Origin of the sequence: Pseudoalteromonas 'SMAR', from assembly GCF_048515945.1 — a bacterium.
In the GTDB taxonomy this organism is placed as follows: Bacteria; Pseudomonadota; Gammaproteobacteria; order Enterobacterales; family Alteromonadaceae; genus Pseudoalteromonas.
In genome coordinates this window covers 1-57,671 of the sequence record NZ_JBLWMW010000011.1, presented here as the reverse complement: position 1 = coordinate 57,671, position 57,671 = coordinate 1, and the positions used below count along the sequence as shown (strand labels likewise).

Annotated in this window: 52 protein-coding genes (1 of these 52 running past the window's edge); 27 read left to right on the top strand and 25 right to left on the bottom strand. The window is 45.2% G+C overall.

Annotated elements, in window-relative coordinates; all coding sequences use genetic code 11:
* Positions 1 to 40, top strand: the final stretch of a protein-coding gene (locus tag ACNKW2_RS06930) for an FNR family transcription factor (protein WP_419147903.1). Its footprint begins 695 nt before the window's first position; only the last 40 of its 735 coding nucleotides appear in the window; its start codon lies beyond the left edge, outside the window; the stop codon is at positions 38 to 40.
* Positions 41 to 164: 124 nt separating this feature from the next.
* Positions 165 to 1,088 (top strand): universal stress protein UspE, encoded by a 924-nt coding sequence (uspE, locus tag ACNKW2_RS06925; RefSeq protein ID WP_419147902.1) that lies wholly within the window; start codon positions 165 to 167, stop codon positions 1,086 to 1,088.
* 57 nt (positions 1,089 to 1,145) lie between these two features.
* On the opposite strand, the gene ACNKW2_RS06920 is transcribed toward uspE, so the two are convergent.
* The 7 genes from ACNKW2_RS06920 to ACNKW2_RS06890 form a co-directional block, all read right to left on the bottom strand.
* Positions 1,146 to 2,189 (bottom strand): Kelch repeat-containing protein, encoded by a 1,044-nt coding sequence (locus ACNKW2_RS06920; RefSeq protein WP_419147901.1) that lies wholly within the window; start codon positions 2,187 to 2,189, stop codon positions 1,146 to 1,148.
* Positions 2,190 to 2,478: 289 nt separating this feature from the next.
* Positions 2,479 to 3,675: a PepSY-associated TM helix domain-containing protein gene (locus tag ACNKW2_RS06915; protein WP_419147900.1), complete on the bottom strand. Its 1,197-nt coding sequence runs from the start codon at positions 3,673 to 3,675 to the stop codon at positions 2,479 to 2,481.
* Between the two features lie 71 nt (positions 3,676 to 3,746).
* Entirely contained in the window at positions 3,747 to 5,891 is a 2,145-nt protein-coding gene (locus ACNKW2_RS06910) for a TonB-dependent siderophore receptor (protein ID WP_419147899.1), read from the bottom strand.
* A gap of 197 nt (positions 5,892 to 6,088) precedes the next feature.
* Positions 6,089 to 6,982, bottom strand: coding sequence for a tRNA 2-thiocytidine(32) synthetase TtcA (gene ttcA / locus ACNKW2_RS06905; protein WP_419147935.1), 894 nt, complete (start codon positions 6,980 to 6,982; stop codon positions 6,089 to 6,091).
* A gap of 149 nt (positions 6,983 to 7,131) precedes the next feature.
* On the bottom strand, positions 7,132 to 8,268 hold the full coding sequence (locus tag ACNKW2_RS06900) for an ABC transporter permease (RefSeq protein ID WP_419147898.1): 1,137 nt from the start codon (positions 8,266 to 8,268) through the stop codon (positions 7,132 to 7,134).
* A complete protein-coding gene (locus ACNKW2_RS06895) occupies positions 8,265 to 8,999 on the bottom strand; it encodes an ABC transporter ATP-binding protein (RefSeq protein WP_419147897.1) in 735 nt (244 codons plus the stop codon). Before ACNKW2_RS06895 ends, ACNKW2_RS06900 begins: the two co-directional genes overlap by 4 nt.
* 3 nt (positions 9,000 to 9,002) lie before the next feature.
* A complete protein-coding gene (locus ACNKW2_RS06890; RefSeq protein WP_419147896.1) occupies positions 9,003 to 10,529 on the bottom strand; it encodes an alpha/beta fold hydrolase in 1,527 nt (508 codons plus the stop codon).
* 65 nt (positions 10,530 to 10,594) lie between these two features.
* On the opposite strand from ACNKW2_RS06890, the gene ACNKW2_RS06885 reads away from it, so the two are divergent.
* From ACNKW2_RS06885 to ACNKW2_RS06875, 3 genes are read left to right on the top strand one after another with little or no spacing between them, the layout of a single operon-like run.
* A complete protein-coding gene (locus tag ACNKW2_RS06885; protein ID WP_419147895.1) occupies positions 10,595 to 10,966 on the top strand; it encodes a GntR family transcriptional regulator in 372 nt (123 codons plus the stop codon).
* Entirely contained in the window at positions 10,966 to 11,799 is an 834-nt protein-coding gene (locus tag ACNKW2_RS06880) for an ABC transporter ATP-binding protein (RefSeq protein ID WP_419147894.1), read from the top strand. The genes ACNKW2_RS06885 and ACNKW2_RS06880 overlap by 1 nt, the downstream gene beginning before the upstream one ends.
* Positions 11,796 to 13,043: a hypothetical protein gene (locus ACNKW2_RS06875; protein ID WP_419147893.1), complete on the top strand. Its 1,248-nt coding sequence runs from the start codon at positions 11,796 to 11,798 to the stop codon at positions 13,041 to 13,043. The genes ACNKW2_RS06880 and ACNKW2_RS06875 overlap by 4 nt, the downstream gene beginning before the upstream one ends.
* Positions 13,044 to 13,062: 19 nt before the next feature.
* Here ACNKW2_RS06875 and ACNKW2_RS06870 read toward each other — a convergent pair whose 3' ends face one another.
* The gene (locus ACNKW2_RS06870) at positions 13,063 to 13,599 is read right to left on the bottom strand and encodes a TIGR00645 family protein (protein ID WP_419147892.1); all 537 of its coding nucleotides are present in this window, start codon (positions 13,597 to 13,599) and stop codon (positions 13,063 to 13,065) included.
* A 181-nt stretch (positions 13,600 to 13,780) separates the two neighbouring features.
* Here ACNKW2_RS06870 and ACNKW2_RS06865 point away from each other — a divergent pair, with 181 nt between their 5' ends.
* Positions 13,781 to 14,023, top strand: a complete 243-nt coding sequence (locus tag ACNKW2_RS06865) for a hypothetical protein (RefSeq protein ID WP_419147891.1) — start codon at positions 13,781 to 13,783, stop codon at positions 14,021 to 14,023.
* A 38-nt stretch (positions 14,024 to 14,061) separates the two neighbouring features.
* Here the strand turns inward: ACNKW2_RS06865 and topA are convergent, their stop codons facing one another.
* Positions 14,062 to 16,707: a type I DNA topoisomerase gene (gene topA, locus ACNKW2_RS06860; protein WP_419147890.1), complete on the bottom strand. Its 2,646-nt coding sequence runs from the start codon at positions 16,705 to 16,707 to the stop codon at positions 14,062 to 14,064.
* A gap of 251 nt (positions 16,708 to 16,958) precedes the next feature.
* A complete protein-coding gene (locus ACNKW2_RS06855; RefSeq protein WP_419147889.1) occupies positions 16,959 to 20,315 on the bottom strand; it encodes an Ig-like domain-containing protein in 3,357 nt (1,118 codons plus the stop codon).
* 171 nt (positions 20,316 to 20,486) lie between these two features.
* Here ACNKW2_RS06855 and ACNKW2_RS06850 point away from each other — a divergent pair, with 171 nt between their 5' ends.
* Positions 20,487 to 21,821, top strand: coding sequence for a dicarboxylate/amino acid:cation symporter (locus ACNKW2_RS06850; protein ID WP_419147888.1), 1,335 nt, complete (start codon positions 20,487 to 20,489; stop codon positions 21,819 to 21,821).
* Positions 21,822 to 21,923: 102 nt separating this feature from the next.
* Here ACNKW2_RS06850 and ACNKW2_RS06845 read toward each other — a convergent pair whose 3' ends face one another.
* Complete coding sequence (locus tag ACNKW2_RS06845) at positions 21,924 to 23,171, bottom strand: tetratricopeptide repeat protein (protein ID WP_419147887.1); 1,248 nt, start codon at positions 23,169 to 23,171, stop codon at positions 21,924 to 21,926.
* Between the two features lie 121 nt (positions 23,172 to 23,292).
* Between ACNKW2_RS06845 and ACNKW2_RS06840 the strand changes: the two genes are divergently transcribed.
* Positions 23,293 to 24,708, top strand: a complete 1,416-nt coding sequence (locus ACNKW2_RS06840) for a S41 family peptidase (RefSeq protein WP_419147886.1) — start codon at positions 23,293 to 23,295, stop codon at positions 24,706 to 24,708.
* 119 nt (positions 24,709 to 24,827) lie between these two features.
* On the opposite strand, the gene ACNKW2_RS06835 is transcribed toward ACNKW2_RS06840, so the two are convergent.
* The 3 genes from ACNKW2_RS06835 to ACNKW2_RS06825 all read right to left on the bottom strand — a co-directional run bounded on the left by ACNKW2_RS06835 (position 24,828) and on the right by ACNKW2_RS06825 (position 29,190).
* Positions 24,828 to 27,494 (bottom strand): TonB-dependent receptor plug domain-containing protein, encoded by a 2,667-nt coding sequence (locus tag ACNKW2_RS06835; RefSeq protein ID WP_419147885.1) that lies wholly within the window; start codon positions 27,492 to 27,494, stop codon positions 24,828 to 24,830.
* Between the two features lie 231 nt (positions 27,495 to 27,725).
* Positions 27,726 to 28,379: a DUF2987 domain-containing protein gene (locus ACNKW2_RS06830; RefSeq protein WP_419147884.1), complete on the bottom strand. Its 654-nt coding sequence runs from the start codon at positions 28,377 to 28,379 to the stop codon at positions 27,726 to 27,728.
* A complete protein-coding gene (locus ACNKW2_RS06825; protein WP_419147883.1) occupies positions 28,369 to 29,190 on the bottom strand; it encodes a glucosaminidase domain-containing protein in 822 nt (273 codons plus the stop codon). Before ACNKW2_RS06825 ends, ACNKW2_RS06830 begins: the two co-directional genes overlap by 11 nt.
* Positions 29,191 to 29,410: 220 nt before the next feature.
* Between ACNKW2_RS06825 and ACNKW2_RS06820 the strand changes: the two genes are divergently transcribed.
* From ACNKW2_RS06820 to ACNKW2_RS06810, 3 genes are all read left to right on the top strand, one after another.
* The gene (locus tag ACNKW2_RS06820; protein ID WP_419147882.1) at positions 29,411 to 30,706 is read left to right on the top strand and encodes an anti-phage deoxyguanosine triphosphatase; all 1,296 of its coding nucleotides are present in this window, start codon (positions 29,411 to 29,413) and stop codon (positions 30,704 to 30,706) included.
* Between the two features lie 279 nt (positions 30,707 to 30,985).
* Complete coding sequence (locus tag ACNKW2_RS06815) at positions 30,986 to 32,929, top strand: LTA synthase family protein (RefSeq protein WP_419147881.1); 1,944 nt, start codon at positions 30,986 to 30,988, stop codon at positions 32,927 to 32,929.
* 52 nt (positions 32,930 to 32,981) lie between these two features.
* Positions 32,982 to 33,359: a diacylglycerol kinase gene (locus ACNKW2_RS06810; RefSeq protein ID WP_419147880.1), complete on the top strand. Its 378-nt coding sequence runs from the start codon at positions 32,982 to 32,984 to the stop codon at positions 33,357 to 33,359.
* Between the two features lie 43 nt (positions 33,360 to 33,402).
* Here ACNKW2_RS06810 and ACNKW2_RS06805 read toward each other — a convergent pair whose 3' ends face one another.
* Together ACNKW2_RS06805 and ACNKW2_RS06800 are read right to left on the bottom strand one after the other, a co-directional pair.
* On the bottom strand, positions 33,403 to 34,638 hold the full coding sequence (locus ACNKW2_RS06805; RefSeq protein ID WP_419147879.1) for a DEAD/DEAH box helicase: 1,236 nt from the start codon (positions 34,636 to 34,638) through the stop codon (positions 33,403 to 33,405).
* A gap of 227 nt (positions 34,639 to 34,865) precedes the next feature.
* Positions 34,866 to 35,300 (bottom strand): exonuclease III, encoded by a 435-nt coding sequence (locus tag ACNKW2_RS06800; protein ID WP_419147878.1) that lies wholly within the window; start codon positions 35,298 to 35,300, stop codon positions 34,866 to 34,868.
* Positions 35,301 to 35,561: 261 nt separating this feature from the next.
* Between ACNKW2_RS06800 and xthA the strand changes: the two genes are divergently transcribed.
* The 3 genes from xthA to rlmA all read left to right on the top strand — a co-directional run bounded on the left by xthA (position 35,562) and on the right by rlmA (position 37,885).
* Positions 35,562 to 36,371: an exodeoxyribonuclease III gene (xthA, locus tag ACNKW2_RS06795; RefSeq protein ID WP_336565999.1), complete on the top strand. Its 810-nt coding sequence runs from the start codon at positions 35,562 to 35,564 to the stop codon at positions 36,369 to 36,371.
* An 87-nt stretch (positions 36,372 to 36,458) separates the two neighbouring features.
* Positions 36,459 to 37,082 carry an energy-coupling factor ABC transporter permease gene (locus tag ACNKW2_RS06790; protein ID WP_419147877.1) on the top strand — a complete coding sequence of 208 codons (624 nt, stop codon included), beginning with the start codon at positions 36,459 to 36,461 and terminating at the stop codon, positions 37,080 to 37,082.
* Positions 37,079 to 37,885, top strand: coding sequence for a 23S rRNA (guanine(745)-N(1))-methyltransferase (rlmA, locus tag ACNKW2_RS06785; protein WP_419147876.1), 807 nt, complete (start codon positions 37,079 to 37,081; stop codon positions 37,883 to 37,885). Before ACNKW2_RS06790 ends, rlmA begins: the two co-directional genes overlap by 4 nt.
* A gap of 61 nt (positions 37,886 to 37,946) precedes the next feature.
* Here the strand turns inward: rlmA and yfbV are convergent, their stop codons facing one another.
* Positions 37,947 to 38,393 (bottom strand): terminus macrodomain insulation protein YfbV, encoded by a 447-nt coding sequence (gene yfbV, locus ACNKW2_RS06780; RefSeq protein WP_419147875.1) that lies wholly within the window; start codon positions 38,391 to 38,393, stop codon positions 37,947 to 37,949.
* Between the two features lie 152 nt (positions 38,394 to 38,545).
* Here yfbV and ACNKW2_RS06775 point away from each other — a divergent pair, with 152 nt between their 5' ends.
* From ACNKW2_RS06775 to ACNKW2_RS06745, 7 genes are all read left to right on the top strand, one after another.
* Positions 38,546 to 39,745 carry an acetate kinase gene (locus tag ACNKW2_RS06775; RefSeq protein ID WP_419147874.1) on the top strand — a complete coding sequence of 400 codons (1,200 nt, stop codon included), beginning with the start codon at positions 38,546 to 38,548 and terminating at the stop codon, positions 39,743 to 39,745.
* Positions 39,746 to 39,747: 2 nt separating this feature from the next.
* Complete coding sequence (gene pta, locus ACNKW2_RS06770; protein WP_419147873.1) at positions 39,748 to 41,895, top strand: phosphate acetyltransferase; 2,148 nt, start codon at positions 39,748 to 39,750, stop codon at positions 41,893 to 41,895.
* A 165-nt stretch (positions 41,896 to 42,060) separates the two neighbouring features.
* Positions 42,061 to 42,441: an ACT domain-containing protein gene (locus tag ACNKW2_RS06765; RefSeq protein WP_419147872.1), complete on the top strand. Its 381-nt coding sequence runs from the start codon at positions 42,061 to 42,063 to the stop codon at positions 42,439 to 42,441.
* Complete coding sequence (locus ACNKW2_RS06760; protein ID WP_419147871.1) at positions 42,438 to 42,950, top strand: PTS glucose transporter subunit IIA; 513 nt, start codon at positions 42,438 to 42,440, stop codon at positions 42,948 to 42,950. The genes ACNKW2_RS06765 and ACNKW2_RS06760 overlap by 4 nt, the downstream gene beginning before the upstream one ends.
* Positions 42,947 to 43,297: an ArsC family reductase gene (locus ACNKW2_RS06755; protein WP_419147870.1), complete on the top strand. Its 351-nt coding sequence runs from the start codon at positions 42,947 to 42,949 to the stop codon at positions 43,295 to 43,297. Before ACNKW2_RS06760 ends, ACNKW2_RS06755 begins: the two co-directional genes overlap by 4 nt.
* Positions 43,294 to 44,421: a succinyl-diaminopimelate desuccinylase gene (gene dapE, locus ACNKW2_RS06750; protein ID WP_419147869.1), complete on the top strand. Its 1,128-nt coding sequence runs from the start codon at positions 43,294 to 43,296 to the stop codon at positions 44,419 to 44,421. Before ACNKW2_RS06755 ends, dapE begins: the two co-directional genes overlap by 4 nt.
* Entirely contained in the window at positions 44,414 to 45,100 is a 687-nt protein-coding gene (locus tag ACNKW2_RS06745; RefSeq protein WP_336565984.1) for a M15 family metallopeptidase, read from the top strand. The genes dapE and ACNKW2_RS06745 overlap by 8 nt, the downstream gene beginning before the upstream one ends.
* Before the next feature lie 14 nt (positions 45,101 to 45,114).
* Here ACNKW2_RS06745 and ACNKW2_RS06740 read toward each other — a convergent pair whose 3' ends face one another.
* Positions 45,115 to 46,002 carry an NAD(P)-dependent oxidoreductase gene (locus tag ACNKW2_RS06740; RefSeq protein ID WP_419147868.1) on the bottom strand — a complete coding sequence of 296 codons (888 nt, stop codon included), beginning with the start codon at positions 46,000 to 46,002 and terminating at the stop codon, positions 45,115 to 45,117.
* A 129-nt stretch (positions 46,003 to 46,131) separates the two neighbouring features.
* Between ACNKW2_RS06740 and ACNKW2_RS06735 the strand changes: the two genes are divergently transcribed.
* A complete protein-coding gene (locus ACNKW2_RS06735) occupies positions 46,132 to 46,647 on the top strand; it encodes a glutathione peroxidase (protein ID WP_419147867.1) in 516 nt (171 codons plus the stop codon).
* Positions 46,613 to 47,590 carry a 2-hydroxyacid dehydrogenase gene (locus tag ACNKW2_RS06730; protein WP_419147866.1) on the top strand — a complete coding sequence of 326 codons (978 nt, stop codon included), beginning with the start codon at positions 46,613 to 46,615 and terminating at the stop codon, positions 47,588 to 47,590. The genes ACNKW2_RS06735 and ACNKW2_RS06730 overlap by 35 nt, the downstream gene beginning before the upstream one ends.
* 111 nt (positions 47,591 to 47,701) lie before the next feature.
* On the opposite strand, the gene ACNKW2_RS06725 is transcribed toward ACNKW2_RS06730, so the two are convergent.
* Positions 47,702 to 48,289 carry an MlaC/ttg2D family ABC transporter substrate-binding protein gene (locus ACNKW2_RS06725; protein ID WP_419147865.1) on the bottom strand — a complete coding sequence of 196 codons (588 nt, stop codon included), beginning with the start codon at positions 48,287 to 48,289 and terminating at the stop codon, positions 47,702 to 47,704.
* 285 nt (positions 48,290 to 48,574) lie between these two features.
* Positions 48,575 to 49,552: a zinc-binding dehydrogenase gene (locus ACNKW2_RS06720; RefSeq protein ID WP_419147864.1), complete on the bottom strand. Its 978-nt coding sequence runs from the start codon at positions 49,550 to 49,552 to the stop codon at positions 48,575 to 48,577.
* Positions 49,553 to 49,720: 168 nt separating this feature from the next.
* Here ACNKW2_RS06720 and ACNKW2_RS06715 point away from each other — a divergent pair, with 168 nt between their 5' ends.
* Positions 49,721 to 50,692: a LysR family transcriptional regulator gene (locus ACNKW2_RS06715; protein WP_419147863.1), complete on the top strand. Its 972-nt coding sequence runs from the start codon at positions 49,721 to 49,723 to the stop codon at positions 50,690 to 50,692.
* Here ACNKW2_RS06715 and ACNKW2_RS06710 read toward each other — a convergent pair.
* Both ACNKW2_RS06710 and ACNKW2_RS06705 read right to left on the bottom strand, forming a co-directional pair.
* Positions 50,689 to 52,254, bottom strand: coding sequence for a putative bifunctional diguanylate cyclase/phosphodiesterase (locus ACNKW2_RS06710; protein ID WP_419147862.1), 1,566 nt, complete (start codon positions 52,252 to 52,254; stop codon positions 50,689 to 50,691). The genes ACNKW2_RS06715 and ACNKW2_RS06710 overlap by 4 nt on opposite strands.
* Before the next feature lie 176 nt (positions 52,255 to 52,430).
* Complete coding sequence (locus ACNKW2_RS06705) at positions 52,431 to 52,673, bottom strand: HP1242/YdcH family protein (protein ID WP_336565972.1); 243 nt, start codon at positions 52,671 to 52,673, stop codon at positions 52,431 to 52,433.
* A gap of 292 nt (positions 52,674 to 52,965) precedes the next feature.
* On the opposite strand from ACNKW2_RS06705, the gene purM reads away from it, so the two are divergent.
* From purM to ACNKW2_RS06690, 3 genes are read left to right on the top strand one after another with little or no spacing between them, the layout of a single operon-like run.
* Positions 52,966 to 54,018 (top strand): phosphoribosylformylglycinamidine cyclo-ligase, encoded by a 1,053-nt coding sequence (gene purM / locus ACNKW2_RS06700; protein ID WP_419147861.1) that lies wholly within the window; start codon positions 52,966 to 52,968, stop codon positions 54,016 to 54,018.
* Positions 54,018 to 54,668 (top strand): phosphoribosylglycinamide formyltransferase, encoded by a 651-nt coding sequence (gene purN / locus ACNKW2_RS06695; RefSeq protein ID WP_419147860.1) that lies wholly within the window; start codon positions 54,018 to 54,020, stop codon positions 54,666 to 54,668. Before purM ends, purN begins: the two co-directional genes overlap by 1 nt.
* A 13-nt stretch (positions 54,669 to 54,681) precedes the next feature.
* A complete protein-coding gene (locus ACNKW2_RS06690) occupies positions 54,682 to 55,386 on the top strand; it encodes a DUF3108 domain-containing protein (RefSeq protein WP_419147934.1) in 705 nt (234 codons plus the stop codon).
* Positions 55,387 to 55,438: 52 nt separating this feature from the next.
* Here the strand turns inward: ACNKW2_RS06690 and ACNKW2_RS06685 are convergent, their stop codons facing one another.
* From ACNKW2_RS06685 to ACNKW2_RS06675, 3 genes are all read right to left on the bottom strand, one after another.
* Positions 55,439 to 56,203 carry a class II glutamine amidotransferase gene (locus ACNKW2_RS06685; RefSeq protein WP_419147859.1) on the bottom strand — a complete coding sequence of 255 codons (765 nt, stop codon included), beginning with the start codon at positions 56,201 to 56,203 and terminating at the stop codon, positions 55,439 to 55,441.
* Between the two features lie 318 nt (positions 56,204 to 56,521).
* Positions 56,522 to 57,037, bottom strand: coding sequence for a hypothetical protein (locus tag ACNKW2_RS06680; RefSeq protein ID WP_419147858.1), 516 nt, complete (start codon positions 57,035 to 57,037; stop codon positions 56,522 to 56,524).
* Positions 57,038 to 57,154: 117 nt separating this feature from the next.
* A complete protein-coding gene (locus ACNKW2_RS06675; RefSeq protein WP_419147857.1) occupies positions 57,155 to 57,313 on the bottom strand; it encodes a hypothetical protein in 159 nt (52 codons plus the stop codon).
* Positions 57,314 to 57,671: the final 358 nt, after the last annotated feature.

Here is a 57,671-nt window from a genome sequence, read left to right as displayed (position 1 = left end):
TCAAGCCGCACTGGCTGAAGCGGCAGCTATTGCTTCTTGATTTAAAACAAAGATTTTATTGTTAAGACTTTAACCTTAGGCAAGATAGGTTACACTCAATAGAGCACTTGGCGAACAATTTCCAAGTGACTCTATTTTGATGATTAGCCGTTAAGGAGATAGTCGTGGATAAAATCAAGAATATATTAACCGTTATTGATCCCACCAAAGAGTGCCAAAATAGCCTTGAACGCGCTATTAGCTTAGCCAAGCGTACTGGTGCTGAGATCACCGCTTTTATGTCTATTTATGACTTCTCCTACGAAATGACCACCATGCTGTCACGAGAAGAGCGTGAAGCCATGCGTGCTGCAGTCATTAAAGACAGAGAAGTTTGGCTCGATGACATGATAAACGCATTTTCGGATATTACCATTAACACTAAGGTGGTGTGGCATAACCGTCCTTATGAATCGATTATCGAAGCGGTGCTTGAACACGATTATGACTTAGTGATCAAATCCACCCACGAGCATGACACCTTAAAATCGGTGATTTTCACCCCTACAGACTGGCATTTGATCCGCAAGTGCCCTGCACCAGTGTTATTGGTTAAAGACCATGCATGGCCAGAGCAAGGCAATATTATCGCTGCGGTTAACTCCGTGAGTGATAATGAGCAACACTTGGCGCTAAATAAACGCATTATTTCTGATGCCAAGTTCCTCTGTGAGCTGGCTAACGCTAAGCTCAGCTTAGTTAACACCTACCCTGCTACGCCGGTAAACATCGCCATCGAAATTCCAGAGTTTAACCCTTCACAGTACAATGAAGCGGTTAAGAAACATCACGAGGATGAAACCTTTGCCTTGGCTGAAGAAAATGGCTTAACCCAGCAAGACTGTGTGGTGAAAGAAGGCTTACCCGAAGACGTTATCCCATTTATTGCCAAAGAAAAAGACGCAGAATTAGTGGTGATTGGTACGGTTGGCAGAACCGGTCTCAGTGCTGCGTTAGTGGGCAATACCGCTGAGCACGTTATCGACAGTTTAGACTGCGATGTATTAGCACTTAAGCCGGATGGTTACAAATCGCCATTAGCAGAGTAAAGAGCACGGACACATGAAAAAGGCTTGGCTGAACCAAGCCTTTTTTAGTGTTAAGTATTAGTCATCGCTTAACTTAAATGCCATGGTGCTCGACAAGGTTTCTTGTGGCCCTAATTTGGCTGCCCCACCGATGACATACACAATCTCGTTGTGGGTCACTTGGCCATGACCGTGTCGCGGCCAAGGCATGTCCGGTAACGATTGCCATTCATCCAATTTAGGGTCATAAAGCCAAGCTGAGGCATACACCTTACCCGAGCGGGTGTCACTTTGATAATCAAAGGCTTCACCACCGGTGACCAGTATTTTACCATCGATAACACTGGCGGCTAATCCTGCAGCCGCCACCGGGAGCGGTGATAAAGTACGCCAGCTGTCGCTTTTGCTGTTATACACCTCCACTGTATCGAGGTTTTTTGGGGCATCGCCACTGACACGCCCACCGATAACATAAATACTGTCGCCAATCACCACACTTGCAGCTGAATTCCTCGGGGTTGGCAGCGGCTCTGCACGACTCCAGTATGCATTATTCTTCAATACATAGTGAGCAGTACTATCGCTATTTTTATCACTGCCATAGGCACGCGTTTTGCCACCAATCACATGAATATTCATACCAATGGTGGCATAAACTGACTCAGCCAATGGACTGGGCAGACTCGGGGCTGATACCCACTCCTCCGCCCGAGTGTCAAGGCGGTAAACCGAGGACTGCGGTTGCCAAGCGGCGCCTTTAGGGCCGCTAAATCCGCCAATAGCATAGAGGTAGTGGATATTGCCGGCAAAGCCCAAATGATGTCGAGCATCGGGCAAAGAAGGGGCTTGTTCCCAGCCTTCTTCCGACGGGTTGAGTAAATAAACTTTATCGGTTGGACCTAAGCCATAAAAGGTTTCCATTTCAGAGGTAGTAAAGCCACCGCCAACAAAAATACGGTCCATAAACACTGTGGGGTAAATTTCTTGCAGCGCCACAGGTAAAGGCGCACTGGCCTGCCACGTCTGTTTTGGTAAACTGACTTGCGCCGCCACCTTGGTAATGCCAAATGCCATACTCGCGACACACAGCATCAGGTTAAGTGTTTGTGGTAATCGACTCACTGAAGTCTCTCCTGCACCCTAGCAATTGCTATCAAGTTCTAATTTGTTACCTTTCAACTATATAGTAAGCACCATAGGTAAATAAAGCGAACTATTGACAGATATTTCAGTGCGCTGACAATCCCTCAATAACATTTCCATTTAGTGACTATTAAGCGTTAAAAAAGGTAAAAAATAACAACCATCTATACGAAATAATCAAGACTGGAGTTCATTTTAGAAAGCTCAAAATGTGGTGCTCAGTGATAACCACCGGCGACCACTCTCTAAGCTATCGCGTTAGGTGCCATTAGAGGTAACGTTGTATCCAAAACACAAAGTAAAATGCCGATAGCGCAAAAATGGGCAATGTGGCTATCTGTGCACGGGTAAGTCTTGCCGATTTAGTACGTTTCCAAGTCATTAAGACCCCGGTAAATGATAGCCCTGTCAAGGCAACACCAAACACGAACCAGATAAGTTTTGACGTTAATCCCGCAAAGTAGCCAAAATGCAAAGGATCAGCATACTCATTAAGGTAATTGCCCATGGTCATATTACCTGGGTACTGAACATTTAGCCGCTGCAAAGTGTAGGGATGAAAATCCACTTTGTGAGCCCGCTCGCGTAGTAAAGGATTATCCCCTACCCCTTTAAAACGTAACACTGAGGAGTCATCACGAGGAAACTGCACTGCCGTGATGGTCCAATTATCAATACTCTGCTGCGCTTGAATGAATCCTTGCTCAAGCTGACTGCCACTAAAGCGAGAGGGACTATTTTGCGTTACCACGGCGTTTACAGTAGGAGCACTCGGCTCTAGACTTGAACCAGCCACCCGCACGCCAAATTCAAATAAATACCAAAAGCTGGTAATTATAATAACACTGGTAAACCATATTCCCCATAAGCCAAAAACTTTATGCAGATCACTGAGTAAAATTCTGGCTCCTTGCTGGGTTCTGATCCGCCATAACGCCGTTTTCCAGTTGCGGGTGGTTTTAAGCCCAGTATAAAGAGAAATGAGTAAGATAAAGGCAAATGCGGTGACAATGGGCAGGCCAGGAAAGGCGGGCATAAATAAATAACGATGCAAATCGCGAAACACCCGTTGCACCGTTAACAGCGATGTTTCTCCGGTCACTTCATGAGTCCAGGGGTCGACATAAACATAACGGCCCTGCCCTTGAGCGTTAGTCACGCGAGCACGATAATTGAAATAGTCCTCCCCCATACTGCCTAAAGTCAGTACCTTACTGTCTGGGTATTGCGCTTTTATTGCCTCATACATAGCACGCCAATCTTGAGCTTGAAGCGAATGGCTTTTCTCGCTTGGTGTGGATGCGCGCATCGGCTCATGCACTAACCAATCAATTTCATTACTCAGCGTGGCAATGGTGCCGGTTGCCAGAATCACAAACATCACTAAGGCCAATTGAAAACCAACCCAAGCGTGCAGATGATATAACTTTTTTAAAAACTTTCTTTGCTGTGTTTTATTGCTCATTGCTACCCCAGATAGAAAAAGGCTTAAACAGTGGGTTTAAGCCTTAAGTAATGATCTGCTTTTATGCGTTGTTACCAATGATAGGTAAACTCAACAAACGCACTGCGCGGGTCTCCAGGGAAATGGCCGGTGCGTTTTAAGAAGCCGGATTCAGCATACTCTTTGTCAAACGCATTCTCGACTCGCAATAACACACTGTAGTTATCCACCTGCCAAATAATCGAAGCATCAGCGACAAAATAAGAATTCAGCTGTTGCCCTGACAAGCTCAGCTGCTCATCAACGTAATTACCGCCTACCGCAAAGGCTAAATTCCAACTTGGAACTTGGTAACGAGTCCAAACCCCCAGTTGATTTTCAGGGGCATTGGCAAATTTATCCCCCACACTATTGCGGATCCCACCGCCGCCATTATCAGCGGTAATACGCGCGTCGTTGTAGGCATACGCCACATTCAGCACCCAATCTGGCGTAATGTCGGTGATAAGCTCTACTTCTAGGCCTTTGCTGGTGATTTCACCAATGGCAGCGAGGTTATCAACGCCATCCCCTTCTGGGTCTTGACCTGTGGATTGCAATAAATTCTGTCGTTTGATTTCATAACCCGCTACTTTTAGCAAGCTACTGCCTTCAAACAGCTCAGCATTTAAGCCCAGCTCAACAATCTCACCTGTGGTTGGCTCGAAAGGCCCGCCCGCCTGGCTATCTTGACTTGATACGCCCTGAGGTTCATAGGAGTCTGCCCATTGACCATACACAGAGACGTTCTCTTTAACCTTATAGATAGCGCCAAAGCGCAAGCTAACATTTTCATCCTCAAAACGGATGCCATTAGAAGTATCTTCAAACTTATCGAAACGCGCACCGGCAACTAAGGTAAACTTATCCCAAGCCAGTTCATTGAGAACGTAAGCGCCATTACGTTGCTGCTCTGTGCTGCGCTCGGGGCGGAACTGAACGTCATACTGACTTGGCTGACTTTCACCATAATTAGGGTTCATTAATGACAATGGAATAATATCAGACGCTAACGATGTGCCATTTAAATAGCGCTCAACATGCTCTTGCGATGCCCGTGTACCGCCAAGCAAGGCATCTTCTTCGCCAGTGTAAAGATCAACGCCAAAGGCGGTGCGCTGCTGGGCACCCAAGGCCGAAGACTCATAGACAAAATTGGCCGCAAAAGACAGTTGCGATTGCTCCCGCAGTTGGTCGCGAAACTCCCGTGCCACTAAGTCAATATCGCCATCTTGGTCAATATCCAGTAACATCCGCGGTTCATGGTAGTTTTGCTCTTGCTCATTATCGATATACCGCAAGGTGGCGTCATAGCTCAGCTGGGCTGACAGTTCACCGCTTAAGCTCGCCTGTAATACATCAGAGCGTAAATTAAGAAAGTCACTGGGCTCATTATGGTTCCACGAGGGTGAGGTGAGAAAGTCACCATTATCGTCCGCAGGTACGCCGCGTAAACGGTTACCATCAAGATCCTGACTGTAGTGGGTGTATTGTAATATTAAACGAGCATCAGCAAAGTCATAAGCGTAACCAGTATCAACAATGGCGACCTCACTGGCACTGTTATCGCGATGGGTATCTTGTTGTTCATAAAAAGCGCCGACACGGATGCTTTGTGCTTCGGCTACCTCACCTGTTACTTCAGCTGAGCCACCAATACGATTGTCGCTGCCGGCGATAAGGCGAGTATTGGCACTGAATTGTTGCTCTGGTTTTTTGGTGACATAATTAAATAGTCCGCCAGGCGCGCCGGGGCCATAAAGCATACCTGCCGGGCCTTTTAAAAAGTCGACCCGCTCAACATTAAACAGTTGTGGCACATTAAAGCCAACATAAGGGTCACCTCTTAAGCCATCAAAATAAATTTCTTCTTGTCGAAACCCCCGCGCAGTGACACCGGCATAACTAAACTGACTGACACCGGCAATATTGCGATAGAGATCTTTGGCATCGCGAGCACCTAGGTCATGGATCAGGTTTTCATTTAATGAGGTGATCATTTGCGTTGAATTTAATGGATCAACAGCAAGCTTACCAGTGTTGGTTGCGCCGTTGCGGTACAGGTTCAGTGTCCGGCTAACAACGGTGATCTTCTCAATCTCCTCATCACTGAGTTGTTGAGATTGTTCAGCGGCAAGCGTTGTCGTTGGCAGTAAAATTGCCAGGGTAATTGCAGAAAGTGCAGAGACTTGTTTCATAAGGGCCTTCAATTAGATAGTTTATTATAAAAGCGCACCACAATGATAACCATTATCATCCGCATTTAAAAAATGAAAAGGTGATAAAGTTGCATTTTTTGCAAAAATAAGCCTCTGTATCGTCAGTTTGGTTGTAAAACATACAAAAAAGACCACTATAAAGTGGCCTTTGTGCAATTTGACTAGCCTATATTGGCCTAGATGTTGGTAACATCAATAAAAAGCGATTCGTCGATGTTGGTAGAAGACACTTGAGCTTCGTTAAAGTCATACGCTTCACGTTCGCTGCTTCTGTCGATGGGTAAGGTTTCAAAATCGAAAAGTTGGTTATCGGCCAGTTGGCTCGGACTGACGTTTTGTATCGACTTGAAAATATTTTCCACTCTGCCCGGTGTCTTTTTATCCCACTCCACCAGCATCGCTTTAATGTTCTGCCGCTGCAGGTTCTCTTGTGAGCCACATAAGTTACAGGGAATTATCGGAAACTCTTTGTGCTCAGCGTATTGCATCAAATCTTTTTCACGGGCATAGGTCAGTGGCCGGATCACCACGTTGCGACCATCGTCAGAGCGCAGTTTTGGCGGCATGGCTTTCATCCGCGCACCATAAAACATATTTAAGAATAAGGTCTCAACAATGTCATCTAAATGGTGACCTAGGGCAATTTTTGTCGCGCCAATTTTTTCAGCGAATGAATACAAGGTACCACGGCGTAAGCGTGAACATAAACCACAGGTGGTTTTCCCTTCCGGTACCTTTTCTTTAACCACAGAGTAAGTGTCTTTATCGATGATATAATAAGGAATATCTAACGTTTCAAAGTACTCTGGCAAGATATGCTCTGGAAAGCCAGGTTGCTTTTGGTCAAGGTTAACCGCAATGACGTCAAAATGAATAGGGGCCGCTTTTTTTAAATTGAGCAGAATATCCAGCATCGCGAACGAGTCTTTACCACCGCTGATGCAGGCCATAACGACATCGCCTTCTTCAATCATATTGTAGTCTTTGATGGCATTGCCAACGTTGCGGCGTAGGCGTTTTTGCAGTTTGTTAAACTCTAACACTGCTTTGCGGTTATCTTGCTCGGTCATGGTGCTCGCTGCTGTACTCATACTGTCTCAATTACTCACCAACGACTCACGCCCTTGGTATTGCTGCCTCAATTGGGGCGCAGATTATACGCCAATTTCGCTTCAGGTAAAACAGTAAAACGGCGCCAAGCGGCGCCGATAATGTCAATTTACAGACCAAATACCACCTTTTCACTTTTCAGCATGCGGCTGCTTAAATACGTAAACAAGCCAAATAACCCCAAGGTCACCACACTAGCAAAGGCCAATTGTGGTACTGGTAATGCGTTGCCTTTAAGGAGTTCAATCATGGCGTTTTGCTGCGCAGCAATTGGTAACCACTGCATCACATCTGTGGCGATGTCATAAGTGGTGGCCATACTTAACATCACTGGAATAAACAGCGCCATGGTGACGTAAGACTGCGCTTCTTTAAACGACTTCGCCAAGAATGAAATAAATATCAATAAGCTTGCAGACATGAGTGCAATAGGGATACCTATTAGTACAGCTGCAATAATAAACTTAGCGCCAATGGTCACCGTAAAGCCCACCATTTCCCAAGGCACCATGTTATAAGCAAATTTAGACACCACAGTGGTTAAAATTAACCCCAGTGTGGCAAACATGGCAATGGATCCTACTTTTGCCAATACAATCTGTAACGGGCTTACCGGATGACTAAGCAGCAGTTGCAGTGAATTGCGCTCTCTTTCACCGGCACTACTATCAATCGCCAGCCCCATTGCCGCGTAAAATAGTGCGATGATGATGGATAAGGTTGCGATACCCAGAGCAAAGCCCCCTTTAGACTTAGGCGTGGCCAAATCCTGAGTTTGCACATCCACGGCACGCATCAGTCCAGGATCGATGCCCCTAGCCAGTAAACGCAATGACGCGACTTCAGCATTGTATTTTGCCAGCTGACGTTCAACCCGGCGAATAGAGCGTTGCAGTTTCTGCTCTGACTTATCCGCGATAATCGTGACCGTCGCGCTCTTACCCGCTGCCATGTCTGCTTGATAGTTTTGTGATATCTCCAAAGTGATGGCTTTGGTGTCATCGCCCTCACCCTGAGTAATTTCAGTGGTTGCCAAAAACTGCACTAAGTTGGGCGCTTGCTCGGCGTTATTAATGGTGATTTTAAGGGCATCTGGAGACGCCATTTGCTTAAACATCACAGTGAATAACAAACACATGAGTACCGGGGCACCAATGCAGTAATACAGTCCAGCCATCACTGAACGCTTGTCTCGACTGGCATCGAGCATTTCTTTTTTAAATAAGGTAGAGACTAAATTAATCATGCTGCTATTCCTTCATCGCTGCCAATAAGGGCAATAAATGCTTCTTCTAACGTGGCTTTGCCAGTTTGTTGACACAGAGCTTCTGGCGACCCCTCGGCCACAACCTTGCCTTTTGTCATCACCACCACATGGTCGCAAAGTGCCGCCACTTCTTGCATCACGTGACTAGAGAACAACACACAATGGCCCTGATCTTTAAGTTGTTGTAGTAGCTCTCTAAGAATGCGAGTGCTCATTACATCTAAGCCGCGAGTAGGCTCATCTAGGATAATATTAGTGGGCTCATGGACGATGGCTTGCGCCAGCGCCGTTTTCATCCGCTGCCCTTGAGAAAATCCTTTACAGCGTCTATCAGCAATGTCTTGCATTTGCAGTTTGGCTATCACCTTCTCGGTTGCAGATACTGCTTGTGTTTGACTCATGCCACTGAGCTTGGCATAAAACTCAATATATTCTCGTGGAGTCAATCGTTCGTACAAGCCACAAGGGTCAGGAAAAAGACCCAGTTGTTGTTTCGCCGCCAGCGGCTGCTTTACCACATCAATACCATCGATGGTGGTTATACCCTCATCGGCTTGCAGTAAGCCAAAAACGGTTCTAAGACAGGTGGTTTTACCCGCGCCATTGGGCCCTAACAAGCCAGTAATTTGGCCATCTTGAGCGCTGAACGATAAGCCATTGAGGGCATCAACATCGGCAATTCTTTTGCTTAAGTTATCTACTTTAATCATGATTTACTCCTTATCTTGGCTAGACGCTGGGCCATTAATATTCATAAAGAACTGTTTACGGCGGTCTTCTTGTAAGCAGCTGGTGTCAAAATCAGCGGTGTTCTTATTATCGTAAAAGCTGGCTACGAGCTTATCGCCACAACTTTGTCCAGCCACAATGTGGGTGGCAAATGGTGCCACTAAATGGGTCGCATTGCTTAGCTCAACCATGGCGGTTTCAGCCCACCGAGCAGGAGTGGCAGGGTCTAAGCCGCCCGACAGTAATAATGTGGGGATGTCAGAACTTACAGCCTGATAATAATCCGCAGTGACCGGTGTTACATCCCAAATTGGGCAAGTTGCGTCAGCGCCCGCAATCATCATGGCGCCAATAAAGGTTTTACCATACTGCGCTCTTTGACTGTCATTCAGTACTGCCCAGTCCTCGCCACACAGTATTGCTTGGTGCATCCCCAGGGCAATGCCCATTATGTCTTCACCTTGCGCCATCATCGCCGCAATCAGATCCACGTTGCCCTTGGCAACTTGAGTAATCGCTAAGGGCACCATGGCTCTGGTGCTATGAGAATAGAGCGCCATGCGAACCGTGCTATACAGCTTGTTGCTGGTTAACGTGATAGCAATGGGTTGGTGGCTTCTGGGATGGCGCACAGTCATCTCTAGAGGTTGCTGCTCTAAATTTTGCAGCAACTGTGACCAGGTTTGCTCAAGGTTCGGGTACGTTTGCGCACAAACCGCATCGGCTTGACATTGCTCAAACAAAGCTGCGAGTGAGTCCTCAATGGCACCCCCAATAGCCAGTAGGCTTTGATTACTTGGCGCTAAGCCATCTAATACTGAGCTGGCAACACGTTGTGGAAACTGTCGCATGTATTCCAGCGCAATACGTGTACCATAAGAGCCACCATACAAGTGCAACTGTTTATAACCCAGCGCCGCTCTCACTGCTTCAAAATCCGGTGCTGCAGCCACGGTGGTATAGTTCGATAAATCACTGTTCAGCTTATCTCGGCATTCAATCGCATCTTGTTTTGCTAAGTCAAAGCCAAGTGCCATGTCATTCATCACAAATTGCGTTGCTAAATCGTCTAACTCACATTGCAATAAATTAGACTTTCCAGTTCCACGTTGATCCACCAGAATAATATCGCGATTCTCTCTGGCGTATTTCAGTATGCGAGAGAAGCCCGCAGCCGATTCTATCGCCGATTGCCCCGGCCCACCTGCAAACGCCATTACCGCTTCATCTGGATACAAAGGCTTAATAGCTGGGATCACCATAAAATGAATATCAATGGTTTGTTCCGGTGAATTATTATTGAGTGGTTGCGTTATCACCCCACACTTGGCGCGGTCAGGTAACCCATCGGCGTAACAGGTTTGCAAAGATACTGCGGAAGCTGTGTCACTATCGGCACTGGCACTGAAGCTTAAAGTTGCAGTGATTACTAATGCAGCAATTTTGAGCTTTTTTATACTTTTCTTAAACTTAAATGGCATATTCATGGCTATTTCCTTGTTGACTTTCACTCACTATGCTAACTTTAAGTGAGTGTATCAGTGTATTATTGTATTAATACAGTGGAATTAGAATAATGTTAGATCTTATCCATGTCAACCCAAATAGTTCAGAACCGATCTATAAACAATTATTTGATCAGGTTGTTAGATTAATTGCAGCCGGCAAAGTCAAGCCCGGAGACGAGCTGCCGTCGGTGAGAAAACTGGCTGAACATTTTGCAGTTAATCCCATGACAGTATCACGCGCCGTTGGCTTACTGGTCGATAATGGTTACTTAGAAAGGCGTCGTGGCCAGCCCACCCGAGTTGCACAACAAGACACGCCAACATCTACTTATTTGTTATTAGACACAGACATTAATACACTTATTGCTGATGCTAAGCAGCTAGGTATTAACAAGGCTGATTTAATCGCTCTCGTTGAAAAGAATTGGGAACAACAATAATGACTAATCCACTTTTACAATTCACTCAGACCAGTAAACAATTTGATGACAAGCAAGTACTCAATAATATTAATCTAAGCCTTGAGCCTGGTATGGTATTAGGATTGCTAGGCCGCAATGGTGCTGGTAAGTCAACCTTGCTGAGGATAGCATTAGGGTTGATAGAACCATCAGAAGGCGAAGTATCCTGTTTAGGAGTCAGCAGCCAAACGTTATCACCCCAGCTCAAGGCAAAAATTGGCTACGTGCCACAGCAACCCTGTGGTTACCAAGGGTTTAAAGTAGTCGATGCACTGCAACTACACAGTAGCTTTTACAGCAATTGGGATGCCCAGCTAGAACAACAGTGGCTGACCCGCTTTGCCTTAGATGGCAGTGCCCTGATCAGCAACTTATCCGTTGGCCAACAGCAAAGCCTTGCGCTGATTATGGCCATGGCTTATCGACCACAACTATTGGTGCTAGACGAGCCTGTTTCCAGTCTTGACCCCATCGCCCGTCGTGAGTTTATGGGTGATGTTTTCGACTTAGCACTAGAGTCCGGCTCTGGGGTGATTTTTTCTACTCACATCACTTCCGATGTGGAACGGATTGCCAGTCATATTGCGATCATCAAAGACGGTAGCATTGTCATCAATGGCGAATTAGATAGCGTAAAAGAGCAAGTAAAGTTATTACCGAAGGACTACGATGCTGCACTCCCTGAGGGGGAGTATATTCATCATGGCGAACAGTTTTCTATCTATCAAGCCTGTCTTGACGCGGACTGGGGTTCGTTAACAGGTCAGTATAGTAGTAATCTCGAACAACTCTTTGTGGAGCTGCACGGATGATGACTCGAACTTGGTGGACTGGCTTTTCGGCTCTTTGGCTGCGTGAATGCGGCGCCGCTAACTACTTTGTCCCGGCGCTGCTTGGGGTGGTGTTAGTGCCATTTATTGGCTTTGTAGCAGAGCCAAACATTCAAATATTTGCTATTGTATTCACCCTGACCGCATTATGGATGGGATGTTGTTGGCAGCTAGTGAAGCTCCAAGCACAAGAGCAAGCCGAGCTAATACCGGCGTTAAAGCAGCATATTTTACGCCAAGCAAAAATGGTCTTACTGCTTGGCTACAGCTTGACGGCATTGGCTTTTGTTACTTTACCTACGCTTTTGGTGCTCAGTGCAATCGCCTATGCCACCGCCTTTGGTGGCTGCTTTTATGTACTTTGCTATCACAACAGTCTCTATTTTCGCCATAACAGTTATTGTTTTATGGTGGCATTGCTGCTGGCAATGCTGCTGTCTGAACACCTTTTCATTCTGGCCTTAATATCTTTGGCAACTTTGGCATTTACTTTTTATTTTTGTAAAACTAGAAGCACAGCTAACCGTTGGCACCATCAAGCCTATCAAGTGTATTTAAACAATATTCAAACAGGCTGGCTGCCAAGCAATAGTTTTGCACCAAAACGCTTCGCCGAACGCTTAAGGTTAGCATTTATGCCATTAAGTTATTTTGCCGGTAACTTGTTGGTGCAGACATGTCAGGTATTTTTTATAGCTGGTGTTTTGAGTATCGTTGCGGTGTATTTCGGCTTGAGAATGGACTTTGTAGTGGTGTTATTAGACATGCTGCTGTTAATGGTGGCCATTTTTGTTTGTTGGGCCAGGCTGCAATCCAAGATGTCTTGGGAGCAGCTGTATATTCTGCCAATTTACTCCAACATGGCGACAATAAAACGCGCCTATCACATGGCTGCTGTTAAGCTGGCCATCGCGTTATCTTTATATCAGTTACTGGTTGTGGTGGTTTGCAGTAGCATCAGCGGTTGGCTGCAACTGAGCGAGTATTTGCTGCTGTTCGCAGGCTCAATAGCAGGGTTTTTACTTTGTGTCGTGCTAGGTAGTTTATTGCGCAGTACCCTCGCCTTATCATTAAATTGCATGATAGTACTAATAGTCCACTCAGCCATAAAGTCCGTTGCACTTGAATATAACCAAGCGCCGCTGACTTGGGCATTGGCGCTAGTTTACCTGAGTGTTGTTGCTGCGCTATTACACCATAGTAATAAGCAGTTAATTCGGCAATAAAAAAGGCCATAGCCAAAGGTTAGTGTGAGTGGGTTTTGCTGTTAATATAATCGGTCACCGAAAACAGCACCCCTGAAATCACAAAAGTAATGTGGATCCCCACTTTCCAGGCTAATTGCTCACTGGTAAGAGTTTCTGAGTGAATAAACACTTTGAGCAGCTCGACTGCAGAGATGGCAACAATGGCACTGATGAGTTTAATTTTAAGTCCTGAAAAGCCCACCTTCCCCATCCAGGTGGGTTTATCTTCTTGCGGCTCAACATTGAGCTTGGAAACAAAGTTTTCGTAGCCACTGAATATGATGATCAGTAATAGTCCAGCCAGCAGCGCCGTGTCGACTAAAGTAAGAATGCCAATCAGTAACTCCTGATCACTGGCCCCAAGCGCGGTGCTGGTCATGACATATAGTTGCTTAAAAAACTTCAATAACAACAGCACAATAGCAACCAGCAACCCGACAAAAAATGGCGCTAACAACCAACGACCACGAAATAAGGTCTTCTCTAATAAAAACTCCATACGGTTAACATTTGCTGATTTGTTATTGCTTTCCATTACACCCTACTCTGGCCATTAATCTCGCGTTTAAGCTATCGTAAATGCTTGATGATAGCAAAGATCTCCCACTAACAGGATAAAATAAAATTACTTCTCTTGAAGAGCAAATTAATTCGTTTTCATTTTCCAGCATTTTCATCTAAAACAATCATGTTCATTCAACTAATAGGTAACAACAATGAAAACCATGGTTTCATCCCTTTTCGCTCTAGTCTTGTTTGCAAGCAGTGCCGCTGTTGCTAACAGTGAATTAAACCCAGCTCCTGCGGATCTAATTCAAGAGCTAACCGAAATGTGCTTGGACTGGGCTAAAGAAGATGAAGTTCAAACTGCAGAGTTAAAGAGTTACGTGTTAAATTGCGTTAACGATGAGCTCGAAGCCAGTGGCTATGACAAAGTCACCGACGTCGACATCAAATAACAGCCAAAAAATAAGGCCGCGATTGCGGCCTTATTAAATTATGATTTTTTCTTTTTCGAGGCTTTTTCTTCCTCAACCCATTTGCCGTTTTGGTAAGTGGCTTTCCAACCAGTGGCTTTGCCATCCACTTCCGTCATCACGTACTGAGATTTGTTTTTACGTGAATAGCGCACTACCGCCAAATTACCGTCCGGATCTTTGTCTGGGGCATCGGCCAGGTAATAGAATTTTGGCGAAATACGGTCTCTAAAGCGCTTTAACTCCGCCACTTTAGGCGCTCGAGTTTCTCGCGATTTAGGAAAAGTATGGGCCGCCAAGAAAATACCTGAAGCGCCATCACGCAGCACAAAGTGAGCATCAGACTTTTCACACTCAAGCTCTGGCAACGGTACTGGATCTTCTTTTGGTGGAGCCGGCTCGCCATTTTTAAGGAGCTTACGGGTGTTTTTACAGTCTTCACTGGTACAGCCGAAATACTTGCCAAAGCGGCCTGATTTCAGCTGCATGTCTGCGCCACACTTGTCACATTCAATCACAGGGCCATCGTAGCCTTTGATCTTGAAGGTGCCTTTTTCAATTAAATAGCCTTTACAACTAGGGTTATTACCACACACGTGAAGCTTTTTGGTTTCATCAATTAAGTAAGAATCCATGGCGGTTTCACAAATTGGGCAACGCTTCATATGACGCAGCGATTCTGCTTCTGCCTCTTCATCGGCATCGGCAGCAACGGCTTCATCCCCTGATACCAGGTTAATTGTGGTGGTACAGCGTTCTTTTGGCGAAAGATTATAGCCAGTACAGCCTAGGAATACCCCAGTAGATGCCGTTCTAATGCCCATTTTGCGAGAGCAGGTTGGGCAGTCAATGTCGGTTTCTACCATGACGTTTTGACGCATTCCGCCTTCTTCTTCATCGCCAGCTGCCACTTCCAACTGCTTGGAGAAATCTGCATAGAAGTTATCTAGCACCTGAGTCCAAATGCGTTCGCCCTCAGCGATGTCATCAAGGCGGTCTTCCATCTTCGCGGTGAAGTCAAAGTCCATTAAATCATTGAAGTTTTCAATTAAACGATCGGTGACAATTTCACCCATTTTTTCAGCATAGAAACGACGATTCTCGACTCTGACATAACCACGGTCTTGAATGGTCGAGATGATTGACGCATAGGTTGATGGACGGCCAATGCCCCGCTTTTCCAACTCTTTAACCAAGCTGGCTTCGCTAAAGCGTGCCGGTGGCTTAGTAAAGTGCTGCTTCGGATCCAGTGCCAATAAATTCAGCTTATCGCCCACCGCAACCGCAGGAAGCGCTTGGTCTTCTTCGTTCTTTTTACGCACCGCTGGTTGTACCTTAGTCCAACCATCAAACTTCATCACACGCCCTCTGGCTTTCAGTGTGTAGTCTTGTGCAGCCACAGTCAGGGTGGTTAGGTTGTATTCTGCTGGGGTCATTTGACAGGCGACAAATTGTCGCCAGATCAGCTCATAGAGCTTTTTCGCGTCGGCTTCCACGCCTTCAAGGTGACCTGACAAGACATTCACGTCTGAAGGACGAATGGCTTCGTGCGCTTCTTGAGCGTTACCTTTGGCAGAATAACGTAGTGGCGACTCAGGTAAATACTTTTTACCGAATTCGTTTTCGATGTAGCCACGGCACATTTCTAAGGCATCATTAGACAAGTTGGTTGAGTCGGTACGCATATAGGTGATGTAACCCGCTTCATACAAGCGCTGGGCTAGCATCATGGTCTTTTTCACCCCATAGCCTAAACGGGTACTGGCCGCTTGTTGCATGGTAGAGGTGATAAATGGCGCACTCGGCTTACTCTTACTAGGCTTTTCTTCAACCTTAACGACTTCATAATCACTGTGTTCCAGTGCTTTTACTGCCGTGTCGGCCTGAGACTTATTGACCGGCTTAAACGCTTGACCTTGAAATTTTGTGACCGCTAAGCGAATGTCTTCTTGCTTGGCTTTAACGTCGGCATGAATGTCCCAAAACTCTTCTGGGACAAATGCTTTGATTTCACGCTCTCGCTCAACCAGCAAACGCACAGCAACCGATTGCACACGACCGGCAGAAAGACCGCGAGCGACTTTTTGCCACAGCAGAGGGGATACCATAAAGCCAACCACACGGTCGAGAAAACGCCTCGCTTGCTGGGCGTAAACCATGTCAGTATTTAAGTCACCTGGCGCCTCAAACGCTTGAGTAATGGCGTTTTTGGTAATTTCGTTAAACACCACACGCTTGTACTTACTTTCTTCGCCACCAATGATCTGCTCTAGGTGCCAGGCAATGGCTTCCCCTTCTCTATCCAAATCGGTCGCGAGATAGATGTGGTCAGCATCGGCTGCGAGCTTTTGCAATTCTTGCACGACTTTTTCTTTGCCCGGCAAGATTTCGTAGTGAGGCTCCCAGCCTTTTTCTGGGTCAATGCCCATACGCGCAACCAAATTGGCATAGTCTTTTTGCTTTTTGTATCGCGCTTTTTCTTCTGGGTCCATTTTGCGAACTTCAGCAGGCGATTTCGTTGCAACGCCTTTGGTTTTACCCGCACCAGAAGTAGGAAGATCTCGAACGTGACCGACACTGGATTTAACAATGTAGTCTTTGCCAAGATATTTATTGATTGTTTTTGCCTTTGCGGGAGACTCTACAATTACTAGCGATTTGCCCATAGCTGCCTATTTTGACCGATTCTGTCTAATGTTTTGCCCTTACTTGGGCGTTAAATTACTTATAGGTATATCTACAAACACCTATTGTTACAAGCTAAAAATACGAACTTTTCCCCGATCACCGATTTATTATCCAATTTAAGTACAATAATCAACCAATGCGAGAACATATTCTTATATATAGTGTTAAGGCACGGGAATATAAAGGAATAGAAACAAAAATGCCAACCCGAAAGTTGGCATTTTTAAAATTATCCGGCGTCTTTGACAGTTATTCCCAGCCTTTGTTCTTTTCTCTCATCATCATCGCCAATTGCTGGGTAGGTGAATTTTATCGAAAGTTCACCTACTTTCTTATTATTCGGTTCGGTTTCACGAACCAATAGCACACTATATTCAAGCGGCTTGTCCGTATTAGTGTTATCCACAGAACTGCTAATAGAGCCTGAAGCTAGCTCGCCGTTAGTGGTAGATATTTCAACTTCAGTTCCAGCTGGTAGTGGATTACCGTTAATGTCAGAAATAAACATATAGACACGAACTTGAGAGACATCGTTATCGTTACCGGTATCTTCTAAATTTATCGACTTGATATCGCAGAAATCACCTGTATCAGATTCTTCAAGTTCGAGAAGAGTTACAGATGTATTTGAATCCGGATCATCGACAACATCTTGACAACTTTGTAACTCGCCTTCATCTAGCCCCATATCCTTAGCTTCGTCTTTTTTAACTGCAAACCGAACATATGCATCATCTTGAGACATTATAAGCTCAAAATTTCTATACACATTTACCAATTCACGGTTACATTGACCTTGTTCTAAAGCTTCTTGAGAGCATAATAAACCATTATATTTTCCGTCCCCAGGGACACCATCATTATTGGCATCATAGTCAAATATGCCATTGTTATTTGCGTCTATCCACCAATCATCGTGGCCACCATTTTTCGTATTCACCGGTGTGCAAGGACCGGTTGTTGGTGATGCGTCACAATCTTCTTTGTCAAAACGTCCGTTTTCATTGGTGTCCAAAATAGCTTCTGTGAGATCAAACTCCTGACGATATTCGCCAACATCAAACAAACCATTTCTACGCTGAACGCCATCACTAGACTCTTCGTCTCTATGGCTTTCTTGACCTTTAACGAATGCAAGTATGCCTACCCTGCCACCCATTACGACTCGCTCATCGGCATCAGGATCAGTTCCTGTGCTTGGCGCATTTTTTTGGCGCTTTAATCCTTCGATACAAGGCGCTGGTCTATCAAAGTATAAATTACAATTTCTCTTTTCATCCAGCTCTTCATCTGTTTCATTACCTGTTAGATTTGCTCGCACGCGCGGAGGAATATCATTGATCCTATTGCCCCATTTAGGGTCTGAGAATGGACGCTCACCTTGGCTACGCCATACTACAGAGCAAGTCGCTTTATTTGTTCTACAATCATAAGTATCAGATGAATCTAAGCTACCGATTGCTCCAGATTCAGCAATAACTGTCGCAGCTACACCATCGGCATTAAAGTGATTAAACTGATCGCCAAAAAACAAAGTAATGTTTGTTGTGACTCCACTGTAATTATATGAATTTGAATTGATAATATCTGGAGCTGCATCAAATGTATCTTGATCAGTAACACCAGAGCTTAGGATCAGTTGAGATGATACGCTAAATATTTGCTCGCTAAGTGGAATTACTTTCATTTTTCCATCAGGGCACCTTACATCGTCATTATCTGGATCGGTATCGTTACAAGTCTCAGCAACATCATTCCAGCAAGTCACCTCTTTAAATTCGTCACCCTCAGCTGGAATTTCTGACTCAGGAATATAGCAAGCACCAACCACCAAAGGCCCAGGCACTACACCTGATTGAACTGTTGTCCTGATCACTCCATCAGCATTAGTGTTGCCCGTAAGTTGTGTAAGTGATGCTAAACCCTGTTCGTCAGAAAGTCTAAAGTCCACTCGAGCGCGGGGGATAGCTAAGTTATCTTCATCAACTAGCTTGAAGCTGACAACCGACTGTGTCAAAGCACCGCCTTCACCAGGCGGTAAAGCTATAAAACTAACAAAGCCGTCCTCTTCTGGTAAAAATTGAAGTGACTGGGCCTGAGCACTATCCACTACTATGGTGGTCTCTTCATTGATAGGTGAGCTGCCATTTTGAATCGTTACTGAGATGCGATCTTCTCCTTGGCAGCCTTTTGCACGATAGGTAGAACGTGCAATGCCATTGGAGGTCGTGACCATTTCGTCAAGCTCAGCCAGGGCTGGTTCCGCTTGTGAACATGAAGAGCTAAACGCCACTTCTAGTGCACTGTTAATCAAGTTGCCTTCCTCATCGGTTAAGGTAACCGTGATCACTGTGCTGCCACCAGCCGACAGCGAACGTTGCACGCCATTAGAGTCTACTAGGCCATTATCAATGGCGACATTTAACTGTGCTACGCCAATATTAAAGTTCACCGAATCAGTTACATCGGCGTAATCTGGTGAACTAATGGAAATAGTGCCTGCTCCACCTTGGTTGCCTGGCTGAAACTTTAAAATGGCAATACCAAAGTTGTCTGTGAGAGCGGTACCTGTGGAAGGCAAAATATTGCCCAGCGTGGTTTGCGCTGCAATTAACGCATTGGCGATACCATCACTGGTTTGGCTTGATGATAATTTGATAAAGATTTCTGCCGTTTCATTGGAAGAAACCTGGTTTACTTGGCTGCAGCCTTCAGCGATGGGATCGATTTCGGCTTGCTCGCGATTGCTATCCCAACCTGATGGGCAGTCGACCAATAACATGGTATCAAGTTTCGCTGATGCTGTACCATTATCATTATCGCCACCGCCCAACGACTGATAATTCAATGTTGCTGAAGTAGTGATATCGCCCTCTAAATAAGTGGCTGTAACCTGACCTGCTCCAACAGCTGAAGTGACTTTTAAGTTAATGGTTGCCATGCCCTCAGAATTGGTTAGCACAGAACCTGAGCTGGGCTCCATGCTGGCAAACTGACCGGTTTCAAACAGCACTAAACTATTGGCCAGTGCAACACCATCTTTTTTAAGGCTTGCAATAACCGATAATGGCTCAGCTGCAGTTATTGTGTTACTTGGCTGTTGCGTTACAGAATTCACGCTCGATAGAGTAAGTTGTAACCTTCCTTCCGATGTAAACAGCAACTGACTTTCTAACGTTTGTTCACCAAGAGTATAATTGGCCGTAATGGTACCTTGCCCTACTAATGACGTTGGCGTTAGGGTTACTTTTGCTTCACCATTAGCATCAGTGACCACCTCACCATCACTTGGGGACATTGAGGCTATATCACCTACTGAAAATGAAATACTACCATTACTCAGCGGTTCACCGTCTTTTTTTAGTTTGGCAATAACAATTAACGGGGCATCTGGTGAGAGTGTAGTACTGCTTGTTAGTTCACCATCTTTGGATACTGCCGCAGTCAATGACAACGTGTAAATACCATTACCACCGCTATCACCTCCACCAAGGTTATTTGATTCTTTTTCTATACTGCCACCACCGCCACAAGCGGTGAGAAATACAGCGACTAAAAGCATGCTAAAGTAGCGCAGTAATGGCATCTACCTTTCTCCCTAGCTGAATTAATATTGTTATCGCTTAATAGTAACTCAATTTTAGCGTTAAAATCACAATTTTTTCTTAGCTTTTAAAGATTTTCTGTCTTGAAATGCTGTTCATCTGCTGCAAGCCTGTTAAGCTCTACGGATTTTACAATCTATAGTGTTAGGACAATGTCAGAAAATAAAAAAATGGGCCTAACGGCACGCATAGTGATAGGCATGGTTGCGGGCGTCGTTTTAGGCTTTATCTTGCAAACCATACTAGGTGACAAAAAAGAAGTTATTATTCCTCTTGGGCTGTTCGACTTAGCTATTAAAGGCTTTTTAGTCGATGGCTTATTTCATATCGGTGGCCAGATATTTATTGCTAGCTTAAAAATGTTGGTGGTGCCACTGGTGTTTATTTCCCTTGTTTGCGGCTCCTGTAGCTTAAGCGATCCGAAAAAGCTCGGGCGTTTAGGGGGCAAATCCATCGGTTTATATTTAATTACTACCGCCATTGCTATTACCGTCGCGATTACGCTTGCACTGTTTTTTGAACCAGGTAGTGGCCAAGAGTTCCCAAGCTCGGTAACTTATGAGGCCGATGAAGCGAAAACGCTGACCCAAGTCATTATTGATATGTTCCCGACCAACCCCATCGATGCTATGGCCAGTGGTAATATGCTGCAAATCATTGTGTTTGCACTGTTATTTGGTATTGCCATGGCGCTAAGCGGTGAGCCAGGAGCACGCTTGGCGGCAGTATTTGAAGATTTAAATACCGTGGTGCTGAAACTGGTTACTTTATTAATGAACGTAGCGCCGTATGGGGTTTTCTGCCTAATGGCAAAATTATTTACCACCATTGAATTAGACCTTATTGAAGATTTGGGTAAATACTTTATGGTGGTGCTAGCGGCGCTACTTATCCATGGCATAATCAATTACTCTATTTTATTTTATTTACTTACCGGCTTGAATCCGATTACTTTCTTAAAGAAAATGAAAGATGCCTGTATGTTTGCCTTTAGTACTTCGAGCTCCAGTGCCACTATGCCGGTGACATTAGAGACGGCGACCAAAAAGTTAGGAGCTCACAACTCAGTAGCATCGTTTACCGTGCCGCTTGGTGCCACTATCAATATGGATGGTACAGCTATTATGCAAGGGGTAGCAACGGTATTTATTGCCCAAGTATATGGCGTGGATTTAAGCATTAATGACTACCTAATGGTGATCCTCACCGCAACTCTAGCCTCTGTTGGCACCGCTGGTGTACCTGGTGTTGGGATACTGATGCTAGCCATGGTATTAAACCAGGTTGGCTTACCAGAGGATGGGATTGCACTGATCCTTGGTGTTGACCGACTTCTCGATATGACCCGCACCGCAGTCAATGTGACTGGCGACTGTATGGTCACCTGTGCTGTTGCCAAGTCGGAAAAAGAGTTTGATGAAGACATCTTTAACGACCCAGACGCGGCAAGAGAGCTTGAAGAAACCACTTCTAAAGCAAAAGCATAACCCTACACGGCGCGGTATTCTAACCGCGCCGTTTTGCTGCAAAACCGCCCTAGGTCTCTAAAAACACCATCTCTATGTACTTGCTGTAAGGGTCAGCTAAAGTTACTGACAAATTGCCTCCCCGATCCGCTCTAAGTAGGCCTGACATAATCGTTTAGCCTCGGCACCACGACCACTTTGAGATAATACCTTAAACAGCCCGATGGTTGCCTCTGTATGATAGGGGGCAAATGACAGTACATGACGAAACCAAATTTCGGCTTCTGCAGAGTTATTTTGCTTACTGTATTTATTACCAATACTTGCAGCCAGGCTCGCACGCCACGCCCGACCATGGTTGTCAGAACTCGGCTGCTCTTTAGTCATTGTTTCCAGTGCGCTTTTGTAATAACCAATGGCATCACTGAGTTGTCCTGATATTTCGTAAATATCCCCCATGTTAATCAACACATCCCACCTATTAGATTCAATTTCAAGCGCTTGGCGGTAATAGCTAAGCGCTTGTTGGAATTGATTTTGCGCCGAAAGCACAAAGCCGTAGGCTTTGTATGCAGCGGCACTGTTGGGGTTCAATGTAATAGCTTGTTGCGCAAATGCGCTTGCCCTGGTTAGTTCCCGCTGCGCTGATGGCGTGGTTAAACGACCATCAGCCAAAGCTAGCCCTAAGCTCATTTGCTGCCAAGTTAGTGGTGACGCTGCATTGGGCATACGGATTAAGCGTTGTACCAAAGCATTAGCCATCCCAGCGTTCGCCTCTGAAACATTAGGGTTCATCGCCAGCACCTGTTGGTATAACGCCAATGCCATTTCATTATCTTTGCGATTGACCCGGTGGTAATAGTCATCCGCTTGTCTTAGCAGTAAGTTGTGCTGCTTTACTGTACTCTGATCAGCTTGGGATAGAATAACAATGAGCAGCGTCACTAGCACTAACATAGCCAACCCTAGTGCTTTCCAGTGCCAACCAGCAAATTCTCGCAGTAACAGCGCGGTGGTTGTTTTTGTCTGCTCTGAATGGCAATTGGCTGTGGCCGCAATAAATCGATACCCTCGCTTGGGGAGGGTTTCAATAATCTCAGGCTGCCTTGGGTCATCTCCTAACGCTTTTCTTACTCGAGAAATACATCTCGCAAGCGCCTCTTCATTGACCACGCTATTAGGCCAAATCGCTTGTTGTAGTTGCTCTTTGCTGAGCAGCTGCTGTGGTTGCGCCATTAAGGTTAGCAGTAGCTTTATTCCCTGTGGGTCGATACGCTCAGTTTGGATCACGCCGGACTTGCTCAGCTCCCCCGTCACAGGGTTAATTTGCCATTGATTTATCAGCAGTACTTTATCAGCAGTTTTTTTCATATAATCTTACCAATAGCGGTCATAAAAATGCTTTTGTCAGCGAAAAAAGAGGGTTTTGTCAGGGCTTTTTCTGTTACCAATGCAATCATTTAACTCTGTTTTTAAAGCAACGGACACCATTATGAAGCATAAACGAAACTTGCTCAAAATATTGCAGTTTTTAATCGTAATTAGCATCTCGTTTGGACTTGCAGCCGAAGTGAAAAGGTTTACTAAAACGCAAGTGTTAAGTGACTTTGAGATATTGTATCAGTCAGTGATCGCAAGCCATTACCAACCATACGCCTATATCAGCCAAGAGCAATTGGCGCACACCTATGAGCACATCAAAATGCAGTTAACCGCTGCGGATTATTCATTACTGGAGACGGTCAAGTATTATCAACAATTCGTTGCAGCCATCAAGAATGGCCACACTGAAATCGACTTTCCCGTGGCTTCATATTTACACTATGCTGAACACGGAGGCACCTTGTTTCCTCTTGATCTGGCCTTTGAGTCAGGCAAAGCCTTGGTGCGAGCCAATTATGCAAGCAACGTAAATATTGCTATCGGCTCAGAGCTAGTAGCAATAAATGGCCAGCCAATCACTGAGATTTTGGACACAATAACTCCGTACATCTCAGCTGAACGACGCTATTTTAAATTAGCAAAACTCGAACTGTTATCCTTTCCTCGTTATTACTGGCTAGTAGCGGGTCAACAACATCAATATACTGTTACGCTGCGTACCCGTAATGGCACTGAGCAACACACCCTCAGTGGAGTCAAAGTCTTTTCCGGGTTTGAAGAAAAGAAAGATGAGATATTACGGGCGCAGAAAACACTTCGCTTTTACGACTCAACTGCCTATTTAAACCCTGGGCACTTTGCCGGCGATGAACAAGCCTATCAAACTTTCATTGATCAAGCTTTTACGGCAATAAAAAAGCGTAATATGACTAAGCTGATCATAGACCTAAGATACAACAGCGGGGGCAATAATTCATTCAGTGACCACCTGGTGGCCTACCTCGCCGACAAGCCATTTAAATGGTATTCATCCTTTCAACTGCGCAGTAGTGCGCCATTGAAACACGACACCAAGAAAAATCGCAATCTCAACGACCCTTACTGGCAAGCTGTGCTAACCACTGCGAATGGTAAACGGTATAAGTATGACTTTAACTATCAACAACCCGTAGCTAAAGAGCGACGTTTTACCGGCCAAGTCTATGTCCTTATTAATCGTCATAGTTACTCTCAGGCCAGCGTGACTGCAGCACAAATTAAGGACTATGGCTGGGGAGTCATGGTCGGGGAAGAAACCGCTGACTACCCTAGCCTTTACGCATCACAATTTCACTATGTGCTCCCTAACACCGAGCTGAAAGTTAAAATTGCCAAAGGATATATTGTCAGAGTAAACGGCAGCGAAGCACAACATGGGGTGAAGCCAGATATACCTATTCGAGATCACTTACTTGACCAAGAGGATGAAATCTTATCGGGCTTACTGCAACAGCTTGGTGAAGATCAGGCGGCCATAAAGCAGTAAAGTACTTCGTTGTTATTGTAGCAAGCCAATTTAAAACAGTATGATGATAAAACACCAGCCACGTTTTTGACATAAAAAAGCCGCGCATTAAGCGCGGCGGTTTGCGTTTATCAACTTAATTAAAACTGATACGCGAACTTCACATAAGCCTGGCGGCCTAAGATGCTGTGGGTTTTGTTATCAATACCCATTGACTCAGAAGGCGCCAGTGGGGCTTCTTCGTTCAATAGATTCGATGCACCCAGTGTGACTTTTAGATCTTGCACACCAATGTAACTTACGCTGGTATCAACCGTAGTGTAAGAATCGATTTCATACTTATTACCTTGGCTGTCAGCCAAATCTTTGTAAGAGTCGATGTAGTTGATGCCAACATTGGCTAACCAATCCCCTTTCGCCCAATCCATGCCTGCAGTCCAGCGGAATTGTGGGTGCTGGTATTCACCGTTTAGGTCCTCAGCAACGTTAAAGGTATTACCATCATCATCACTTTCGAATGATTGCTCTTCAAAGTTCAATGCGTAAGTTAAGTTATAGTTAAACTTAAATTCACCCATGTCTTGCGTCGTCAGAGCATAAGCAAGGTTTACGTCAAAGCCATCTGTTTCACGGCCACCAATATTTACGAAGGTATCGTTGATAGAGAGGATGCGACCCAGAGTGCTACCCTGATTCGGTGCACGAACCACAAGATCAGGGTCGGTACCACAACAGTCAACTAGCTTTTGCGCACCAATCTTTTTGATCAAGTCTTCTTGGTCATAGTTCCAGTAATCAACACCAATGCTGAAGTCTTCTGTTGCTTGCCAAACCACTCCTAGGTTGTAGTTTTCAGACTCTTCTGGCTGAAGGTTTTTGTTACCTGATACAATTGCAGTGTATTCATATGGGCTACAATCGTCATCGGCACCCGTTTGACGGCAACGCTCTTTATCGATAACGCTTGGCGACTCATCGGTTCTACCTAAGTGTAACTGAACTAACGACGGCGCTCTAAATGCCGTCCCCCAAGAGCCACGTACCACAAGGGTATCAACTGGTGACCAGCGGAATGCCACTTTCGGATCCGTAGTGGTACCAAAGTCACTGTAATCTTCATAACGCAGTGCCAATTGCAGCTCTAAAGTATCCAGCACCGGTACGCTGAATTCAGCAAACACCGCCGTGTTGTCTCTATCGCCATTGGCTTGCGTCGCTTCAGTACCAAAGATTTCACCACGAATGTATTGGCTATCTGGGTTATCTTCAATCTTCTCATAGCGGTGCTCAAAGCCAAACGCCGCAGCCACATAGCCGGCACCAAATTCAAATAACTCACCAGACACCGTACCATCAAGTGATTGCATGGTAGAAGCACCATAACGCGTAGTGGTGGTTTCGAAGAAGGCTAAGCCTTCGGCGGTATTGGTACTTGGTTCAAACGGGTTCCATAAACCTTCATCAATGGCTTGCTGCGCTCTGAGCTTGTTAGGGAAACCATCAAAGCCTTTTTCAACGGCACTAGAGCGAATAGCTGAATACGCTACTTCCCAGTCCCACGCATTCCATACACCTCGCGCTCCTAGCACAGCACGGTAGTATTCAGAGTCAACATCCTTTTTACGGTTACCAATATCCACGGTACGACGACGCATGGAAATGTCTACACCATGTAAGAAGTGGTCTGGGTCGTTAAATAACGGGTGATTAGGGTTATCACCATCCATAAATAATTCGGTAAAGCTTGGGCTGGCTGCACCTTGAATAAAGGTCGATGCGTGCTGGGCGGAAAACTCAGCAAAACCTTCAATATCGTCGGTGATTTCTTGCACACCGTTGTAGTTAAAGCTAACACGCTCAGTGGCTGGCACAGCTGTCATATGAGGCGCATAGTCATAACGGCAAATGTCACCAATAATTAATTCTGGATCACACGTATCACTTCCCCATACATCTGCGAAGATTTGCTGACGCACTGGTGTGCCATCATCGGCAATACGTAGCACAGGTAAGCCTTGCCACTGTTCTTCAGTCAGCATGCTTCTTACCACTTCCACGCTGCCCGGGATACCTGATGAGCTTAACGAATTGTTACCTCCACGGAAACGCTGATCCGCTGTAGAGGTGTAATCACGGTCAGCATACGTTAGGTGCTCTCTTTTGAAGTAATCTAGAGTAAAGTTGTGATGACCGTTGCGCGTAGATGAGCCCCAAAGCAAGGTAAAGTTTTGCTCTTCTGCGCCGCCATCAGCGGTATTGGCTATTTTACCTGCCACTTCAAAGCCATCGATATCATCACGCAAGATAATATTAATTACACCTGCAACCGCGTCTGAACCATAGGTCGCTGAAGCACCATCTTTTAGAATATCGATACGTTTAACTGACGATACTGGAATAGTATTAAGATCAACAAAAGACGTCTCAATGTCTTTAGCGAATGGGCTTACCGCTACACGGCGACCATTAATTAGTACTAGCGTTGATGAGGCACCTAAGCCACGTAAAGCAACACTCGAACCACCGTTTGCAGTGTCATCACTGGAGTTACCTTGCGTACTAAAGGTACCTGTACCTGAAACTGGTAGTTTTTGTAATGCACCAATAAGATCTGTAGAACCCGTCGCAGCAAGATCGTCAGCAGACAAACTGCGAATAGGTGACGGTCCTTCTAAATCCGTTCTTTTGATGTGTGAGCCTGTTACTTCAATGCGTTCAACTTGATTATTTTCTTCTGCGACAGCGTGTTGGTTCATACCAACAAGGACTGCCATGCTAAGCGCACTGAGTGGTAATTTATAGGTCATCCTGTTTCCCCTTAAGTTAATAATTACTCTGTAGTTTTTTAATAATCAAGCCATTATTAACACACAATAACAGGATTAACAATGCATTTATGTAACAGAAAATTAGCACTTAAAGAGGAACAAAGAGGGATTTAAGAGGATAATCTAGCAGTAAAAAGAACTAAAAATGTTCTGCTTTGTTGCAAAAAGTGCACTTCATCTAAAAAAGTGCACTTTTCTGCAAAGTTCACATTACAGGGCCAACCACGGCTGAATGGAGTGCACGGTTTCTGCCTGTTCGACTAAAGTCGTAGTGTTATTTTGCCAACTTTCGTCAACAACCACTTGGCAACTGTTTACTTGGCAGTCACCAATGTTAGTCATTGCTTGATCTGGCGTAGTGAAGTTAACAATCAAGCCTTGTTGCTCAGGAAGCAAGAATGAAAATAGGTATTTGACGAAAAAGCCTGATAGATCTGCTAACAATTGCTCAAACTCTTGGTGCATAGTGTAGAGATCCGCTTTACTTAACGATTGCTGTTCAAACAATTCTGCTTCTATTTGCATCTTTAGCTGACAGTTTGCCTCGCTAGCATGAGGAACCATGATCACTTTGGCTTTGTCTTTATCCAGTTGCTTATCGAACGGCAACAGAAGCTGAGCATCTTCAGTATATGTTAATGGCAAGCTGGCCTTCTCCGTGACGATTTCTCCAGAGCGTAGGCGACATGGCTTCATGGTGTTGGTATCCACCAAATAAAAGCCAATTCGCGCAAACTCGTATTGGCCTTTATTCACCACCTTAAGCCGGTCGTAAAAACTGTCATAGGCGAACGCCACCTCTTGCGCCTTTAAACTTGGGGCTAGCAACAGTGCTAGTAACAATAAGATACGGTTATTCTTCATCAAAATACGCTCGGTTGTGTCTTATCATGTCATTTAGTTCATTCACGTAGTCTTCACCACGTTCGGAATATTTCATTAACCCAGCCGTCAGAGCTGTGGCTTCAATTGGCTGTTTCTGCTTTCTTAGCTCGGCACGCACTTGCCTCAATTGAGCATAAGCATCATGGGTATTGATGTTTCTAAAGTACGACTTTACCGCAGCACGGACCGATTTAAACGCTCTAACCTCATGGTCGGCCGCTTCCGCTCGGCGCCTTGGTACCATGCCGCAACCTTTGCTGTAACACCACTGACCAAAAAAGTTCAAGCCGATGCGAGCAAATCGCGACGTGCCCCAAGCCGATTCATTGGCGGCCTGCATCAAGGCAAGCTCTTTGGGAATAATATCAACACGTTTTAGCGCCCGTTGTAACGACTCAGTAGTTATGGCTTGCTCTTTCATACCATATTTAGCAAACGTTTCTTTCACTTTTTGCTGTTGCGTCGGCGTCAGGGTTTCCTCAAATTGTTTCATCATCAGGGCAATCTCTAACGTGGCCCGTTGCTCTCGGATAAGCTTATTCTCCGCTTCAACGTGCGGCTTGATGAAATCAAAAAACGCCTTTTTCTTTGCTTTGACATCACGAATGTCAGCAAAGTCTGGTAATTTCACGTCATGCAGAGGATCTTCTATTTCCTCGGGCTTCAGTTTAACCACTTCATCTTTAGGCTCCGTCACCTCGGAAGGGGCTTGTTCAGTCACCAAAAAGGGATAAATAAGCGCCCATAACGTGACCAGAGCAATAATCAGTTTAATCAGCTTAGCTTGCATAGTTCTCCTCTCTCAGCCTAGTTCAATAAACGCCCCCTTCCATAGGTTGCTATGAACTAACGCATTAGCTTGCTACTCTATAATTGCTGGACGTCATCTAGTACGTCCTTCAAAATAGCGACGGATAATAGCAAATGCCGCTATTAAACGCGAATTTTCGTTTACTTATCGTACTTAGTTTAGTCCAAAATAAGTCTAAGATAAAAAAAGGAAAAGTGGTATGGACTCAACAGCTTGGCAGCAACGTCTGCTCAATCAGCAAAAGCACAGGCCAAACGATAACCGCTCTGCGTGGCAAATCGACCGCTCACGGATCATCCATGCCGCGGCCTTTCGCCGTTTGCAAGCCAAAACGCAAATTATGGCCATTGGTGTCAATGACTTTTACCGCACCCGCCTGACTCACTCATTAGAGGTTTCGCAAATTGGCAGTGGTCTATTACGCCATTTAAAAAGACACTATAGCGATTTTAGTCATTTTCCATCCACCAGCCTAATCGAAACCTTATGCTTAGCCCATGATATCGGTCACCCTCCTTTTGGCCATGGCGGGGAAATCGCTCTAAATTACCTAATGCGGGAGCACGGTGGCTTCGAGGGCAATGCTCAAACTCTGCGAATTGTTACTAAGCTCGAACCTTACACCAAAGGGTTTGGCATGAACCTAACCCGTCGGACACTACTAGGCTTTATCAAGTACCCGGCGATTATTGATAAGCTTTGGCAGCAACAACCAGAGCACAGTCCAACTCGACGCTATATTCTCTCTAGTGACTGGTTACCAGCCAAGGGCATTTATCAGTGCGATAGCGATGTTTTTGATTGGGTTCTCGCTCCTTTTTCGGCAAATGACCGGGCGCAGCTCCAGAAAATGGCAGTCAAAGATGCCTTTCGCCATAAAACGCTCTTTAAGTCGCTCGATTGTGCCATCATGGAATACGCCGATGATATTGCTTATGCCGTACATGATCTGGAGGATGCCATTGCCACAGAAACACTCAACGAGTCTGAATGGCGTCATTTTGCGGTGCCTGAGTTAACCGCTTTAGATTCCAAGTGGCTGACTCAAAACCTTAACCGCATTAGTCAGCACTTGTTTTCTGATGAAGAGTCTGAGCGTAAAGATTGTATTGGCGAATTAGTTAACTTATTTATCGTCAATTGTGAGCTCACCGTACAGCATAGCGACTTTGAGTCTCCCCTACTTCATTACACCGTGACCATGAAGCCAGAGTTCCAAGAGATATTACAAGTACTTAAAACCTTTGTTTACCGTCGCCTTATTCGTGAGCCAAAAATGCAGCAAATCGAGTTTAGCGGTCAAACTCTGCTCATCGATTTATTTGAAGTCTTTGCCAGTGACCCCATGCGACTGCTTCCATATACCACCCAGACTCTTTATCAACAGGCTCAGGGAGACACCGAGCAAATGCGTGTATTGGCAGACTATCTCGGCGGTATGTCAGACGAATATGCCCGCAAAGCCCACAGTCGCTTATTTACTGGCGAATTATAACTTCGGACATGATGAATGATTGTATTAACAATACTCATGACAGTATCTAGATAATCTGAAAATACTTGAGCAGTATTTTATTGAAACAGACACAATACTGCTCAATCTCTGCATGCCACAATGAAGCAATTCCATCAGTACATTTCCAATTACAAAAGGGGTTGAAAGAAGTTATAACACCTAGATAGAAGAACTAGATTATCTTCAATCCCGCTTCCTAAGCTTTTCTTAAGTTTCGCCATTTAACCTAGTGAAAATGAAACACAACACTTCATCACTATGTCTCTATTAAACCTACAAAATCCGTATATAAAACCGTTTATTTGTTTTTTTCTTACCTTATTGGCAATACTAACCTTCAGCCGCTTAGGTTTATCTGCTTGGATGCTCGATAGATTAGCTGTCATCGATCCGCTGACTTTTTTACTATCGGGGTTCAGAATTGACCTAAGTTCGGTGGCCTACTTGGCTATGCCATTATTATTTACAATGGTCTTACATTCCATATCACCACAACTCATCAAACGCTTTATATGGCTTTTGATAATCAGCTATGTGGTCACATGTATTACTGTCGTGATCTTGCTAGAAGCAGCGACACCGGCATTTATTCAACAATATGATGTGAGACCTAACCGGCTGTTTATAGAGTACTTAAGCTACCCCAAAGAAGTCTTCTCTATGTTGTTAAGTGGCCACTTAGGAACACTGATTATGACCTCTGTGTTGTGCGCCACTACAGTGTTTATGACTATCAAATACTTCCCTCGAGTAGAGCAGCGACCCAAGTCGAGGCGCAGTATCTTGTTGTTGTCTTCAGTAAGTTTTCTAGCCCTAGTGTTTATGGCTCGAGGAACTGTGGGACATCGTCCTCTTAACCCAGCCATGGTTTACTTTTCGCAAGACGCATTAGTTAACTCATTAACCATCAACTCAGCTTACAGTGTGGCTTTTGCCATTAAAAATATGGCTAACGAGAAAAGTGCAGCAGCCCTTTATGGCACACTACCGCAGCAGAAAGTAGTAGATACGGTCAGGCAAGCCAGTTTCAAAAATCATTTTATTTCAGATCAAATCCCAACACTGGCATCCAATCCTGCTTACCATAAAGGAAAGAAAAAAAACTTGGTGATTATTTTGGAAGAAAGTTTAGGTGCAAGGTTTGTTGGAGCCCTAGGTGGTGCTAACTTGACGCCTGAAATGGATAAACTCTATCAACAAGGTTGGGGACTGAAACACTTGTATGCAACTGGCACTCGCTCAGTGCGAGGTATAGAAGCAGTTATTACCGGTTTTTTACCATCGCCGTCGCGTTCGGTGGTTAAGCTTTCCAAGTCGCAACAACAGTTTTACACGCTAGCGGATGTGCTAAGCAAAGAAAATTACACAACCCAGTTTATATATGGTGGCGAAAGTCATTTCGACAACATGAAAAGCTTTTTTTTAGGTAATGGTTTTCAACACATTGTTGATGTTGATGATATTGAAAACCCAGAGTTTGTAGGCTCTTGGGGAGTCAGTGACGAAGATCTTTTTAATCAAGCCGATAAAGAGTTGACCAAGTTGAAGCAACAAAGCAAACCGTTTTTTAGCTTGATTTTTACATCGAGTAATCATGACCCATTTGATATCCCCAGCGGTAAAGTCTCACTTCCGACAAATCACAGCAGTGAAAAGCCTGCCAGAGATCTGGCAATAAAGTATGCAGATTATGCCCTTGGCAAGTTTATAGCCCAAGCCAAACAACGTCGTTATTGGCATAATACCGTATTTTTAATTGTTGCTGATCATGATGTCAGAGTATATGGCTCTGAACCGGTACCAATAAAATCCTTTCATATCCCTGCGATTATTTTAAATAGTGAATTCGACCAGCAACAAGATCTCAGGTTGGTGAGTCAAATTGACCTCCCTGTCACTCTTCTATCTTTAGTAGGCATTTCTAAGCCGACTCCGATGGTAGGTTTTGACCTGACCAAGCAATACCCAGTTGAAAGGGCCATGATGCAGTACTATGACAACTTTGCTTACATTGAAAACAGTCACGTGGCAATTTTAATGCCAGGCAATAAAGTGAGCTGTTGGCATTATGACGTAAACAAAAAGCGTCAAACCCCATTAAAAGATTGTCAAAAAATGGCGTCTTTACAGCAAAAAGCGCTGGCACATGTGATCTTTAGCAACCTTGCCTATGAGCAACAACGCTACAAAATAGCCCAGTAAGCACAAACCAAATTAATACATATTTAGCAGCCGGATTATCGAGGAGAATAAGGTGCAGTTTAACAACAAAAACAAACCCAAGGGGATTAAACGTCTTTACTTAGCATTAGGACATTCCTGTCGAGCAATCCATTGGCTGGCAAAAAATGAATCTGCTTTTCGTCAAGAGTTACTACTCTTAGGGATTACCGCAATTATTGTATTAGCTTTGGAAGTCTCTTGTTATGAAGGAGTTATGATGATTTGCGCCACAATGTTGGTAATATTTGCAGAAGTCCTTAATTCTGCCATTGAAGTGATAATTGATAGAGTTAGTTTAGAGATACATCCCCTTTCTGGGCTGGCGAAAGACCTAGGCTCTGCCGCTGTACTCATCGCATTACTCATACTTATGTGTATTTGGGGAAGTGTTATATATACCAATATCTAAATCAGAATAAACCCGCCCAGTTTGCGACTGGGCTTATTAATGCTTACTTTCTTTTACGCTTACTTCGCGTACCTAAGATACGCTTTTTATCTCTTTGCTTTTTAGACTTACCGGAATTGCGGCGATTATCTTTCGGCTCTCGAGTGAGATCGGGCTCGTAGCCCGGTAACCACTGTGGCGCAAAACGCTCATCCAAAAAGATTTCGATCTCTTCAAGCAGCCACTGTTCATCAATACTCACTAAGGAGATCGCCTGACCGCTTTGACCGGCGCGACCACTGCGGCCAATGCGATGAACATAATCTTCCGCTACATACGGTAATTCGGCATTAAAAACATAATTTAATGAACCAATGTCAATTCCTCGTGCAGCCACATCAGTGGCAACCAGTACACGAATATCCCCTGACTTAAATTGTGCCAATGCTTTATCTCTAGCGCCTTGTGATTTATCACCGTGGATCGCCGCGGTTTTTAAGCCGTCTTTATTCAGCTCTTTGGCGTAGTGGTCGGCACTGTTTTTTGTCCGAGTAAACACCAGTACTTGATGCCAATTATTTTTACCAATGAGGTGCGCTATCAACTCACGCTTGCGCTCTTCGTCCACAGAGTAAAACAGCTGTGTTACCGTAGTAGCTGTGCTATTTTCACTCTCGACACCAACCCGTTTTGGATCACGTAGCCACGGCTTTACTTGGGATAGAACGCTGTCGTCCACGGTTGCTGAGAACAACAGGGTTTGACGTTCAATAGGCATGTTGCGCATGATACGCTTGATCTCGGCCATAAAACCCATGTCTAGCATGCGATCCGCCTCGTCAAAAACCAGATGACGAATATGCTCAAGTGATAATGTGTTTTTGATGATATGGTCCAATAAGCGCCCAGGCGTCGCCACCACTATATCCACCCCAGCGTTTAGGCGTTTTTCCTGGGGGCCAATATTGGCGCCGCCATACAAACAAGCAACGGTTAATGGTGTCTGCCCTATTAGCTGTTGGGTATGCTCTGCAACCTGCTGTGCAAGCTCTCTAGTCGGAGTTAATACCAATACTTTAACCACTGGTTTGTCAGCACGCTGACCCGTTAATAATTGCTGCAGAATGGGGAGCATAAACGCCGCGGTTTTTCCCGTTCCGGTTTGGGCACTAGCGATTAAGTCATTGCCTGCCAACAGCAGTGGAATGCTTTTCTCTTGGATTGCCGTTACCGTTGCAAAGCCTAACTCGGAAACGGCCGCTAATAACTCGGGATGGAGCTCTAAGGCACTAAATTTCATCAATGATCTATGCTAAAGAAAAATTAGCGCGAGTATAGCAAATATTTGTCTCGAGGTTATAAGGTTAAATGGCAACCAAGAATACTGTGCTTGGTTTTTTATTGTGAAGGCTGATCCAATATGGCGCGTGTACCTACTCATAATGAGCTTACCATTAAAAATCAAAAAGGGGTGCACAAAGCACCCTTTTCATCACAACAGATTGTGGCTAAAGTTTCGCACCAGCATTAGATAGCTGCGTTGCGGATCTCTTTTACAAACTGCTGTACTGGCATATTGTTACAACGTAAGTTGAGAACCTGCTTGCTGTTTAAACGCAGTGTTTTAACACCGTGGCGCGCTGCGCTAATGCAAAGCTCAGTTGCACGGTCTGTGCTTTGTGCAACTAACTTGACCTTTTTCTCTTCCTTTTGAACGCGCTTTGACGTTTTTGCAAACTCACGAATATCTTCGCCATTACACTCTAGGCTTGGTGAGAAGCGAGAGATAAAAATTCCCATTGCCGCGGCCTCGGCGCGAGCCGCACTAAACCCTTGCTCTGCAGCAACAGCACACACTTTAGTTGCTGGTGATTGATCCGCTTGCGTAAACTCAACTTGAGAAGCAAGAGCAGATGTTGAAGCGAAAGTTACAAGACCAAAGAAAGAGAGAGATTTAAGCATAATATACCCCAAATGAACGATTCGGGCTGCATTATAATTACACAGAGCAATAAGTAAACACATAATTCATGCTTTACTGTCTATTTAATGATCTATTTACACCTATTTAAAAACCTGCTTATCACCACCCTAAAGTTGCACCTTTATTAACATTCACTCAGGCGTTGGTGGCGCATAAAATCAATGCCCTGATACGCTGACCCAAGCTTATTTAAATGATAAAATCTAAATCATCAACAAAGACAGGAATTAGAAAGCGTGATGAAAGTCGTTTCTTTTAATATCAATGGCCTCAGAGCTAGACTGCACCAACTCCAAGCACTCATCGAAAAGCACCAACCCGACGTTATTGGACTTCAAGAGATAAAGGTCCATGATGAAGCGTTTCCTGTAAGCGACGTGGAAGCTATGGGCTATCATGTGTATTTTCATGGGCAAAAGGCACACTATGGTGTGGCTATTCTGTCAAAACGTCCTGCAAAAGCCATTCAAAAAGGCTTTACCACCGACACTGATGACGCACAGCGAAGAATGATCAGCGGTACTTTTGCAACCGACTCTGGCACTGAAGTGACAATAATGAATGGCTATTTTCCACAAGGGGACAACATTAACCATGAAACCAAGTTCCCGTACAAAAGACAGTTTTATGCCGATTTAATGACACATTTAGATAATCATGCCGACCCAGAGAGTCACCTCATTGTCATGGGCGACATTAATATTTCACCTATGGACGCTGACATTGGTATTGGCGAGCAAAATCGTAAACGTTGGTTACGTACAGGTAAGTGCTCATTTCAACCAGAAGAACGCCAATGGCTACAAAAATTGCTCGATTGGGGCTTTAAAGACACCTTCAGAGAATTAACTCCCGAAGCAACAGATAAGTACTCGTGGTTCGACTATCGTTCTAAAGGCTTTGTTGACAACCGCGGCCTGCGCATAGATGTGGTGCTGGCTACCGCGCCATTAATGGCCAAGTGCACAGAAAGTGACATCGATTATGAGCTACGTGGGATCGAAAAGCCCTCTGATCATGCGCCAATTTGGGCCAGCTTTGATCTCTAAGTAAGCCCCATAACGTAAGCGTAGCCATGAGTGATCAATAGTTAAAACCAGTGGCTTTGTGCCACTGCCACCTTGGGATAACGGAACGTGACCTTTTTAGCAGCTGTTGTTTTATTTTTAATCAGCATTAATCGCCTCGAATACCAAGCCCTGTTCACAGTGCCAGCGAGGCAAACTGGTGTGCTCAGTAGTGCCGTGGTACTGGCTTTTTTGTGGCAAATACAGGCCGGGATCTTACCGCACCTTGATATTCATATACTGGGGTTAACCGCGGTAACCTTAGTGTTGGGCTGGCGTTTGGGGATATTAAGTGCCACTCTCGCCAGTCTCCTCCATGGTTACTTTGCTGGTTTTAGCGTCGCTGAATTGGGTGACTTTTGGCTCTTTACCGCCTTAATCCCTTGTTATCTGAGCTATGGCTTTTTTGCGTTATGCTACCATTACTTACCACGTCATTTCTTTGTGTATATTTTTGTCTGCGCATTTATTTTTGCCGGTACGGTCGGCTGTTTAAAAATTCTCGTCAGTGCCTTGTATTATTACGCCGTTGGCACCTACTCTTGGTTTGAGCTGGCGGATAATTATATCCATTTTGCCATTATTATGTGGTTTCCAGAAGCGATGCTCAATGGCATGGCCATCACGCTTTTGATCACCTATCGCCCACATTGGGTGAAAACCTTTTACGATAAGGAATACTTAGACAAATGATCAGCCACTACCGCTGTCCTCTTTGCCACCAGCCTTTATACCAAGGCGGTATCAGCTATCGCTGTAATCAGAATCATCAGTTTGACATTGCCAAAGAAGGCTATGTTAATTTGCTCCCAGTGCAAAATAAAAAGTCTAAACAACCTGGGGATAATGCCGAGATGGTTGCCGCTAGACGAGCGTTTTTCGACACCGATCACTACCATTTTTTACGCGACCATCTGGCTAACCGAGTCGCGGCTATGGCCCCAAGCACAGTGCTCGATTTAGGCTGTGGGGAAGGTTTTTATACCCAAGCCATTGCCCAGCAATGTAATAGCAGTCAAGTATATGGTGTTGATATTGCCAAAACCGCGGTTCGCTATGGGGCTAAACGCTATAGTCAAGTCAACTTCAGTGTTGCATCAATTAAAGACGCGCCGTTTGCAGACGGCTTTGCTGATGTGATTGTTAGTGTGTTTGCTCCGGTGTTTGCCGAGGAGCTAGCTCGGTTAGCGAGTCAAACAGGCAAATTGATTGTTGTGGCACCTGGTCCACGCCATTTGTTTGAACTGAAATCATTGATTTATCAGGAAGTAAAACTTCATAAAACGCCTGACGTGCCTGACGGCTTTGCACTCGATACCAGCAAGCAATTAGAGCAAACTCAGACGTTCGATTATGAATGTGTGCAGAACTTAGTGATGATGACGCCATTTGCGTGGAAGTTTAAGCAGGAGCACTTTGAACAGCTGGAGAAGCTTGGCAAGATTGATATCACCTTATCTTTTGTGGTCAGTGAGTACCATAAAGTTGAGTGTTAAGGTTTAGGCTGCTGTGGGTAGCAGCCTGATAAATTCACCTAGCAGTGGATTGATGCGTGAACTATAAGTTTTCTTTGGTAAAGGCTTTGTCCATTTTATCGAACATGTCTTTTAGCAGTCGCGCTAATTCGCGATAGCGAGGTTTACGAGACGACAATGGCGTGTCATACCCTTGCGCCACCATCTTTTGATGGAGTTCGGTGTACCACGAATACAATGCTGGGTTTAATGGGGTTTCGGCCCGTTTACCTAGCCACAATAACCCTTGTACCGGTAGAGATAAAAAAAACAAGGCAATGGCTATCGCTTGCGGTAAGTACTGCCAACCCAGATGGGTGGTTTGCAAAAATAGCGTAAATACTGCCAACATGGGCATGGTATTCAGTGCCAGCTCGGTTGCCTTTATCACCCTAAACTCTGGGAATAAGGGTGCCAGCTCCTTGCGCATAGGCCACTCTTTCGAGTATTGACGTCCAAGTTGCACTTGCGAAATAAGACTTTTTTGCATCATAACTCCTAGGTGCTAACTTTTATATAAAAAATGCGGTAAAATTAACGTCTTTAATGTCAACTATACCTTAGTCTAAATGCGTAGCTTGTATGCGCTATAGCTTTAAGCTTAATACGCAATAACTGTAATTGTCAAAACGGAAAGTCATTATGTCATCTCAGCATGTTTTGGTTCTAAATTGTGGTAGTTCAAGTCTCAAATTCGCCATCATCGATAGTGAAACCGGCGAACAAGTTTTATCTGGCCTCGCCGAGCGCCTCGCCGACCAAGTACCACAAATTAAATACAAGTACCAAGGCACCAAAAGCGTTATTCCGCTTAACAGCGGCGATGCCCACCAAGTCGCTATTGCGACCCTAGTTAAACTCATCAAAGACCTCGCTCTTGACGCTAACCTAGTCGCTGTTGGTCACCGCGTAGTGCATGGTGGCGAACGCTTTACTCACTCCGTTTTAATCGACCAGTCTGTAATCGAGGCTATCCAAGAAACGTCTAGTTTGGCCCCGTTGCACAATCCCGCCAATTTACTTGGCATCGAAGCGGCACAAAAAGCATTTGCCCATCTACCTCAAGTTGCAGTCTTTGATACGGCCTTTCACCAAAGTATGGATCAAATTGCCTACTTATATGCACTGCCTTACTCGTTATACCAAGACCATGGTGTGCGCCGATATGGTTTTCATGGCACCAGTCATGCCTATGTATCGGCCCAGGCGATTGAAATTTTAGGCCTGAAAGACAAGCCTTCACGCATTATTACCGCGCATTTGGGCAACGGCTGCTCAGTGGCTGCCATCAAAGATGGTCAATCCATCGATACCAGTATGGGCCTAACACCACTTGAGGGCTTGGTAATGGGCACTCGAAGTGGCGATATCGATCCTGGCTTGTTTTCCTTTTTAGTCCACCAGTTGAACTATTCGGCGCAGCAAATCGACACTTTATTAAACAAGCAAAGTGGCTTATTGGGAATAAGTGGTTTGTCTAACGATTGTCGCACCATTGAAGAAGCGGCACAAAAAGAGCATCCGCAAGCCAAGTTGGCACTGGATATTTTCTGTTATCGCCTAGCAAAGCAAATTGCCAGCTTCTTAGTACCATTGCGTGGTCTAGATGCTCTGGTGTTTACCGGTGGAATTGGCGAAAACTCAGATGTCATCCGCGCCAAGGTGGTGACTTACCTCAGTTATCTAGGTATGGAAATTAATCAAGAAGCGAACCTTGCTGCTCGTTTTGGCGCTCAAGGCATTATCACCGATGCCGCACACAGCCCCCTCGCTATGGTGGTGCCCACCAATGAAGAATGGGTCATCGCCGATGACGCAGCGAAACTAGCAACAGGAGCTTAATCATGGGTCGTCGTATTATGCTGATCCCAATATCTACCGGTGTTGGCTTAACCTCGGTGTCGGTCGGTATTGTTCGGGCTTTGGAACAAAAAGCAGTCAAAGTCAACTTTTTCAAACCCATTGCGCAACCACGCAAAGATGACTTAGGCCCAGAAAAATCCACTCTGATTGTGCAACATGGCTCTCCTATTGCGCCACCGACTCCATTCGATTTAAGTTATGCCGAGCAAATGATCGGCGATGGTAAAGGCGACGATTTATTAGAAGAGATTGTTGAACGCTTTGAAAGTGCCGTGCAAGCGGACGAAGTGGCCATTATTGAAGGCATGGTGCCAACCAGAAGGCAACCGTACGCTGGACGGGTCAATCGAGAAATAGCGCAAACGCTGGGCGCCGAGATCGTCTTCGTTTTAACTCCAGGTAACGACTCCATCGATGAAATCGAAGACCGTTTGGAAATCGCTGCAGGCAACTATGGTGGCGTGGATCACCCACGAGTGTTGGGCTGCATTTTCAACAAAGTTAACGCTCCGCTGGATGAAGATGGCCGCGCGCGCGCCGACTTGGTGGATCAATACAACGCCGACGAACTGGATAACGAACTGAACCGCTTGGCTTCATTGCCTATTTTTAGAAAGCATCCGTTTCAATTACTGGGCTCAATTCCTTGGGATTTTGACCTGGTTGCGCCACGAGTCATCGATCTTAGCAATTATCTGAAAGCCGAAGTGATTAATGCTGGTGACATGGAGCATCGTCGCCTCCGTCGCGTTACCTTCTGTGCTCGCACGGTGTCAAACATTCTTAACCACTTCACCCCGGGTGCTTTATTAGTGACTCCAGGGGATCGCTCGGATATTCTCGTTGCAGCCTGCTTATCCGCCATGAACGGCACTAAAATTGGTGCCATTTTGCTCACCGGCGGCTTCCGCCCAGAAGAAAAAATCATGACTTTATGTGAGCAAGCCATGGCCACCGGCTTACCAATCCTTGCCACCGATGCCGATACCTGGCGCACCTCATTATTACTGCATAACTTTAATATGGAAGTGCCAAGTGACGATGAGCAGCGCATAGAGAAAGTCAAGCTACACAACGCCTCACACATCGACGGTGAATGGTTAGAAACGCTCGCGCAAGGCGTGGCGAAAACGCGTAAATTATCGCCGCCAGCGTTTCGCTTCTTGTTAACGGATCTGGCTCGTAAAGCACAAAAAACCATTGTTTTACCTGAGGGCAACGAGCCACGGACCATTAAAGCGGCGGCCATTTGTGGTGAACGTAACATCGCCAAAACCGTATTGTTAGGTGATCGCGAAGAAATCGAGCGGATCGCTGCACAGCAAGGGGTTGAGCTCAATGAAAACGTCACTATTTTATCGCCACAACAGGAAGTGAATAAATACATCGCGCCTATGGTGGAGTTGCGAAAAGGCAAAGGCTTAACCGAAGTGGTTGCCGAAGAGCAATTACAAGACAATGTGGTCTTAGGCACTATGATGCTGGCGCAAGGCCAGGTGGACGGCCTGGTTTCAGGTGCCGTAAACACCACCGCTAATACCATTCGCCCTCCTTTGCAGTTGATCAAAACCGCACCAGGCGCTTCGTTAGTGAGTTCTGTGTTTTTCATGCTATTGCCTGATCAGGTGTTAGTCTATGGCGACTGTGCTATTAACCCAGACCCAACGGCGGAGCAACTGGCGGATATTGCCATTCAGTCGGCCGACTCAGCGGCGGCGTTTGGCATTGAGCCGCGAGTAGCCATGATAAGCTACAGTACGGGTACTTCGGGGCAAGGCGCCGATGTAGAAAAAGTGCGAGCCGCCACCGAAATTGCGCAGCAAAAGCGCCCTGACTTAGACATTGATGGTCCATTGCAATACGACGCCGCAATCATGGAAAACGTTGCCCGCAAAAAGGCACCAAACAGCAAAGTGGCAGGTAAAGCCACCGTATTTGTCTTCCCAGATCTCAACACTGGTAATACCACATACAAAGCCGTGCAACGCAGCGCCGAGTTGATCAGTATCGGCCCTATGCTGCAAGGCATGAGGAAACCTGTAAATGACTTAAGTCGTGGCGCGTTAGTGGATGATATTGTCTACACCATTGCCTTAACCGCAATTCAAGCCACTCAAATCGTTGAGTAAATCGTTGAAGCCAGGCAGGGTCGTTGCCTGGCTTAAGTCACCGCTGCCATAGCACTAATTGCCCTTGATTTTCGCTGGTCTTTACCCCCACTTCGCTATACTATAATTAAGCTAAACAGCCGAATAGATAATGAAAATTTTAGCTGGTTTTAAAAAGGGATAGCGATGTCAAAGCAAACATTACAACTGCTAGAACAAGAGTTTACTATTCACAGCTTGGATTGTGATGCCACAGTTCCGCAGGCCGTATTGAACAGCAAACTGTACTTTATAGCGAAAACCGCAGACGAGCTGTCAATCGTCTGTAGCTCTGACATCAGTGTCGATAGTTTGGCTGCAGAAAGCCACTGGCGAGCACTTGAAGTACTCGGGCCACTGGGCTTTTCTTTAACTGGGATCATGGCAAATATTTCCGGAGTATTGGCTAAAGCCAACGTCTCTATTTTTACCTTGTCGACCTATGACACGGACTATATTTTGGTTAAACAAAGCCAAATACAAGCCGCCATGAATGCCCTTAAAAAAGATGGATATTTACTACTTTGATAGCCCTAAGTCCGCCCATCAACTATCGTCCAATTACGCAAATAGCTAACCCTATTGCGCACATTCCAAGCCCGTTTTCGGGAAAAGTATTACCGCTGGCAGCACACCCTAATGCGGCCATTGCGGCTGGCATGTTAGGCACTGGCGTGTGTGTTAAGATGAATGTGCCACTGCTGCTGTCACCCTGTAATGGCGCCATTGAGCAGATTAGAAAAGACAGCTGCGAATACCTTATCACCGCCAATAATGGCTTAAAAATGCTTCTGAGTTTGGCATTAAGCAGTGAGTTCACCAAACCCGAGTTACTTAAAGCCAACAGTTTTGGCAAAACTCAAGTACGCCTAGCTGAGCCCTTGTGTTTTTATGATGTGCCACTGCAAGAGGCCAAATGCATAGGTGCCATAGTGCTGCTCAATGCACAAAAACTGGGAGCATGTTATTATCCATTAAAACAAGTCACTGCGGCGAAAGAGCCGATAATTACCATAGCAAGGGCATGTGCTTTATGACCACAATTATGTACGGGATCAGCAACTGCGATACCATTAAAAAAGCCAAAAAACACCTACAACAACACAATATTGAGTTTACTTTTCACGACTATCGCAAAGACGGTTTAGATGCCGAATTATTGCAAACCTTTATTGATCAACTCGGCTGGGAAAATGTCCTCAATAAGCGCGGTACAACCTACCGTGCGCTGTCTGACGAAGACAAACAAAACCTCAACGCCGACACGGCAAAAGCGCATATGTTAGCAGCTCCAGCAATGATAAAGCGGCCTATTTTATGTCATCAAGGCCAATATCACTTGGGCTATAAAGCGCCACAATACGATGAGATATTGGCGTCATGAGTGAGGTCATCGCGTTAGCTCAGGCATTAATCCAGCGCGCTTCCATCACCCCTGAAGATGCCGGTTGCCAAGCCCTGATCAATGAACGCTTAAGCCGCTTAGGCTTTACCATTGAAGAGCATTTTTTTGTTGATACCCTCAATACGTGGGCACGTAAAGGGACTCAAGGGCCGCATTTTTGTTTTGCTGGTCACACCGACGTTGTGCCGGTAGGTGATACTGCTCGGTGGCAGCACCCGCCTTTTGCCGCCACCGTAAAAGACGGTATGCTACACGGTCGTGGTGCTGCCGACATGAAAGGCTCACTGGCTGCCATGGTGGTTGCCACAGAGCGTTTTATACAAAAGCATCCAGATCACAAGGGCTCTCTCTCTTTTTTAATCACGTCAGATGAAGAAGGGCCGTTTATTAATGGCACCACTAAGGTGGTAGATCTCCTCGAAGCGCGACACGAAAAGATTGATATGTGCTTAGTGGGTGAACCTTCTTCCCGTGATAAACTCGGTGACGTGGTCAAAAATGGCCGCCGAGGCTCGTTAACTGGCCATTTAAAAGTATTAGGCAAACAAGGCCATGTTGCCTATCCGCACCTAGCAATCAACCCCATCCATCTTGCTGCACCGGCTTTGGCCGAGCTCAGTCAAACTCATTGGGATGAGGGCAATGCGTTTTTCCCGGCAACCAGTTTTCAAGTGTCAAACATTAATGGTGGCACTGGCGCTGGTAATGTTATTCCTGGCGAGCTCGAAATCCAGTTTAATTTCCGCTTTAGCACCGAGGTGACCGCCGAGCAGCTGCAACAATTCGTGGTGGATATCCTTAACCAACATCAGCTGTGTTATGAGCTAGATTGGATAGTCAATGGTCAGCCCTTTTTAACCGAGCCGGGACCGTTACTCGACGTCACCCTTGAAGCAATCAAAGACGTCACCGGAGTAACTTGTACTCCAGAAACATCCGGTGGCACCTCTGATGGTCGCTTTATTGCACAAACCGGGTGTAAGGTGATTGAGTTAGGCCCAATCAATGCCACTATTCATCAAGTAGATGAGTGCGTCAGTTGTGACGACCTAGAGCAGTTAGCGCTTATTTATGAACGGATTTTGGAGCAGCTTCTTGGCTAATTATGCCCTTTCAACATCCGCATGTATCGCCTGTGGTGTCAACGAGTCAGCGCTCGTTGCATTTACCAAACAGTACGTTCATCGGCATATTGTTGCTGATCTTAGTGCCCTCAGCAGTGCCGCGAAGGCAGCAGGTTTTGATTTTGCTATTGCCTCAGCGTACCGCAGCTTTTGGCGCCAAAAAGCCATTTGGAACAACAAGTTTCATGGCCACCGAGCGGTATATGACCAAGCTCAGCAGCAAGTGGACCTCAGTGCGCTTTCTGAGTTAGAGAAAGTTCACGCCATTATGCTGTTCTCGGCGCTACCAGGAGGCAGCCGCCATCATTTTGGTAGTGACCTTGATGTCTACGCTCGCAACCTTATTCCCGCAGGACAGCGCTTGCAACTTGAGCCTTGGGAGTATGAAGCTGGCGGCTATTTGGCCGAGTTTAATGACTGGTTAAATGAACATTTAGCTGACTTTGGCTTTTACCGCCCCTATGATCGTTACCGCGGTGGCGTAGCCGCAGAGCCGTGGCATATTAGTCATCGCGCGGTTGCCGACTCATTGGCGCCAGAGCAAAGCATAGCGGCCATTGCCACCACGCTAGAACGCAGCGATGTTGCAGGGAAAGAGACTATCCTGCAACATTTACCAGCGCTATATGAAACCTATATTGTTAACGTAGCAACCTAACCTCTAGGTTAAAATTACCTTTTTTTATCATGGATGGCGTCTAGCCTTGCCAATAGGCTAGACGTGTCATAACGGTTTCCACCTAAGGCTTGCACATCAGCATAGTATTGGTCCACCATCGCCGTCAGGGCCAAATTTGAGCCATTAGCGCGCGCTTCATCCAATGCGATCCCTAAATCTTTACGCATCCAGTCCACCGCAAAACCAAACTCGTATTCCCCTGCCAGCATGGTTTTGTGGCGGTTTTCCATTTGCCACGAGCCTGCCGCACCTTTAGCAATGGTTTCAATGACTTTTTCGCCATCTAGACCGGCGTTTTTGGCAAAGTGTAAGCCTTCAGCCAGGCCCTGCACCACCCCTGCTATGCAAATTTGGTTGACCATTTTACATAACTGACCCGAGCCAACCTCACCTAAAAGTTGGTTAAACTGAGAATAAGCGGCCATCACGGGTTGCGCTTTGGCGAAGGCTTCTTGCTCACCACCAGCCATAACCGTAAGCACGCCATTTTCAGCACCAGCCTGGCCTCCAGACACGGGAGCATCAATAAAATTAACCGATGACGCCTTTGCGCGCTGATGAATTTCACGCGCCACTTTGGCCGACGTAGTGGTGTGATCAACCAAAATTGCACCAGCTTTAATGCCTGCCAGAACGCCTTGCTCGCCATACACCACTGAGCGCAAGTCATCATCGTTGCCAACACACATAAACACAAAGTCACAGTCAGCCACCGCCTCTTTTGGCGTTGTTGCCAGTTTCCCAGAGTACTCTTTTAGCCACTGCTGGGCTTTTGCTTTAGTGCGGTTATACACGGTTACGTGATGGCCAGCCTGGTGTAAATGGCCTGCCATTGGGTAGCCCATAACCCCTAAACCTAAAAATGCGACTTTGATTGACATAAAACTGTCCTATTTGCTTGTTATCTTATTAAGAATGGAGTTTTTATACCCGAGCCTAGCAATCATAGCAAATGAAAAACATGGCTTGGTTCTCGAATATTATGAATATGACACACGGAGCCTGAAAGGATGGAAAATATTTATCGTTTTAGTGCACAACTCATCGACGGTCAGGTTTTGCCATTGCAATCTTTAGCAGGCAAACCTATTTTAATCGTTAATATTGCCAGTAAATGTAGTTTTGCACCCCAGTTATCAGCATTAGAAAAGCTGTATCAAAAGTACCACCCCTTCGGCTTTGAGATCCTCGCATTTCCATGCAATCAATTTGGTCGTAACGAGCCACTGGAAGATGAAATGCTTAACGAATTTTACAATAGCCATTTTAACCTGAGTTTTAAAATAGCCACTAAAACCCAAGTTAATGGCCCCGACGCGCACCCATTGTTTAACTACCTCAAATCACACACTCGTGGGATAGCCCAAAACCGAGCAATAAAGTGGAATTTCACTAAGTTTCTAATAAACTCTGAGGGCATGTTAGTATCACGTTATGCACCTAGAACCAAACCAGAAACGTTAAAACCTGTGATAGAGAGTCATTTAAGTAATGAAAATCGCCCTATTCAGCTCGCAAAATTATGAAGTGCCCTTTTTCCAACAGGCGGCGCAAGAGGTTGCCGCTTTAGAGTTTAGCTTTATTGCCGAGTCGCTCAACGAAAACACCGTACAACTGTGCCAAGGCTTTGATGCCGTGTGTGTCTTTGTTAACGACGATGTCAATGCCAAGGTGATTGCTGAGCTTGCCAAACTATCAGTAAACACCATCGCGTTGCGTTGTGCCGGCTTTAATAATGTTGATATTAAAGCGGCACAGCAGCACGGAATTGCCGTGGTTCGAGTACCCGCCTATAGCCCAGAAGCCGTAGCGGAGCATTGTATTGCTTTGATGCTAACCTTGAGCCGAAAAACCCACAAAGCCTACAACCGTGTTCGTGAAGATAATTTTGACTTAAATGGCTTGTTAGGCTTCAACCTGCATAACAAAACGGTGGGGATCATAGGCTGTGGTAAAATTGGTCAAGCGTTGGTGCGTATCCTCAATGGCTTTGGTGCCAACGTGCTAGTGTACGACCCAAATATTGGCGAAGGCCCCTATACCTTAGTTTCGCTTGAGATCCTGCTAGCACAAGCGGATGTCATCAGCCTGCACTGCCCCTTAAACGAACACACTCATCATATTATCGACGCGGATGCCTTTGCCCAAATGAAGCCGGGTGCCATGCTCATTAACACCAGCCGTGGCGCGTTATTAGACAGTAAAGCCTGCATTAACGCCTTAAAATCAAAACAACTGGGGTATTTAGGCTTGGATGTATACGAGCAAGAATCTGAGTTGTTTTTTAAAAACCGCAGTGAAGAAATTATCCAAGACGATGTCTTTTCTCGCTTAGTCAGCTTTCCCAATGTCTTGATTACGGGACATCAGGGCTTTTTTACCAAAGAAGCGTTAAAGCAAATCGCTACGGTAACCTGTGAAAACCTCGCCGCTGCCGAGCAAGGTCAGCCGCTGGTCAACCAAGTATAATCGCAATCCGCGTAAATACTTGCTTAATTTCAGTGAGCAAAAAAAAAAGAGCACTCAATCATTGATGTGCTCTTTTGGTTACTTCAAAGTCGGGGGAAGTAAACTAGTCAATTAGGCTTTGCTTTTTAACTCTTGAGTTACCTTAGCAAGACCCACTTCAGAAATTCGCATGGTGATTTCTTTTTGCTTGGCACTGAGTAATGAAATGCCCTCAGCAACCATATCGTAGACTTTCCAATCACCATTTTTGCTCTGTCTAAACTTAAAATGCATGTCGATGTCAGGACCTGACGGCTCTTTTATCAACACTTTAACCGTGGCAAAGTCGGAATCAGAAGACAGCGGAAGTTCTTCAAACAACACTTCCTGCCCCTTGTACTGCAATAGGGCATTGGCATAGGTGGCCACCAGATACTCATCTACGGCACTGATAAAATCCACGGCTTCACTGCGCTTTAAACCTTTAATGTGTTTACCCAGTAATTTGAAAGACACAAACTTAACGTCAATATGCGGCATCAAACGACTGCGCACGATCCCTTTCATTTGTGATTCGGTTGCTTTGCCTTGGCTATTGACCGTTTTGATATCAGCAAATAGTTGCTCACCCACTTGGTTAATCAATGCATAAGGCGTCTGTTGCGCTACGGCTAAGCCCGAAAAAAGCAAAAAACTGAAAATAACTAGTAACTTTTTCATCGTTTAATCCTTATTAAACCTTAGACACAAGTCTATCCAATTTGACCCGTGCAAATAAACATATCAATTAGCAACATATTGGTGCCAAAAACACACCATTACTGTGTATTCAGGTAATGATGGCGTTGATTCTGCTGGTTAGCGCTTTAACTAACCATGAATAAACGCCGCCATTATAGGCGCTTTAGCAATTAGAAAGTGTCAAAAAGTGTTTCAATTTATATCGCTTGAACGCACCTCAGAACCAAGATTGTTGAGCTCTTCTATGGTTGGGCGGGAATGGAGCTAGAATTTGAGTGATACGGAAAAGAAACGATCGTTGTCAGGCTGAGCAAGCTGCGCTAGGGCCGTTACCAGTTCCGTATGGTTGGGTTGAATTTTACTGTGGTTAGGTAAGGTGATCTCACCCTGCGATAGCTTTTCAGCTAATGCATCGCCAACAAATGCCATGCGTTGCTGGGCACAAATACTATTGGAAAGCCAACTGCCACAGAGCGAGACGATGCCGATGTTCGGGGCCTTGGCCATTAACGTGGTTTGTTGAATGCTTGGCAGCCCACCGACACAGCTGACTCGGCCGCAAAAAACGAGCTGGTTTATCAGTGCCTCGGTATGCTGAGCAGTTAAATCGATAACGCCATCCAACTCCCGAATACCCAGCTGTTGCGATAAAAAGTCGGCCAAACCGCTGAACTCAGCAGCGGTGTATACCGCGTCAGCTCCGAGTGAGCGCACTAATTTCTGTTGCTCCGGTGTGGTGCTGGCAACCACGGTAATGCCTTGTTGCTTTGCAAATTGCAGTGCCATTTGTCCAACAGGCAGATGAGCTGACTCCACCATGATGGTATCACCGCTATTCAGTTGTAACTTGAATAAGGCAATGAAGGCAGACATAGCCGGCGCTAAGGTCGCTGCTGCCATGGCAGTGTCGACCTTTGGCGGCAGCACCGTAAGTGCATGACTTGGTACTGACACGTATTCGCTCATAACGCCCGCTGAGCTGATATCACCATGCCAAAACACCCGAGAGCCACGCTCAGGAAACCCTGTTTTACAAGACTTTTCCACCCGACCGACGGCGTCGACACCAAACACCTTATCGGGCACATCGATATCATGGTTGTTGGCAATTTTGGCATCAATGAAGCTAAGACCTACTTGCTCAACTTTCACTAAAACATGATCGTCATTAAGCTGAGGCGAAGCGATTTCAGCTTGCTGAAACGAAATACCATTGCTGCGATTGAACTGCACTGCTTTCATGTTTTGCCTTTTGTTTCACTGTAAAATTTGTTCACCAGCTCTAAACTGATGTGATTTATTAAACCACCGTTAGCATATTGCTACAATAGCATTAATGCAAATATCACCCTCGCAATCTCATTTGTTTAGTGTCACAATGGCATCAGTTTAGTACAGCTTAGACATTTTATGGACATTAGCAGCCGTTTATTAATATTTTTGGACGTCGTCGAGCGTGGCTCATTTGCCAGTGCGGCGCAGCTTCGTAATATTGATCGCTCGGTGATTTCCAAGCAAATGACCAAGCTCGAAGATGAGTTGGGGGTACGTTTAATGAACCGCACTACCCGCTCCTTTTCATTGACTTCAGCCGGTGCTGAAATGGTAAAAAAGGCACAAGAGTTACGGCTGCTGTTAAATGATACTCAGCGTATTGCGCAAAACTACCACACCGAGCCCAAAGGCCTGCTGAAAATAGCCAGCTCCACTGTGGTGGGTCGCCGCTATGTACAACCGGTGCTCAACGCCTTTCAAAAACGCTTTCCCCATGTCGAAGTGGAACTGAGACTTGAAGACCGCTTAGTGGATGTCATTAGTGAAGGGTTCGATCTGGCCTTTCGCGTTGGTGAGCCAAAGGATTCATCGCTTATAGCCCGCAAGATAGCACGCAACCGCTTGTTGATCTTAGCCAGCCCTAGCTTTTTACAAAACCATGGTACCCCTACCACCATCGAGGAGCTCAGTCAGCTTCCTGCGGCGACCTACGCCAGTGATGCATTACGCTTTACTAGTATTACCTACCTCGATGAGCACGATGTTGAGCAGCAAGTGGCCGTAAAAAGCATTTTCCGCACCAATGATGGCGACAGTTTATTAGAAAGCGTGCTATCTGGTACCTGTTATATTGTGGTACCGGCTTTTCTGGTCGGCAAAGAAATTCAGCAGGGGTTACTCCAGCCCCTACTGACGGATGTTAAGTTAGTTGATTACGCTGCCATGTACGCACTTTATCCCCACCGAGACTTGCCGGTAAGAACGCGTTTGTTCCTCGATGCCTTTCGCGATTACATTGGCGAAGGAACCCCAATTTGGGAAACCCAAATACCGGGTTTTGAATCCATGTATGGTTTTCAGCCACCGAAGCCGCGGTTAACTTTTTAACCATCGAGGCGCTTCATCGCCCCTTTGACCATTTTTTGCGAGTTCATCCACTGCACCGTTTCCGATAAGCTGAGTGGCTCGCAAATGTGAAAGCCCTGTACCAAGGGGCAGTCAAGTTGGTTTAGGTAGCGCAAGCAAGCGTCGCTTTCTACCCCGACAGCCACGATACTGCAACCGAGTTTTTTCGCCAAAAACATGCTGGTTTCTACGATTGCCTGATCTTTTTCGTTTTGATGGCTCTGACGCACAAAAGAGCCATCAATTTTTATTTGCGAAATGGGCAATGCTTTTAAAATAGAAAAAGAGGAAAAGCCGGTACCAAAGTCATCAATGCTCACTCTAAAACCCATATCAATGAGCGTCTCTATTAAGCTGCGGGCTTGGTGTGCCTCTTCCATCACGGTACTTTCTGTGAGTTCGAAAACAATGCAATTGGCATCCACCTGATGATTATCAAGTTGCATCGCCAACATATTAATTAGGTTTTGCTCAGCAATGCCTTGGCTCGATAAATTAACGTGCAAGCTAAGGCTCGGCACGCATTCCAGTAAAATTGCTAAGTCTTGAAATACGCGGTTGATCACCCAAGCACTTAATTGCCGAGTTAAGTTATTTTTCTCAGCCACGGCGATAAACTGCTCAGGCAACAGCATACTGCCGTCGCTTTGTGGCCAACGAAGTAAGGCTTCAACACCATAAATATCGCCATTTTGGCTGGCTATAATGGGTTGATAATGCAAGGTAAGTTCGCCCCTTGACAGGGCTACTTTCAGATCCGCCAGTAGCTGAAACTCGGCTTCCATGCCCTCGTGTAGCTCTTCATCAAAGATCACAATACTCTGGGCACTGTGTTTGGCTGAGTACATGGCTATGTCGGCTTGTTTTAACAGCTCAAAAACATCTTGTTGCTGCTGTTGTAAACACAAACTGGCGCCGGCGCTATAAGTGATATCCAATGTTACGCCCTCTACGTCTATACCGCTGTGCAGCTCACTGAGCAGGGCATTATTTTGCGCATAAATGCCATTTACGTCTGGGGCATGTAACACAATGATAAACTCGTCACCACCAATGCGATACAGTTGATTGCCTGGTAATAGCGCCGCAGTCATGCGCTCAGCAAGTGAAATCAATAATTTATCACCAAAAAAGTGCCCTTTGGTGTCGTTTATCTGCTTAAAGTTATTGAGGTCTACCAGTAATATACTAAAGTCACGCTGCTGGCGAATATGTTCGTTAATTGCCAAAATACAGCGCTGGCGGTTTTCCAGGTCGGTTAAAAAGTCATGTTCGGCATTGTACTTGGCTAAGGTGACCGATTCGTTAAGCTCATAGAGGCTGGTTAAACTCAGCTGATTAACAACGTAAACAAAAATGGAGCCGAGGAATAAAATCAGACTTAAACCCTGCTCGGCAACGCTCGCCGCGCCGCTTTGGTACAACAACAGCGCAAAACTGGCGTAGCCGATGACAAACAGCGTCATTAATATCAGCAACAATCGCCACCCGGCTGAGGCAGTTAAGCGGCAAATATTCGCTGCGGGTTTAAAAGCGAGTAGCATGATGACGCAACCCGCTATGACAAGTAATAATGCGATCAAAGCGGTACTGTAAAGGTGAATGATGCTTTGAGTATAGTTAAAAATCTGAGTCTCTGTACGTTAAAGTAGAACCAGAGCAGCTTCCGAGGTATTAATCAACTAGGAGCTTAGCAACTAAGTTCCCTAGCCGCTCAGTGTTACTTTGCTGCTTTTAGCAGGCTATATAACTGATCTTTCAACCACAAACGTTGTTTTTTCAATGACTCTAAGTGCTCATCGGAAGCGTGTTCCACCCCATCTTCAATGCGAATGACGGCATTATCAATATCGTGGTAATCTTTAAACAACTTTGAGAAGTGGTTATCTGACATTTTCAGTTCATGAATTTGATTTTTAAATTCTGGCAGTTCTTTAGCTAGGCTATGGCGTTCAATGTTCATTTTATTCGTCCATCAAGTCGAGTTAAGTGATAGCAAATCGACCTAACCTAAACAGCGCTTGGCCAGGTCGCAAATTCATACTACGCCTAACTGCGACGGCGACTTTGATCTACCTCAACAGCGCCCACGGTAATGTATACACTGCCGCCTAACTTATCTTGGCAGTAAAATCGAGGACTAATGACCAATAACCCAGCTCTTTGTTGCAAAGTCGCTAGCCGCTAGGGAGCAATTGTTGTAAAATATCGGCGTTTCTAAGCAAATCTATCTAGCAACTTTTAGAGGAAAACCTGTGAGCGAACAAAAACAGTCTCTTAGTTATAAAGACGCTGGCGTTGATATTGATGCGGGCAACGCACTTGTCGACAGAATTAAAGGCGTAGTAAAGAAAACTCGTCGTCCAGAAGTAATGGGTGGCATCGGTGGTTTTGGTGCCCTATGTGAACTTCCAACTGGATATAAAGAGCCTGTTTTGGTTGCCGGCACTGATGGCGTGGGGACCAAACTGCGTTTGGCAATCGATTTGAAAAAACACGATACCGTCGGTATCGACCTAGTTGCCATGTGTGTAAACGATCTTATCGTGCAAGGTGCTGAACCCCTATTTTTCCTTGATTACTACGCCACAGGCAAGCTTGATGTAGATGTTGCTGCAGATGTTGTAACGGGTATTGGTAAAGGCTGTGAACTGTCTGGCTGTGCACTTATCGGTGGTGAAACAGCAGAAATGCCTGGCATGTATGAAGGCGATGACTATGACATGGCTGGTTTTTGCACGGGCGTAGTAGAGAAATCAAAAATCATTGATGGCAGTAAAGTTGCGACAGGCGATCAACTTATCGCGCTAGGTTCTAGCGGCCCGCACTCCAATGGCTATTCATTGATCCGTAAAGTGCTTGAGGTGTCTGGTGCTGATACAAATGCACAATTTGAAGGTAAAACCCTTGGCGAGCATTTACTTGAGCCAACCCGCATTTACGTAAAACAAATTTTAGCGTTATTAAAAGAAGTGGATGTACACGCCCTGTCGCACATCACTGGTGGTGGCTTTTGGGAAAACATTCCGCGCGTATTACCAGAATCAGCCAAAGCCGTTATTAAAGGCGACAGCTGGCAATGGCCAGCCATTTTCAACTGGCTACAAGAAAACGGCAACATTGCTACCCACGAAATGTATCGCACCTTTAACTGTGGTGTTGGTATGGTGTTGGTGGTACCTGCAGACAAGCTTGAGCAAAGCTTAGAAATTCTCCAAGCGCAAGGCGAAAACGCTTGGCACATTGGTGAAATTCAAGCTGCCGTCAGTGGTGAAGAGCAAGTAGAGATCGTAGGTGGTGCCAAGTAATGGCACCAACTCGCCTAGTGGTACTGATTTCTGGCAGCGGCTCTAACCTGCAAGCAATTATTGATGCTTGCCAGTCGGGTTACATTAATGCCGAAGTGGCTGCGGTGATCAGTAATAAAGCGGATGCTTATGGCTTAACTCGAGCAAAACATGCGGGGATAGCGACCCAAGTGCTTGACCATAAGCAGTTTGCAAGTCGAGAAGAGTACGATGTTGCGCTTGGTCAACTGATCTCAGACTTTACGCCGGATTTAGTTGTATTAGCTGGATTTATGCGTATTCTAACTCCTAGCTTAGTGCAAAAATTTAAGGGAAAAATGTTGAACATTCACCCTTCTTTGTTGCCTAAGTATCAAGGGCTGAACACCCACCAAAGAGCCATCGATGCCAACGATGCCGAACATGGTGTTAGCGTTCACTTTGTTACAGAGGAGTTAGACGGCGGTCCTGTGGTATGCCAAGCCAGAGTACCAATCCTCCCTGACGATACGGCAGAGTCGCTAGCAAAACGTGTGCATATGCAAGAACACAAACTCTATCCTTTGGTGGTCAAATGGTTCAGTGAACAAAGACTAAAAATGGAAGCAGATTATGCTGTTTTTGATAACAAAACCTTACCACTTGAAGGCGCGCCGTACCCAGAACTATAAAAAAATGAGCGCTGTGCTAGTTGGTATTAGCGCTCTTCTTTCCTGCTCAGCAATCGCGACTCCTTTAAGCGAGTATTACGCTGAATATCAAGTCTCACGTAAAGGCGAAGTCCATGGCGAAGCCACTCGACAGTTGAGTAAAGTCGCTGAAAACACCTACACCGTTCGCTATAAAAGCGACATTGAGTGGATGATTTTCTCCGACGTACGCACCGAAGAGTCACTTTTTGAAGTGCACAATAACCAAGTACAACCGCTCCACTACAGTATGAAGCGTGAGGGCACAGGTCCTGACAAAGATTATCGCGTTAAGTTTAATCGCGAAGATAAAACCATACATTCCAACCAACAAAAGTACCCTTTAGATGTAAAGTGGTTAGCTCAGCAACAAGATCATTTAAGCTATCAGGTGCAGTTAAGGCATGACTTAATGGCTGGCAAGCGTAAGTTCAGCTACCCCATTATTGATAAAAAAGGCAATCAACGCAGTTATGACTTTGCCGTGGTTGGTGAAGAGATGATCACTCTGCCTTTTGGCAATATCAACACCATAAAGGTGAAACGTCTATATGACGACAGTGATCGTCAGGCCATTGCTTGGTTTGCCCCTGAATATAATCATATGCTGGTGAAAATGTTTAAGGGCAAAGATGGCATGGAGCAGTTTCAAATTGAACTTAAACACTATCAGCCGGGCGCCAAAACCACAGCTAAATAACAATTAATGACAAGGTTGTGATTGGCTAAGCAGCCTTGTCATGGTAATGACGTTATACTTTTTCACCTAATTTAAACAAGGCAAACTCACCGGGCTCGAGCTTTTGCCATTGCTCGTCGTTGGTCAGTGGCCGAGTAGCGATGACGGTAACCACATCATCTGGCGTTGTTTCCTGCTGAAAATCCACCACCATATCGGCATCGATTAACGTTGCCTTACCAAAAGGCGCACGTCTGGTGATCCAATGTAGGTTATTGGTGCAGTAAGCAAGCACATAAATACCATCGGTGATCAGCATATTAAACACCCCTTTGGCACGTAGGGTATGGGCAAGCTTAGCAATATAGCGAAACACCGAGACCATATTTTTTGGTCGGCTTGGGTACTTTTCTCTCACCTTATCTAAAATCCAACAAAACGCCAGCTCGCTATCGGTCTTACCTACGGGGCGATAAAAATCGGTTTTAAGGTCTTTGTAATCAGAAAGCTGGCCATTGTGAGCATAGGTAATTTCACGTCCCCACAGCTCACGTGTAAATGGGTGGGTGTTCTCTAGGCAGGTGCGGCCACGATTGCCCTGGCGAATGTGGCTTATCACCGACACGCTTTTAATGGGATACGCCTTAACCAATTTAGCGATTTCAGATTGACAACTGGGCTCAGGATCTTTAAAGGTACGACAACCTTTGCCTTCATAAAAAGTGATCCCCCAGCCATCTTTATGGGGACCGGTGTTGCCACCTCGCTCTAACAAGCCAGAAAAGCTAAAACAAATATCGGTGGGGACGTTTGCTGACATCCCTAATAGCTCACACATTAAACAAGTTAACCTTTAAAAACAGAAATATAAAAAATAAATCAATCACTACTACTGAGCTCATCGCAGAGGCGACTTTGCAACGCTCGAGTTTAATGATGATTTTAATCTAGAAGTAGCATTGTTAAACAGAGCCAAGCTATTGGCAAGCTTAAACCCCATGCAAAGGATGCTTTTACTGTGTTTTTAGCTACCAACAGGTGATTTATGAGCTTTACTATTTCATTTCTAGTTTCTCACGCCTTACACCTCAATAAGGTTTAGAAAAACCACTTTCTTGTGCCTTTAACCTAATTGATTGTTAAGCATCACGTCCCTTTAATGCTGCAAATAGCTTGAGTTGAAATTTTTAAGGAGTAGATTCAGGTAATTTAAATTGATCTGGTTAGGTTTAAAGCTCACTCCTTGTTCAATATTAGCCATGTGCTTTTTTAGCATGCCTTTATCTTTTGACCAAAAAGCAATGTTTCCTAACACAAAGTCATTCCAATACATTGGAAACTCACTTAAGTTTTCGTTTGGCTTCAGTACTTTTTTTGCCTGAAAAATCGCTTGTTGATAATTTCCCGCTAACCCTTCCATTTGAGCCAAGTGCCAAGTCAATGAGCTTTCTTTTGAGTTATTGTGAGCAATGTAACTTTTTATCAAAGTAGCAGCTTCAGCATAGCAACCAGACTGTTCTAGCAACCTAAAACCGCTATCTTTTGTTTGATCAAACTGCTGGTAGCTAAGGTCTAAGTCTTTTTCTAACCTTTTTTGCAGGGCCACTTTACAATCCGCTAGAGCAGAGTTTGCCATGACCATTAAGGCGATTGATAAAATTCCAATTTTCATAATTGTTCCTTACTTATGTAATGCCGAAAGTGGGATAAATATGACCAAAAAGGCTGCGCTTTTAAGCCCAAGCTCTGTGAGCCACTTTCTGGTTTTTTGTTATTACTAGTAGAAAGTTTATTTTTCGCCTTTGTTGTAGCCAATTAGACCAAACACTACCGCGATAGTTAAAATAATGATATCTAAATAAAATGGTGGTTTTTGCGTGCTCAATAACGTGCCTAGAGTAACTAGCACCAAGCAACCAGCAGTATATTTATTTTTTGATTTTTCCATAATTCCACTTTCAGTATGATGATTGAGTTGCGCGTACTTACCTAAGAGCACGCAAAAAATCATAATGGGTACAAATATGTTGATTATGCTAAGTGACAAAACAACAAAATGCAATGATGAGAACCCAGATGCATTAGCTATTACAAATTTTAGGGCTGAGAGCGGACAAACAGGGTGGTTTACATGCTCGGCCGAGAAAGATTTTTTGTATTATTGCTTTGCTTTAAGTGAATGCTTTTATAAGGTTAGCTGCTAGCATTCCTACACCAAAAGACAAGGTAAACATGGGGATGTGACGGTAAAGTAGTGTTTAGAAATCTGTGTCATTTCACTAGAATATACAAAAGAGGAATGATAC

Bases quoted from the DNA above. Each gene is read 5' to 3' on its own strand.
- ACNKW2_RS06755 (WP_419147870.1), top strand. From the start codon at position 42,947: ATGACCACAATTATGTACGGGATCAGCAACTGCGATACCATTAAAAAA.
- ACNKW2_RS06915 (WP_419147900.1), bottom strand. From the start codon at position 3,675: ATGAGCAATAAAACACAGCAAAGAAAGTTTTTAAAAAAGTTATATCAT.
- ttcA (WP_419147935.1), bottom strand. From the start codon at position 6,982: ATGACCGAGCAAGATAACCGCAAAGCAGTGTTAGAGTTTAACAAACTG.
- rlmA (WP_419147876.1), top strand. From the start codon at position 37,079: ATGATCAGCCACTACCGCTGTCCTCTTTGCCACCAGCCTTTATACCAA.
- ACNKW2_RS06880 (WP_419147894.1), top strand. From the start codon at position 10,966: ATGACTAATCCACTTTTACAATTCACTCAGACCAGTAAACAATTTGAT.
- ACNKW2_RS06815 (WP_419147881.1), top strand. From the start codon at position 30,986: ATGTCTCTATTAAACCTACAAAATCCGTATATAAAACCGTTTATTTGT.
- ACNKW2_RS06715 (WP_419147863.1), top strand. From the start codon at position 49,721: ATGGACATTAGCAGCCGTTTATTAATATTTTTGGACGTCGTCGAGCGT.
- ACNKW2_RS06675 (WP_419147857.1), bottom strand. From the start codon at position 57,313: ATGGAAAAATCAAAAAATAAATATACTGCTGGTTGCTTGGTGCTAGTT.
- ACNKW2_RS06710 (WP_419147862.1), bottom strand. From the start codon at position 52,254: ATGCTACTCGCTTTTAAACCCGCAGCGAATATTTGCCGCTTAACTGCC.
- ACNKW2_RS06725 (WP_419147865.1), bottom strand. From the start codon at position 48,289: ATGAAAAAGTTACTAGTTATTTTCAGTTTTTTGCTTTTTTCGGGCTTA.
- ACNKW2_RS06865 (WP_419147891.1), top strand. From the start codon at position 13,781: ATGAAAACCATGGTTTCATCCCTTTTCGCTCTAGTCTTGTTTGCAAGC.
- ACNKW2_RS06825 (WP_419147883.1), bottom strand. From the start codon at position 29,190: ATGCAAGCTAAGCTGATTAAACTGATTATTGCTCTGGTCACGTTATGG.
- ACNKW2_RS06895 (WP_419147897.1), bottom strand. From the start codon at position 8,999: ATGATTAAAGTAGATAACTTAAGCAAAAGAATTGCCGATGTTGATGCC.
- ACNKW2_RS06830 (WP_419147884.1), bottom strand. From the start codon at position 28,379: ATGAAGAATAACCGTATCTTATTGTTACTAGCACTGTTGCTAGCCCCA.
- ACNKW2_RS06910 (WP_419147899.1), bottom strand. From the start codon at position 5,891: ATGAAACAAGTCTCTGCACTTTCTGCAATTACCCTGGCAATTTTACTG.
- pta (WP_419147873.1), top strand. From the start codon at position 39,748: ATGGGTCGTCGTATTATGCTGATCCCAATATCTACCGGTGTTGGCTTA.
- ACNKW2_RS06735 (WP_419147867.1), top strand. From the start codon at position 46,132: ATGGAAAATATTTATCGTTTTAGTGCACAACTCATCGACGGTCAGGTT.
- ACNKW2_RS06705 (WP_336565972.1), bottom strand. From the start codon at position 52,673: ATGAACATTGAACGCCATAGCCTAGCTAAAGAACTGCCAGAATTTAAA.
- ACNKW2_RS06820 (WP_419147882.1), top strand. From the start codon at position 29,411: ATGGACTCAACAGCTTGGCAGCAACGTCTGCTCAATCAGCAAAAGCAC.
- yfbV (WP_419147875.1), bottom strand. From the start codon at position 38,393: ATGCAAAAAAGTCTTATTTCGCAAGTGCAACTTGGACGTCAATACTCG.
- ACNKW2_RS06765 (WP_419147872.1), top strand. From the start codon at position 42,061: ATGTCAAAGCAAACATTACAACTGCTAGAACAAGAGTTTACTATTCAC.
- ACNKW2_RS06800 (WP_419147878.1), bottom strand. From the start codon at position 35,300: ATGCTTAAATCTCTCTCTTTCTTTGGTCTTGTAACTTTCGCTTCAACA.
- ACNKW2_RS06885 (WP_419147895.1), top strand. From the start codon at position 10,595: ATGTTAGATCTTATCCATGTCAACCCAAATAGTTCAGAACCGATCTAT.
- ACNKW2_RS06740 (WP_419147868.1), bottom strand. From the start codon at position 46,002: ATGTCAATCAAAGTCGCATTTTTAGGTTTAGGGGTTATGGGCTACCCA.
- ACNKW2_RS06875 (WP_419147893.1), top strand. From the start codon at position 11,796: ATGATGACTCGAACTTGGTGGACTGGCTTTTCGGCTCTTTGGCTGCGT.
- ACNKW2_RS06870 (WP_419147892.1), bottom strand. From the start codon at position 13,599: ATGGAAAGCAATAACAAATCAGCAAATGTTAACCGTATGGAGTTTTTA.
- ACNKW2_RS06685 (WP_419147859.1), bottom strand. From the start codon at position 56,203: ATGTGTGAGCTATTAGGGATGTCAGCAAACGTCCCCACCGATATTTGT.
- ACNKW2_RS06680 (WP_419147858.1), bottom strand. From the start codon at position 57,037: ATGAAAATTGGAATTTTATCAATCGCCTTAATGGTCATGGCAAACTCT.
- ACNKW2_RS06840 (WP_419147886.1), top strand. From the start codon at position 23,293: ATGAAGCATAAACGAAACTTGCTCAAAATATTGCAGTTTTTAATCGTA.
- ACNKW2_RS06730 (WP_419147866.1), top strand. From the start codon at position 46,613: ATGAAAATCGCCCTATTCAGCTCGCAAAATTATGAAGTGCCCTTTTTC.
- ACNKW2_RS06775 (WP_419147874.1), top strand. From the start codon at position 38,546: ATGTCATCTCAGCATGTTTTGGTTCTAAATTGTGGTAGTTCAAGTCTC.
- dapE (WP_419147869.1), top strand. From the start codon at position 43,294: ATGAGTGAGGTCATCGCGTTAGCTCAGGCATTAATCCAGCGCGCTTCC.
- topA (WP_419147890.1), bottom strand. From the start codon at position 16,707: ATGGGCAAATCGCTAGTAATTGTAGAGTCTCCCGCAAAGGCAAAAACA.
- ACNKW2_RS06845 (WP_419147887.1), bottom strand. From the start codon at position 23,171: ATGAAAAAAACTGCTGATAAAGTACTGCTGATAAATCAATGGCAAATT.
- purN (WP_419147860.1), top strand. From the start codon at position 54,018: ATGGCACCAACTCGCCTAGTGGTACTGATTTCTGGCAGCGGCTCTAAC.
- xthA (WP_336565999.1), top strand. From the start codon at position 35,562: ATGAAAGTCGTTTCTTTTAATATCAATGGCCTCAGAGCTAGACTGCAC.
- ACNKW2_RS06855 (WP_419147889.1), bottom strand. From the start codon at position 20,315: ATGCCATTACTGCGCTACTTTAGCATGCTTTTAGTCGCTGTATTTCTC.
- ACNKW2_RS06850 (WP_419147888.1), top strand. From the start codon at position 20,487: ATGTCAGAAAATAAAAAAATGGGCCTAACGGCACGCATAGTGATAGGC.
- ACNKW2_RS06805 (WP_419147879.1), bottom strand. From the start codon at position 34,638: ATGAAATTTAGTGCCTTAGAGCTCCATCCCGAGTTATTAGCGGCCGTT.
- ACNKW2_RS06720 (WP_419147864.1), bottom strand. From the start codon at position 49,552: ATGAAAGCAGTGCAGTTCAATCGCAGCAATGGTATTTCGTTTCAGCAA.
- ACNKW2_RS06835 (WP_419147885.1), bottom strand. From the start codon at position 27,494: ATGACCTATAAATTACCACTCAGTGCGCTTAGCATGGCAGTCCTTGTT.
- ACNKW2_RS06900 (WP_419147898.1), bottom strand. From the start codon at position 8,268: ATGATTAATTTAGTCTCTACCTTATTTAAAAAAGAAATGCTCGATGCC.